The following is a 57,671-nucleotide window of genomic DNA, read 5'->3' as shown; positions in this document are numbered from 1 at the left end:
AGCGGTGGGCGAAGCTCGGGCAGTGGCTCGACGAGAGCTCGCGCGACGCGCAGTTCGTGGCGCGGCTGCGCGCCGCGGCGGCGCAATGGGAGGCGAGCGGCCGGGCCGAGGGGCTGCTCTGGCGCGACAGCGCGGCGGAGGACGCCAGGGCGTGGCACGAGCGCCGCGCCGGCGAGCAGGGCGCCGCCTCCCGCGTCGGGCTGGGCAGGCGTGAAGAGCGCTACCTGCTGGCCGTCGTGGCGCTGTCCGACCGCGCGCGGCGCGTGCGCCGGCGGCTCGCCACGGGGGTGATCGCCGCGCTCGGGACGATCGCCGTCGTCGTCTCGTACCTCGCGGTGGACGCCCGACGGGAAGCCGAGCGGGCGGACGCGAACGCCGAGCGCGCGGACGCGAACGCCGAGCGCGCGGACGCGAACGCCGCGCGCGCGCAGGCCGAGGCCCTGCAAGCGCGCAACGCCGCCCGGATGGCCGCCGCGCGCGAGCTCCAGGCCGATCCGACGCTCGCGCTCTCGCTGCTGCGCGAGATCGAGCCTCCCGACGTGCCGCGAGGGTGGCCCGAGCTGACGCGCTCGGCCCTTCACAGCACGATCGCCCGCGCGGTGCTCGCGCACCCGGATGGCGTCATGTACGCGCGCTATAGCCCCGACGGCCAGCGCATCGTCACCGGGTCCTCCGACGGGAACGTCCGGGTGTGGAGCGTCGATGGCACGGCGGAGCCCCTCGTCCTTCGAGGCCACAAGGGCAGGATCTGGTCGGCGCACTTCAGCCCCGATGGCAAGCGCATCGTGAGCGCGTCGGAGGACGACACCGTGCGCGTGTGGAGCGCCGATGGCGCGGGAGAGCCCCTCATCCTCCGGGGGCACGACGCGCGGGTCTCGTCGGCGGCCTTCAGCCCGGATGGGATGCGCATCGTCACATCGTCCTTTCACAGGACGGCGCGGGTGTGGAACGCCGATGGCACGGGGCCGCCCGTCGTCCTGCGGGGGCACATGGTCGGTGTCTGCACCGCAGCGTTCAGCCCTGACGGCAAGCGCGTCGTCACCGGGGGGCTCGACTGGACGGCGCGGGTGTGGAACGCCGATGGCACGGGAGCGCCCGTCGTCCTGCGGGGGCACGAAGCGGACGTCTATTCCGCGGTGTTCAGCCCCGATGGTGCGCGCATCGTCACGGCGTCCAACGACAGGACGGTGCGGGTGTGGAACGCCGACGGCACGGGAGAGCCGGTGGTGCTGCGAGGGCACGAAGAGCGGGTCTCTTCCGCGGTGTTCAGCCCCGATGGCGCGCGCATCGTCACGGCATCGAACGACAGGACGGTGCGGGTGTGGAACGCCGACGGCACGGGGCAGCCGCTCGTGATCCACGGTCACCAGGATCGGGTCACCTCGGCGGCGTTCAGCCCCGACGGCGCGCGCGTCATCACGTCGTCCGCGGACGGCACGGCCCGGGTGTGGGACGCCGGTGGCACGGGAGAGCCCCTCGTCCTTCGCGCTCACAAGCAGGCGGTCACCTGGGCGGAGCTGAGCCCTGATGGCAAGCGCATCGTCACGGCATCGAACGACAAGACGGCGCGGGTGTGGAGCGCCGACGGCACGGGAGAGCCCGTGGTCCTCCGGGGCCATATCGCGGAGCTCATGTCGGCCGTGTTCAGCCCCGATGGCGCGCGCATCGTCACGGCGTCGAAGGACGGCACGGCGCGGGTGTGGAGCGCCGACGGGACGGGGGAGCCCGTGGTCCTCCGCGGTCACGTGGAGGCGGCCGTGTCGGCGGCGTTCAGCCCCGACGGCAGGCGCGTCGTCACGGCGTCGTACGACGTGACAGCGCGGGTGTGGAACGCCGATGGGACGGGAGAGCCCCTGGTCCTCGGCGGCCACGAGGCAGAGGTCTTCTCGGCCATGTTCAGCCCCGATGGCAGGCGCATCGTCACCGCGTCCCAGGACAGGACGGCGCGGATATGGAGCGCCGACGGCGCGGGAGAGCCCCTGGTCCTGCGCGGCCACGAGGGCGACGTCTTCTCAGCGGCGTTCAGCCCCGATGGCAGGCGCATCGTCACCGCGTCCCAGGACAGGACAGCGCGGGTATGGCGCGCCGACGGGGCGGGGGAGCCCCTGGTCCTGCGCGGTCACGAGCACTGGGTCCTGTGGGCGGCGTTCAGCGGCGACGGCGGCCGCGTCGTCACCGCGTCCCAGGACAACACGGTGCGCATCTGGAACGCCGACGGCACGGGGCAGCCCCTGGTCCTCCGCGGCTCCGATGATCCTGTCCATCACGCCGTGTTCAGCCTCGATGGCAAGGGCATCCTCGCCGCGTCGGGCGACGGGGCCGTGCGGGTGTGGGCCGATCTCGAGCCGCTCCGCGGCGTGGACGACCCGGCGCTGTGGACCGCGACGACCTACTGCATGTCCGTCGAGCGCAGGACAGCGCTCCTGCGCCTGCCCGAGGCCACGGCCCGGGATCACCGCGACGCCTGCCTGCGCCGCGTGGAGGAGGCCCGTGCGGCGGCCGCGGGATCGAGCCGACCATGATGCTCGCCAGCCCGGCCTGGCCGTCCTCCCCGCGGCGCTCTCGCGCTACATGCTGTTCATGAGGTGCTCGTGACGCGAGCCACGGAAGCGCCTCAGGGCCGGTGGCCCGTGAGGTCGAATGTGGCCTGCGAGAAGAACTCGAAGGAGCCCGAGAGCGTGGTCTCCTGGAACGTCGTTCCGCGGAGCTGGTACGTCACCGTGAGCGGCACGGCGGAGCAGAGCGGGGCGGAGAGGTAATTGAAGCGATCATCGCGGTAGTTCGCGGGCCGGTCCATCGCGAGGAGCGCCTCCGTCTCGAGGGTGCCGACCGTCGACCCGCGCTCGGCGACGATCACCAGCGGGCCCAGCGTCTCGAAGCGGTAGTGGGCGGAATGGGCGCCGCCGTTGTAGTCGGTCCTCTCGACGATGAGGAAGCTCTCCGGCACCATGTGATAGCGGATCGTCGACCCCTCCACCGTGACCCAACCCAGGCTCATCCGACCCTGGGAGGCGCTCCCGGCGCCGCCGTTCCACGCGCTGCCGTCGCTGAGCCGGTACTCCGCGTGGATGCCCGTGATCGGCATCGACGTCGCCGAGCCGCGCTCGCTGTAGGACGGGCTGATGGTCATCGTGTCGATGGTCTCGGGGCTCGGGGGGCTGGCAGGGTTCGGCCAGCTCGTGTCGTGGTCGGGATCGACGACCCCGACGGCCAGGCACGCCCCGCCGCGCTCGTCGATGCCCAGATCGCAGGCGTCGCCGATCCGGTTGCCGTTCATGTCGAGCTGGTCCGGGTTCACGTCGAAGGGGCAGTTGTCCTCCAGGTCGACGACGCCGTCGCCGTCGTCGTCGCCGTCGCACGCGTCCCCGAGGCCGTCGCCGTCGAAGTCCGCCAGGTCCGCGTTCGGCGCGTAGGGACAGCTGTCCAGCGTGTTGGACACCCCGTCGCCATCGATGTCGTCGTCACAGGCGTCGCCCCGGCCGTCCCCATCGGTGTCGGTCTGGACCGCGTTGTCGATCCACGCGCAGTTGTCCGACCCATCCGCGACGCCGTCGTCGTCGTCATCGTCGTCGCAGGCGTCGCCGTACGGGTCAACGTCGAAGTTCGCCTGGTCGGGGTTGCCGACCGAGACGCAGTTGTCGGCCGCGTTGGGCACGCCGTCGTCGTCGAGGTCGGCGTCGCAGGCGTCGCCGCTCCCGTCTCCGTCGGTGTCGATCTGGTCCACGTTCGCCGTATCCGGGCAGCTGTCGTCCTCGTTCTGGACCGTATCGCCGTCGAGGTCGGCGTCGCACGCGTCGCCGGCGCCGTCCTGGTTCGTATCGGCCTGATCCGCGTTCGCCACGAGCGGGCAGTTGTCGTCGAGGAGCGACAGCCCGTCATCGTCGGCGTCGACGTCGCACGCATCGCCGAGGCCGTCGCCGTCCACGTCTTGCTGCATCGGGTTCAGGGCATAGGCGCAGTTGTCGTCGGCGTTCGGCAGCAGATCCCCGTCGATGTCGGCGTCGCACGCGTCGCCGCGCCCGTCCCCATCGACGTCGCTCTGATCGTGGTTCGGGGCCCCGGGACAGTTGTCCACGGCGTCGTCAACGCCGTCGCGGTCCGGGTCGCGCGGGTCGGGCACGCCGCCGCCGCCTCCGGGGCCCCCGTCATCGTCGCAGCCGCCCTGAGCACCGGCACCATCGCCGCCGCCGCCTCCGTCGCCGCCATCACCGCCGCTCCCGTCCCGCACGGGGCCGATGCACGCCGCGAGAGAAGAGCACAGCAGAACACACGTCGCGATGTGGTTCCAACGCATCATGAATTTCCTCAAGCCATGCCTGGATTCAAGGACTCGATGGCAGCAGCATGAGATCCGCCACGAGGACGAGCTGGCCCCGGCGTTCGCTGATATCCGGGCCTCGGGCGTGGTCGCTGGCGCGGGCGGCGACGGCGCGTGACGGCCGCCGTCGTCGCCGCCTGGCTCCCACGGCGCGCCAGGATCGCCGCGCGTCCGGTCCCTGTCCACCACACCGCACGAGTCCAACTCGCCGGCACCCGGGCGTCGCGGACGCCGGCCCATCCCGGGGGTGCGATCGCCGGCGCGCCCTCTCCGGTCGAGGCGCCAAACCCGGTGAGCCGCACCCGAGCGACGCCGCGACGTCAACCAGGGGTTGACGTGGTTGACGACATCGGTGTTGAACGCACGTCGATCCGCTGCTCTCTGCGGGAGCTCCGGCGGCGCGTCATGGCCACCCGCGCACGCCAGCGCCGGCGCGACACCCGACCGGCGAGGGGACATCGCGGCTACCGCGGCGGAAGGCGTCCCGACAGCAGGGCGGCCAGGCCCGATGGCGCCGAGCGGCACGCCCGTTGCACATGTGATGTTCCAGAACGGTATCGAGCCATAGACCGATGGTACGCGGTCGCATCATGAAGGGGTGAGATCTCATGTCGACGAGCACGTCGAAGCCTTCTGACCGGCTCCGCGCCGGTATCCTGATCCCCGCGTTCTCGCTCGTCTGGGCATGTGCGTCGCAGTCCGCCGACGTGTCCACCGATGCGGGCGGGACCGCCAGCACCGGCAGCGCGGGAGGCGGGTCTGTCGGTGATGTCGGGACGAGCTCGAGCGCCTCCGGCGCGAGCAGCGGCGGCGCCGGCTCCGGCGGTGGCGGGGCGAGCTTGGGCGCTTCTGGCGCGAGCAGCAGCGCCGGCTCCGGCGGTGCGGGCGCGAGCTCGGGTGGCGGAGGCGTCGTCCCCACCGGCGACCCGCTGGAGATCCTCAGGCAGTTCACGCCGGCGGACGAGGAGCTGGCCGAGGCCTACGAGGAGTACATCACCGAGGAGGTCGGCCCGCTGACGTACGCCACGGAAGGTACCGGGACCGCCCGGACGATCTCCCGGACGCTCTTCGTTCCTCCGAATGCCGTGTATGACGGCAAGGGCGAGACGCTGAGCGCCGATGTCGCCGCCATGAAATGCGACACCTCGGAGGGGGAGCAGGCCGAGAGCCAGCGGCCTTTCTTCCTGCTCGCGCCGGGCGCCAGCGTCAAGAACGTGACCATCACCTATCCAGGCTGCGAGGGGATCCACATGATGGGCGACAACGTGCTCGAGAACATCACCTGGGAGGACGTCGGAGAGGACGCGGCCTCGGTCCGCAGCTACTTCCCCGGCGGGGCCATCACGATAAAGGACAGCGAGGCGTTCAAGGCCTCCGACAAGATGTTTCAGTTCAACGCGCCCTGCGACGTGCGGATCGAGAGCTTCACGGGCGCCGAGATGGGCAAGCTCCTGCGCCAGAACGGCGGGACGGGCTTCGAGCTGCACGTGGACCTCAACACCGTCACGGTGACGGGCGTCGTCTCCGCGGTGGTGCAGAGCGACAGCCCGCTTTGCTTCGTTCGTCACCACGACCTCACCTACGAGTTCACCGGCTCGGGCGACAAGAGCGACCGCGTGTTCCGCGATGTTCCGCCGGAGAACGTCACCGAGTACTGAGCCTGGATCCCGCTGCATCGCCGGGCGCGCCTCGCGCGACGAGGGCACCCCTGTGTCGCTCTGGATTGCGCGCGTATCTCGGGGGGTGAGAAAAGAGGAAAGCGGAGGGGCACGGGACGGCAGACGCCGCCTTCGATCGCCTTCAGGCTCCCGACTCAGCGCGGTCCGCCCGGACCGAGGCCGACCGCGGGCAGGATCGCCTGATCGACGATCGCGGCGAGCTGCTGCTCGTTCGGCGCGGCGTCGGCGTCGAGCGCCAGCTTGAACACGAGCGCCTCGCCGATGTCGGCCACGACAGGCGTGAGCCGCCCCGGGTCGATGCGCCCGCGGGCCGCGTAGTGGCGCAGCACGGTGAGCGTGAACCGGCCGCCGCGCGCGTCGAACACCCGCTCGTAGAGGGCCCTGGCGAGCTCGGGGTGACGCCGGCGCTCGGCCATGATCGCCGCGACGGCCGCCGCCGTCGGCGTCTCCAGCCACGCGACGAGCTGCCCCAGCGCCCGGATCAGGTCGCCGCGCAGGTCGTCGGCGGACGGCGAGGGCACTTCCTGCGGGTGCTCGCGGGCGATGGCGTCCAGGAGCACGTCGTGCGGGGACGTCCAGCGCCGGTACAGCGACGTCTTGGCCGTCCCCGCGCGCCTGGCGATGCCCTCCATCGTCATGCGGCCGAGCCCGACAGCCGCCAGCTCCGCGAGCGCGGCCGCGTGGATCGCCCGCACAAGGTCGTCCCCGCGTCGACGTGTGCGTTCGGGTGAGTCGATCTGCTCGCGCGTCTTCACATGTCCTCCAAATAAGAAACGGACACGTATCTTAATGACCCCGCATTGGATACGATCTCGTATCTAAAGCCGAGCGCCGTCGCAACGGCCTCGCGGCGCGCGATGTCGCGCGACCCATCGCGGAAGGAAGCAAGCCGATGCACCCAGCCTCGCCCGAAGGTCCCGAGTCGCCCGCGTCGCCCGCCGGGACGCCGCGCCCGCGTGCGGTGGTCCCCGACCTCGCGCGCGGCGTGATGCTCCTCGTCATCGCGCTCGCCCACGCCCAGGTGCTGAGCGCCGGGAGCACGGCCGGCGGCGCGCTCGGCCGGGCCGTGGCCGCCCTCCACACGATCTTCATCGACAGCCGCGGCTACCCGATGTTCGCCGCGCTGTTCGGCTACGGCGTGGTCCAGATCCTGGCCCGCCGGGGCCTCGACGCCGACGCGCGCGCGGCCCGTCGCCTGACCCGCCGGCGCGGCGGCTGGATGGTCGTGTTCGGGCTCTTCCACTCCCTGCTGCTGTTCCACGGCGACATCCTCGCCGCCTATGGCCTGCTGTCCCTCGTCCTGGTCGCCGCGCTGCGCAGCCCGGACGGTCGGTTGCTCCTCCACGCCGCGATCGGGTCGGTCGTCGGCGCGCTCGTGTTCGGCGTGGCCGCGCTGTTCATCCCCGACGGCTCCGAGGCGGTGAGCGATCCCTGGCTCTCCGCCGCCTACCGCGTCGTCGGCTGGATCGTCAGCACCCCGCTGTTCGCGGTCATGGCGGCCGGGCCGTTCTTGCTGGGGATCTGGGCGGCGCGCCGCCGCCTGCTCGAACGACCCGAGCGGCACGCGGCGTCGCTGCGCCGGACCGCGGTCGTCGGCATCGCCGCCGCGGCGGTCGGCGCGCTCCCGCTGGCGGCGCTGAAGGCCGAGCTGTGGCCGGGCGGTCCGGCCGTCGCGCTGGCTGCCGCCACGGCGCTCCACACCCTGACCGGGGTTGCGGGCGGCCTCGGCTACGCCGCGCTCCTCGCGGTGCTGGCGACGCGGATCGGGGAGAGGCGCGGCGCCCTGGTCACCGCGCTCCTCGCGTGCGGCGAGAGGTCCCTGACCTGCTATCTCGCGCAGTCGCTGGCGTGGCTGCTCCTCTTCGAGCCGTACTTCGCCGGGCTCGGCCGAGCGCTCACGCCGCAGGCCGCCGCCGCGATCGGGCTCGGCGTCTGGGCGCTCACGGTCGTGCTGGCTGACGCCCTCCGGCGAACCGGCCGGCCCGGCCCGGCCGAGGCCCTGCTGCGTCGCCTCACGTACGGGGCCCGGCCTGCGGGGCAGCGCGCGCCTGGCGCTCGCGCTCACCTCGATGGCGGCATGCACGCGTGACGGATCGGAGCGGCTGCTTCGGCGCGCCGTCCGCGCCCCCATCGACGTTGTCCGGTGCGAGCATTGCTGCGGTCCGAGCCGGCTCCCGCAGGACACCATCCTTAGATGAGCCTCACGCGGCGCGCGCCGATACCAGGGCGCCGGCTCCCGTTCAGGGCGCCTTTCGGGGGCTGCGCCCGCGCTGGCCAACGTCGATCCCCCGACGGCGGCGCCGCGCCCCGACCGGGGCGAACACGGCCCACGTTGTCGCCGTTCCGCGCCGCCAGCGCGCCTGTGCCGCACCTGCGCCGGCGCCGTCGAGAGCCTATTGCGGGGCCGCACGCTTTGGCCGCACCATGCCTCGGGTACCGTGGGCGCAGGAGCCGCCGCGTCCCGGCATCGCGGGGGGAAAGGTATCGTGTTGATCTCGCCGACGAAGAGGAGCCCTTCGAGGAGCTCCGCGATCACGCCGCTCGTCGATCCCACCGCGCCCGCCGCGCCCGCCGCGCGGCGGGCCGCCCGCGCGCTCTCCCGCCGCGCGGTCCGCGCGCTCTCCCCCCACGCGGTCCGCGCGCTCTCCCCCCACGCGGTCCGCGCGCTCTCCCCCCGCGCGCCCGAGCAGGCCGGCCCCCTCGCCGTATCATGAGCGCCTCCACCCCCCCGCTCGCCGCCGCGATGTCCCCGTTCCTCGGGAGCTTCCGCGAGGTGCTCCGGATCCTCGAGCGCGCCCCCGGCTTCGCCCTGCTCCCCGTCGAGATCCCCGGCCCCGACGTCGCCCGCGCGCTCGGCGACTTCCTCACCCGCGAGGGGCGCCGGGCGCTCGTGATCGCGCCGCGCGACCGCGACGCCACCTGGGAGGACCTCGTCTCCGCCCTCTACAGGGCAGAGCCCGAGCCGCGGGGCGTCGTGATCCTCATCGGCTCCGACCCGCCGCCCGCGGCCGCGCGCGAGGGCCTCCGGCGCCTCAACCAGCACCAGCGGCGCGACACGCTGTCGAGCCGCCTCGGCTGCCCCCTGCTCTGGTGCGGCCCGCCCGGCTTCCTGCGCCTGTGCCGCGACGAGGCGCCCGACCTCTGGGCCGTCCGCGCCGGCGAGCTCCGCGTCGTCGAGGAGCCCGCGCCGGAGCCGCCCCGCGCCGCCGCCGACGCGCCCGCCGCCGCCCGCGCTGGCGGCGCGGCGGAGCCCCCGGCGGAGGTGCAGCCCCCGGCGGAGGTGCAGCCCCCGGGGGACGTGCAGCCCCCGGCGGAGGTGCAGCCCCCGGCGGAGCTGCTCCTGCGCCAGGCCGCGGCCGAGCGGCAGCGGGGCCACGCCGTCGCCGCGGCGGCGACGCTGGGCGCGCTGCTCGCGCGGCCAGGCGCCGCGCCCGCGGTGCGCGTGCGCGCCCAGCTCGAGATGGCCGGCCTGCTCGAGGACGGCGGCGACCTCGCGCGCGCCGAGGCGAGCTACCGCGAGGCGCTCGCGCTGGCGCGGCAGATCGTCGACCCCGAGCCCGAGGCCCGGGCGATCATCGGCGCCTTCGCGATCGCGGCGCGCACCGGCCGGGCCGCCGAGGCCGAGGGGCCGCTCGCCGAGGCGCGCGCCATCGCCGTGCGGCTCGGCGATCGCGCGCTCGAGGCCTCCGCCGTGGCGGCCCAGGCGCTCGCCGCGATCGGGCGGCACGACGCCCAGAAGGGCCGCGAGCGGATCTCGGAGGCCAAGGCGCTCCACGCCGCCGAGGCGCGGCGGGACGCGGGCGCCGCGCGCGACGTGGGGCCCGTCGACGTGCTCGTCGTCACGGCGCACAAGGACGAGCTCGACGCCGTGCTCGCGCAGGGCGAGGGGGGCGAGAAGGGGTGGCGCGAGCTCCGCGATCTGGGCGGCCTGCGCTACTTCCGGCGCACGCTCCCGAGCGCGCGGGGCGGCTCCCTCGTGATCGCCGCCGCGTGGATCGGCGAGGCGGGGCTGCGCACCGCCGCCATCCGGGGGCAGCACCTCCTCGCCGAGCTCGACCCGGCGTGCCTCGCGATGTGCGGCGTCTGCGCCGGCGATCCGAGGAAGGTGGCGCCGGGCGACGTCATCGTCGCCGACCAGCTCTACAGCTTCGACCAGCGCCGGCGCGCCGCGCCGCCGGGCCCCGCGCACGCCGGCGCCGCGCACGCCGGCGCCGCGCACGCCGGCGCCGCGCACGCCGGCGCCGCGCACGCGGGCCTCGCCCCGCCGGGCGACGACGCCGAGCTCTTCCACGACCTCCGCACCTTCAACCTGCAGGCCGCGTGGAAGATGGACGCCGCCTACCTCGCGCGCGAGCTCGACCTCGCCGCGCTCTCCAGCGCGCGCCCGCCCTCCCGGGCGGCCGAGCGGCGGTGGCTCCTCCACGCGCTCCACGCGCACGAGGCCGAGGGCGGGCCGAGCCCCGTGGCGCACCCGGAGCGGCGGCGCGCCTGCCCGGGGTGGACCGCGCGGCTCCAGGAGGTGCTCCAGGACGGCCTCGTCGCGGTGAAGGGCGGCGCGCTCTGCCTCACCGAGGCCGGGCGCGAGAAGGTCCTCGAGGAGCGGCTCCTCTACCCGGACGCGCTGCCCGCCGATCCGCCGCTGCGCGTACACGTCGGCGCCGTCGCGAGCTTCACGGCGCCCGCGCGCGACCCGGGCGTCTGGGACCGCCTCCAGCGCGCCGTGCCGGGCACCCTTGGCATCGAGGCGGAGGGCGCCGCCATCGGCGACCTCGCGGCGCGCTTCCCCAGGCGCTCCATCCTGATGCGCGCCGTGGGCGATCCCGAGGGCGGCGCCGGCGACGACGGCCTGCGCGCCTTCGCCTGCCGCGCCTCGGCCGCGGCGCTCCTCGCGTTCCTGCAGCAGCACCTCGCGCCCGAGCCGCGGCTCGAGCGCGCCTCGGTGCCCGACCTGCGCGAGCCGGCCGAGGAGGGCGACCGCCACCCGGGCGACCGGGAGCTCACGTTCGACGACCCGCACGACCCGCACGAGCGGCGCGACCCCTTCCTCGACCGCGTCGAGCGCGTCGCGCTCCTGCGCGACCCCGGCGCGACCGTCGTGAAGCACCGCGCGCCCCCGCCGTTCGCGGGCGCGCTCGAGGTCGCCGTGCCGGACGGCCGGCGCATCGACCTCCGCGTGATCGGCGTGCTCGGCCGGCCGATCTCCGAGGAGCTCGTCACGCGCTACGTCACCGAGGTCGAGCACCGCTTCCGGCAGCAGGACCCGTACCTGCGCTCCACGCTGATCCACGCCGACCCGCCCGCGCCCCCCGAGCTCGTCCGGAGCGCGGCGCGCCGCGGCGTCGTGCTGAAGAGCTTCTCCGAGGCCCAGGGGCTCATCGACTTCGGCCGGTACCTCGGGTGGCAGACCGATCGCATCGAGGCCGACCCGTCGTACCCGCCGTCGCTCTACGTCGAGCAGCCGGCCATCGTGAGCCTCGGCGACCGCGAGAAGAGCGCGACGGAGAGCGCGCTCCACGCGCTCTGGAGGCTGCTCGACGCGCCCCACAGGCGCTTCGCGCTCGTGCTCGGCGACTTCGGCGCCGGCAAGACGTTCCTCCTGCGCGAGCTCGCCCGGCGCATGGCGCGGGAGCGGCACCCGCTCGTGCCCGTGCTCATCGAGCTCGGCCGCATCGAGAAGCAGCGGTCGCTCGACTCGCTCCTCGCGCAGCACTTCGCGCTCGCGAACGAGCCGGTCGACCTGCGCGCCTTCCGCTACATGCTCGCCGAGGGCCGCGTCGCGCTGCTCTTCGACGGCTTCGACGAGCTCGCCCTCCGGCTGACCTACGACCGCGCGCTCGAGCACTTCGACACCGTGGTCCAGGCGGCCGAGGGGATCGCGAAGGTCGTCGTGACGAGCCGCACGCAGCACTTCCTCACCGATCCGCCGATCAAGAGCGAGCTCGCCCGGCGGGCCGAGCTCCTGCAGGGCTACCGGCTCGTGCAGCTCCAGGGGTTCGGGGAGAAGCAGATCCGGCGGTTCCTCGGCAACCTGAGCCCGGAGCCCGCGGAGGCCGAGGCGCGCTACCGGCTGCTCCACGAGGTGAAGGACCTGCTCGGGCTCTCGGAGAACCCGCGGATGCTCGGGTTCATCGCGAAGATCGACCCGGACAAGCTCCGGCAGGCCAAGGCGCGGACCGGGACGATCACCGCGGCGAAGCTGTACGAGGTGCTCGTCGAGCAGTGGCTCGACCACGAGCACGCGCGCGCAAACCCGCGGGGCGCGCCGCGCGGCATCCCCCGCGACGCGCTGCGGGCGGCGATGGCGGGGCTGGCGCGGCTGCTCTGGGAGAGGAACGCGCGCGCCGTCGGGCTCGGCGAGCTGCCGGAGGGCCTGATCCGGGGCGCGCAGCCGCCCGACGCCCCGCCGCTCGACCGCGCGATCATCGAGCACCTGCTCGGCTCGGGCTCGCTGCTCGTGCGCGACGCGGAGGGCGCGTTCTCGTTCGTCCACAGGTCGGCGATGGAGTGGCTCGTCGCCGACGCGGCCGCGCGCGAGCTGAAGGAGACGGGCGACAGCGCGGCGCTCGGCGCCGACGAGATGAGCGAGCTCATGGTCGACTTCTTCGTGTCGCTCGCGGGGCGCGGGGTGGCGGCGGCGTGGGCGCAGCGGGTGCTCCGCGGGGCGGCCGAGGGGCACGCCAAGGACAACGCCCTGCGCGTCACGCGCTGGCTGGCCAGGGACGGGGACGACGACGGGCCCACGCAGCAGGGCCCAGGCGCCTTCCAGGACGACACCGAGCCGATGGGCGTCAACCTGGCCGGGCAGGACCTCAGCGGGTGCAACCTCGCCTGCGCCGACCTGCGGGGGGCCGATCTCACCCAGGCCAACCTCTGGAGCGCCACGCTCGTCGAGGCGCGGCTCGCGGGCGCGTCGCTCGGCGCGGCGCAGCTCGCGCGGGCGGACCTCACCGGCGCCGATCTCATGGGCGCGGATCTCCGCGGCGCGGATCTCTCGTTCGCCCGGCTCGTCGGGGCGGATCTGACCGGCGCCGACCTCGCGGGCGCGCAGCTCCGCGGCGCCCGGCTCGTCGGCGCCCGGGGGGTATCCATCGCGTCGCTCGCCGCGGACGGCGCGGCGCCGCCCCGGCCGCGGGAGGCCGATCCGATGTGGCTCCCCGTGTCGCCGTGCAACGCGGTGGCGTGGAGCCGGCGGGGCGATCTCCTGGCGGCGGGCCACGAGGACGGCTCGGTCCGGCTGTGGGACGCCGTCACCGGGCAGGCGATCCGGGCGATGCACGGGCACCTCAGCGCCGCGATGAGCGTCGCGTTCAGCCCGGATGGCCTCCTGCTCGCGTCGGGGTCGTCGGACACGACGGTGCGCCTCTGGGAGGTCAGGACCGGCCGCGCGCTGCGCACGCTCGAGGGGCACACCCACGGCGTCCGCAGCGTGGCGTTCTGCCCGGACGGCCAGACGCTCGCGTCGGGGTCGTCGGACAAGACGGTGCGCCTCTGGGAGGTCGGCACGGGCCGCGCGCTCCGCGCGCTCAAGGGCCACACGCTCGGCGTCCGCAGCGTGGCGTGGAGCCCGGACGGCCAGGCGCTCGCCTCGGGGTCGTCGGACAAGACGGTGCGCCTGTGGCGGGTCCGGAGCGGCCACGCGCTCCGCAGCTTCGAGGGCCACACCGACTGGGTCCTCGGCGTGGCGTGGAGCCCCGACGGCCAGGCGCTCGCCTCGGGATCGTCGGACCGCACCGTGCGCCTCTGGGACGCCGGGAGCGGCCGCGCGCTTCGCTGCTTCGATGGCCACACCGACTGGGTCTTCGGGGTGGCGTGGAGCCCGGACGGCCTCACGCTCGCGTCGGGGTCGCTGGACCGGACGGTGCGCCTCTGGGAGGTGTGGAGCGGCCGCGCCGTGCGCGCCCTCGAGGGGCACACGCACGGCGTGTGCGGCGTGGCGTTCAGCCCGGGCGGGCAGACGCTCGCGTCGGGGTCGCGCGACAAGACGGTGCGCCTCTGGGAGGTCGCGCGGGGGCACGCGCTGCGCAGCTTCGAGGGCCACACCGACTGGATCCTCGGCGCGGCGTGGAGCCCGGACGGCCAGGCGCTCGCGTCGGGCTCGGACGACCGCACGGTGCGCCTCTGGGAGGTGTGGAGCGGCCGCGCCGTGCGCACGCTCAAGGGCCACACGCTCGGGGTCCGCAGCGTGGCGTTCAGCCCGGAGGGCGAGGTGCTCGCGTCGGGCTCGGACGACAAGACGATCCGGCTCTGGGAGGTCGCGCGGGGGCGGCCCCTGTGCGCGCTCGAGGGCCACGCGCACGCGATCCGCAGCGTGGCGTTCAGCCCCGAGGGCGACGCGCTCGCGTCGGGCTCGGACGACCGCACGGTGCGCCTCTGGGAGGTCGCGAGCGGCCGCGCGCTGCGCACGTTCGAGGGGCACACGCACCGGGTGTGCAGCGTGGCGTGGAGCCCTGTCGGGCTGACGCTCGCGTCGGGGTCGGACGACCGCACGGTGCGCCTCTGGGAGGTCGCCCGGGCGCGCGCGGTCCGCGTCTTCGAGGGGCACACCGACGGCATCCGCGGGGTCGCGTTCAGCCCCGACGGCCTCCTCCTCGCGTCGGGGTCGGACGACCGGTCGGTGCGCCTGTGGGACGTCGGGAGCGGCCGCGCGCTGTTCGCCCTGGAGGGGCACACCCGCGGGGTGCGCGGCGTCGCGTTCAGCCCGAGCTGCCAGATGCTCGCCTCGGGGTCGTCGGACAAGACGGTGCGCCTGTGGGACGTGAAGCGGGGGCGCCTCCTCCGCTCGCTGGAGGGCCACAAGGCCTCGGTCCAGGGGGTGGCGTTCAGCCCCGACGGGGCGCTGCTCGGCTCGGCCTCCGCCGACGGCACCCTGCGGCTCTGGGACGTGGCCACGGGCGCGTGCCTCGCGATCCTGCTGCCGTGCCCCGAGGGGTGGGCCGCCTTCAGCCCCGACGGGCGCTACCGGCTCGGCGGCGACATCGCCGGCTCGTTCTGGCACGTGATCGGCCTCTGCCGCTTCGAGCCCGGCGAGCTCGACCCGTACCTGCCGAGCCCCCTGCGCATCCCCGGCGACGAGGCCCTCGTCGCGCGCCCGTGCGGGGTGGAGCTGCCCGCGCACGGCGCCATCCGGTAGGGCACGGGAGCTGGAGCGAACGACGGGCGGCGGCGCCCGGTCACGCGCTGCGGATCGTCGTCCCGAACGCGGCGAGGCGGTCGAGCATGCGCTCGGGGTCGACCAGCGTCTCCGGATGGTAGAGCCCGGGGGCCGCGGGCGCGCCGCCGGCGAGCCCGAGCAGCCGCTCCACGGCCACGGCGACGCCGACGGCGGTCACGGGCGCCTGGCCCTCCGGGTGCACGAGCTCGTGGCGCGAGCGCCCCCGGGCGCCGTCCTTCTTCACCCCCTCGAGCTCGATCACGATCTCGGTCGAGAACGGCTCGCCCCGCCGGCGGCTCGCGGTCTCCCCGAGCGCGAGATCGAACCGGACCGAGCGCGCGTCGGTCGCCGCGGCGATGCTCATGAGATCGAGCACCGGGTAGAGCTGGCCCTTCACCTCGGTCCCGTCGACGGTCACGAACGACCGCGCGCCGTCCTCCGCGCCCGCCCAGGTCCACGCGCCGTCCTTCAGGAAGAGCGCCTTCTGCCCGGCCCCGATCTGGCGCTCGAAGTCGGCGTACGCCGCGGGGCCGCCCACGTCCTGCTCGTCGAGGACCGCGCCGATCGCGACGCTCTCGAGGCGCGCGTAGCCCCTCGCGAAGTGGAGCGCCGGCAGGGTGGCCGCGCCGACGAGCCAGTGGCACGCGAGCAGGACGGGCGCGCTCCTCGGGCGCGCGGCGTGGAGCGCCACCTCGGGCGCGATCTCGAACGCCGCCGTCGAGATGTCGACGTAGGCGGCGCCGGTCTCCTGCGCGAAGCGGAGCGCGCTCATCCGGGCGTCCTTCACGAACATGAGCACCGCGCCGTACGCCTCGCCCGCCGGCAGCCCGAGGTCGGCCCGCTCGAGGTCGACGCGGACGGGGCGCGCCCGCCCGACCTGCTCCGCGACCGCCGCGGCCTTCGCGAGGTCTCGCCCGCCGATGGCGATCGGCAGGTCGGGGTACAGCGCCCGCAGCGTCCTCGCGGTCCGGGAGCCGACGACGCCGGACCCTCCCACGATGAGAACCGATTGCCTCGTGCCCTGCGTCCTGGTGGTCATGATGGATGAGCTCCTCTCCGCCCGGTCCCCGCCGGGCGCGAACAACTTACCCTTGGTAAGTTACCAAAGGTAATGTCCACGGGAGCCCGCCCCGTCAAGCGGCCCCGCGGCGTTTCTTCGGGGCGCGCGTGGCCGCGTGCGCCCTTGGAGCGCCGCGCGCCGGTACTAAGATGAGGGCTGCATGAGCGAGACACCGACAAGGCGGCTCTCCAAGGCTGAGCGGCGCGAGCAGCTCCTGGAGACGGCGCTCGAGATCGTCCGGGAGGAGGGGACCGACGCCCTGACGCTCGGGCGCGTGGCGGAGCGCGCCGGCGTCACGAAGCCGATCGCCTACGAGCACTTCGGGACCCGCTCGGGGCTGCTCATCGCGCTGTGCGAGCGCATCGACGTGCGGCAGCGCGCGCTCCTGTTCGAGGAGCTCGAGCGCGCGCCCGCGCGGCTCGCGGACCTCGCGCGCGTCGCGAGCCGCGCGTACATGCGCTGTTACACCTCGGTCGGCCCCGAGTGGTACGCGATCACGGCGGCGCTGAAGGGCGACGAGGAGATGGCGGCGTTCCGGCAGCGCCTCCTCGACGAGTACGTGACCATCTACCGCGACACCTTCGCCGCGTACGTGAAGCTGCCGAGGCGCGAGCTCCACCTCCGCTGCGTCGGGATCATCGGCGCGGCCGAGTCGATGGCGGGCGAGATGCTGCGCGGGCGGACGAGCGAGGCCGCCGCCGCGGAGGCGCTCGCGTCCCTCATCGTCGCGTGGCTCCCCGCGAAGGCGTGAGCGCGACGCGGATCCTGGCGATGTCGCCGCGGGCGCGCGCCGCCCGGCCCGCGTCGATCACGCCGCCGCGCCGCTCCCGGATGCCGGCGTGCGATCGCGCGGGTCGGTCACGGGCTGGGCCTCGCCTTGTCCCGCAGATAGAGCGCCTCCACCTGCTGCCGGGCCCACGGGGTCCGTCGCAGGAACTGCAGGCTCGACTTGATGCTGGGATCGTACTTGAAGCAGCGGATGTCGATCATGCGCCCGAGCTGCTCCCAGCCGTGCTGCGCGACAAGGTGCTCGAGGATCATCTGGAGCGTGACGCCGTGAAGAGGGTTGTTGGGCTGGTGCTGAGTCACCTGGATGCTCGGAGGGCGATGGCCCCGGAGGGCCGGCGTGAGCCCGCGGTGTAGCACGTCGCGCGGCGGCCGCCGCGCCCGCGCCGCCGCGTCGAGGCGCTCTCCGCCCGCGGATCGCGGCGGTCAGCGGCCGATTGGCCTACGCGCCGTCGCTCGTGCCCTGGGGGGCCGTCGACCGGACAAGCACCTCGTGCAGCAGCCACAGGCCCGCGGCCGTGACCACCGCGAGCGTCCCGATCGACGGGAGCCCGACGCGCGAGGCGAGCACGCCGCCGAGGCTCGGCAGGAGCGCGCCGCCGACCATGGCCGCGCTCGCCTGGAAGCCGATCGCGTGCGCGGTGTAGGGGCCGAGCCGAGCCGGGGTGCGGGACATCAGCGTCGGGTAGATCGGCGCGAGGCCGAGCCCCGCCAGCATGAGCCCCGCGGCCCCTGGCCAGGCCGGGCCGACCGCGAACAGCACGGTCCCGAGCAGCGCCGTCAGCGTGGCCATGCGGAGGAGCCGGTCGGCGCCCACCCGATCGACCGCCACGCCGAGCACCACGCGCCCGACGCCGATGGCGCCCCAGTAGGCGCCCGCCCACACACCGGCCGTCTCCGTCGCGACGCCGCGCGCCTCGGTGTTGAGGGTGAAGCTCCACTGCCCGAGCATCACCTCGAGGCCCGTGTAGAGGAAGAACACCGCGATCTGCAGCCACACGCGCCGCTGCCGCAGCGCCGCGACGATCGGGACGACCGGCGTCTCCTGCGCGCCTCCGGCCGCCGCCCGCGCGCGGAACGATCCCTTGACCAGGGCGAAGGCCGTGGTCAGCGTCAGCATGATCGCGCCGATGATGGCGTAGCCCGAGCGCCAGGAGCCGGTGGTCGCGAGCGCCGCTGTCGCGATGAGCGGCCCCATCGCCGCGCCGAGGCAGTAGCAGGCGTGAAGCCAGTTCATGTGGCGGGCGGAGAAGTTGCTCGCCGCGTAGGCGTTGAGCCCTGCGTCGATCGCGCCCGAGCCGAGCCCGGTGATCAGCCCGCAGAGGATCAGCAGCGGCCACGCCGGCGTCATCGCGTAACCGAGCAAGGCGACCGTGATGAGCCCGCTGCTCAGCGTGAGCAGCTTGCCCACGCCGAGCCGATCCACGAGCTTCCCCGCCGCGACGCTGGACGAGAAATACCCCACGCCCGTGCCGACGAGGAGGGCGCCGAGCGCGCTCTGCGGGAGCGCGAACGAGGCGCGCAGCGAGGGCCACGCGACGCCGAGCACCGCGTCGGGCAGGCCGAGGCTCACGAACCCGACGTACGTGAGGATCAGGAGCGGCGGCACGCGGGCGGCCTCTCTCCGGGCGCCCCGCAGGCCCTGGACCTGTGTGTCTTCCTCGAAGGATGCACGGCAAGCATGCGCCGGCGAGGGTTGCATCTTTCCCGCCCGCCTGCCACCGGCGTGAAGCGGCCTCTTCGATGGGTGATGTGGTGTGGCCGCCTTCCTCTCGGAGCCATCATGGCTTCAGGAGGGCGGTGGCTCGCGAGAGGTGTTCCAGGCCAACTGGCGCGTGCAGCGTGGCTGTACGCTGGGACGGCCATCACGAGATGGTTTGACTTCCGGTTCGCGTTTGGATTTCGTGGCCCCCAAGGCGCCTGAGCGAGGATGAGGAGCTGATGGACCAGCGAATGTCGACATCCCCCGAGGGGGCCAGCGACCGTTGAGCACGCCGGAGCGGCTGAACGGTACGGCGTTCGTCTCGGAGACGCGGATGCTCTACGTGGGCCCCCTCGTCGCCACGAAGCGCCACGCGCACCACGCGGCCCAGATCGTCATCGCGCCGCAGGGGCTCCACATCGAGGACGGCGCCAGCGGGCGTATTCGCGCCGGCGCCGCCGTCATTCCTCCGCGCCTGCCGCATGCACACGGCGCGTGCGCGCACGCTGCGCTCCTGTTCCTCGACGGGGACGACCTGGCGAGCCGAGGGCTCTCTCGTGACGCCGAGCCCCGGTGCGAGGCGTGGGGCCGCGACGGGCTCGCCGTGAGCGTCCCTCGCGATCCAACGCCGGAGATGGCGCGCGCCCTCATGGCCGCGATCCTCGCCGCCCTCGACGTGCGTCGGCCACCGGAGCCGCGACACCCGGCGGTGCGTCGGATGTGCGCCTGCCTCGATGGCTCGGATGACGTCGACCTCGCGCGCCTCTCGCACGAGGCCGGGCTCTCGCCGCGGCAGATGCGCCATGCCTTCGCGCGTGACGTCGGGCTCCCGATGCGCGCGTACATGCGGTGGAAGCGCCTGCGCCGCGCCATCGCCGCGGTGGAGGGGGGAGCGAGCCTGAGCGCCGCCGCGGCCTCCGCCGGGTTCGCGGACAGCGCTCACCTGAGCCGCGTCTACCGGGAGCAGTTCGGCCTGACGCCGACGCAGGGGCTGAGCTCGATCACATGGCGGACGCTCGACTGACGAGGAACTCGGGGAATCCGTCTCTCCGGCGCGGCATCCCGCACTGGACCATGATGGCGTCCACGTTTCCGCGATGATGGGTCGTGTGTGTGACCACGTGGAGGATCATCGTGGCGGCGGTCATCGGCACGACCTTCCCGTCGGTGAAGCGCACGTCGCGAGGTTGTGCGAGCTCCTCCGGTCCGAGCGACGCCGTGGTATCCACAACCCAGCGGTCGATGGCCTCGGACGCGTGATCGAGCTCCTCGAGCGCGGGTAGGACCGCGCTCTGCGTCGACTTGTAACCGTGCGAGACACCCTGGAGGTGGGCCTGAAAGATGCGGCTGACGACGTGGATGTGGTCGAGGACCCGCAAGATCAGGCCTGCGCCCTGCTGCGACGCGAAAGAATCGACGTCGCGCAGGGCGGCGAAGAGCTGTCGATTGGCCCACGCGGCGTGGGCGACGAGCGTCTGGAGTGGCTGCATCATCGTCATGCTCCCTCGTACAGTTCGTGATTCCCGCGGTGCTGCGTCACGCAGGTCATCGAAGCGCAGGTGGTCTGGTGCTCGGCGACGGCCGCATGGCGGCCATCCTCGGGGGGGCGGCGCGAGCGCGCGTGTGGGTCGAAGCGCGTCGGCGCGAGGGGCTCGTCCTCCGACGCGACCGTGAGATGGTGGTTCATGCGTCCGAGGGTGGGCAGCGATCGGGCTGCACGCTTGGACGCAACGGCGGACCCGGCGCCAGGTCGGGCCGAGCTCGCGAGCGACCCCGCCGCCAGCCTGAAAAGCGGCGTTGTATCGGTAACTTACCCGCGCATCGATGGGGCCGCCTTCGCCCCGCAGCGGCCGCGGGAGCCCGCGGCCGGTCATCGTGTGGGATCAGCACGCGCGGTGCTGGGTACCGTCGCCTGGCGTGATGAAGATCATCACGCTCGGCGCGGGCACGATCTGCCGGTGCCAGACGCCGCGAGGCACGATGCACGTGCTGTCGGAGAGATGAAAAGCGTGGCTGTCGTTCCGGGTCATGCGCGCATCATGGGCCCTCGCGCACGCCGGCGATTGTAGATTTTTCCCCCGGCGGCCGGTCGCCTTCTGACCACCTCCCGTGGGCCGCAGGCTGCGGCGTGAAGACGACCCTCTCCGACGCATGGATGCGTTGTTGATAGAACGTCGTTTTCCAGGAGGGCCTGATCCCATGGGAAAATGCCCTGTCGACCCAGGGCAGGTCCGCAGTTGGGGCTTGACGCCTCCGGATCGTTTGGATCTCCTTTACCCTCGGCACGTGCGGCGGCGCCGGGGACTCCGGCGGCGGCACCGCGGCGCCGCAGGTCCACGACCCCGGTGAGCTCGAAGCGTCGAGGGCAATCTGATGGGTGGGAAGGGCATGAAACGACCGATGAACCGCAGGATTTTCCTTCGAGGCCTTGGCGGCGCGTGCGTCGCGGCGCCGTTCCTCGGCTCCCTCGCGGCCCGATCCGTCCAGGCACAGGCGGTGACGCCGCCGCGCCGGCTCATCGCGATGTTCACGCACTACGGCTGCGTCACGAGCCGGTTCTTCCCGGTGAAGTCCCACGGCGCCCTCACCGCCGACGATCTCGCGCCGACGACGCTCCGGCACCTCGCGCCGTTCGTCGACAAGCTGCTCATGCCCCGCGGCATCCGCGGGATGAACGAGTGGACGCCCAACATGTCGCGGGGGCAGGTGAACGACCAACACACGCAGGTGTGCGGGTCGTACTTCACCTGTCACCCCGTCTCGCCCAACAGCGACGATCCGTTCAGCTTCGCCGCCGAGACGAAGTTCGACGCCATGCCCACCGGCCGCTCGCTGGATCACGTGATCGCCGAGCAGCTGAGCCCGGGTCGCGCGCCCTTGTACGTCCGGGTGGGCAACGCGACCGAGCGCGCGGTGTCTCACGTCTCGTACTCGGCGGCGGGGGTGCCCTACGCGGGGGTCGGCTCCCCCGCGCAGATCTACGGCACGCTCACTGGCCTCTTCCAAGGTGGCGAGCTCACGCCCGACAGCTACCTGGCCGTGCGGGGCAAGAGCGTCATCGACCTCGTGCGGGCCGATCTCGAGACCCTCGAGCGCCACGACATGAGCCAGGCCGATCGCCACAAGCTCGAGGCGTGGAAGGCGCTCCTCGACGACACCGGGCGCGTCATCCGTTCGGCGCAGTGCACGGAGGAGCTCGCGTCGCTGCTCGGCGTCACGCAGCAGACCGTGGACGCGGCCTCGACGCTCACCCCGGGCGAGGACGAGGATCGCCTCACGATGAAGGTCTCCGCGTCCCTGGACGTGGCCGACCTCTACTCGAACCTCGCGGCGCTGTCCGCGATCTGCAACGTCAACCCGGTCATCGTCCTCAAGTATCCTCCGAACCACGTGTTCAAGGGGCTCGGGATCAACCACGATTCGCACTCCCTTTCCCATCGCATCACCAGCGCGACCGGGCCGTGCGACGTGGGGATCGTCGACATTCTCCTGGCGATCGACGACTACTACGCCCGAAAGTTCGCCCACCTCGTCGGGGTCTTGAACGAGATCGTGGAGGGCGACGGACGGCTGCTCGACAGCACAGCGGCCGTCTGGTTCCAGGAGATGTCGGACGGCAACGCGCACAACCTGAACAACCTGCCGATCGTCCAGGTTGGCAGCGCCGGCGGCTACTTCAGGACGGGCTGCGCCGTGAACGTGGAGGACGGGTCGGCGACCCTCTCGCGAGGGGGAAGCGAGAACGACTGCAATGACACGTACCTGATCGATCGGGGCGTGCGCACCGGAACGGATCTCGCGCTCGCGAATGCGCCGATCAACAAGTACTACTGCAATTTGATGAACGCCCTCGGGGTGAGGGCAGGCGAGGATGGCTTCCCGAAGCTCGGCGGTCCGGGGGAGGTGACCCACTTCGGCATGTACGACCGCACCGAGGACTTCGTCGGCGGTGGCACGAATCCCGCCAGGATCCACAGCCCGGGCGAGTTCGACGCCCTCAAGGCGTGAGCGGGCCCTCAGGTCTTCTCCGCTCGGCTTGACGACGCCATCAGGTCGTCCACGAACCGGCGCATCAGGCGCACCAGGTCGCTGAAGTCTTCCTCGCTCCACGTGGCGAGGATGGGGGCCGCGAGCCGCTGACGCGCGGCGTCCAGGGCGTCCGTCATCTGTCGCCCCGTGTCGGTGATCACCGCCTCATGGACGCGACGATCGGCCGGGCTTGGCCGGCGCTCGATCAGCCCCAGGCTCTCGAGCTTCGCGACCTGGCGGCTGACGGTCGTGTAGTCGCGCCCGGCTCGGTCCGCGAGATCGACGACGCCGATCGGCCCGAAGCGCTCGATCCCCACCAGCAGCCGGAAGAGGGCTTGATCCAGGGAGATGCCCGCCTCCGCGAGCAGCGCCTGATCGCGCTGCGGCTGATTCATGAGCGCGACCAGATCGACCATGGCTCCGTGGAGCTCGCGGAGCTTCTTCTTGGTTGTCCGTGTATTTTGCACAGATTCTCTTGACGTCTCGGGCGGGGTGACTATATGCATAGTACACATATCTGAGACGCAGCCAAGAAAAAAGAGGAGCTCGCCGTGACCCCCATTTCTTCGACGGATGTCCTGATCGTTGGTGCAGGTGCTGCCGGGTTGACCCTGGCCATCGAGCTCGCCCGCAGGGGCGTTGCGTTCCGGCTCATCGACAGGCTGGACGGGCCGTTTCCCGGCTCGCGCGGCAAAGGGATCCAGCCGCGGAGCCAGGAGGTGTTCGAGGATCTGGGCATCCTCGACCGCGTCGTCGCGATAGGCGGCCTGTACCCACCCCCGCGGGCGTATCGCGACGACGGAGGCTACGAGGAGTCGCCGATGATGGTGCCTCAGGACCCGACGCCTGGGGAGCCCTATCATCTGCCCCTGCTCGTGCCGCAATTTCTGACCGAAGCCGCGATGCGCGAGCGTCTGGCGGAGCTCGGGAGCTGCCCGGAGTTCGGCCGCGAGCTGAAGCGCTTCGAGCAGGACGGCGGGGGCGTGAGCGCTTGCATCGCTGGCCCGACGGGCGAGGAGACCGTCCGCGCCCGCTACCTGGTCGGAGCGGACGGCGGCCGCAGCGTCGTTCGGCACGCGCTCGCGATCGGCTTTCCCGGCAAGACCATGGGGGTGCGCGCCGTCGTCGCCGACGTCGTCCTGGATGGGCTCAGCAGGGCCGCCTGGCATCGCTTCAACGATGGGTCGATGGAAAAGCAGATGTCGCTGTGCCCGCTCGTCGGCACCGACATGTTCCAGTTGCAGGCGCCGATTCCTCTGGAGGGCGACGTCGATCTCTCCGCGGAAGGCCTCACGGCGATGGTCGCGGGCCGCACGGGCCGAGACGACATCGTCATCCATTCGGTCTCCTGGGCCTCCGCCTACACCATGAACGCGCGCCTCGCCGACCGTTACCGGGACGGGCGCGTCTTCCTCGTCGGCGATGCCGCGCACATCCACCCGCCGACGGGGGGGCAGGGCCTCAATACGAGCGTGCAGGATGCCTACAACCTCGGCTGGAAGCTCGCCGCCGTCCTGGCAGGTGCGCCGGAGACGCTGCTCGCGACCTACGAGGAGGAGCGCCGGCCGATCGCCGCGGAGACGCTCGGCCTGACGACGAAGCTCCTGGACGCGGCCAGGCGAGGCGTCATGCGCCGCGGTCGCGAGGTGCATCAGCTCGATCTGGGATACCCGGAGTCGTCGCTGGCCATGGAAGAGCCGAAGCGCAGCGGCGGCATCCGCGCGGGCAACCGAGCGCCGGACGCGCCCGTCCGCGGCGCGGCGGGGATGCCGACACGCCTCTTCAAGCTCTTCCAGGGGCCGCACTGGACCTTGCTGGGTCACGGGGTGGACCGGCGCTCGGCCGTCGAGCCGCGCCCCGGGCTCCACATCCACGCCGTCGGGCCGCACGGCGACATCGTCGATGAGGGCGGCCATCTCCGCGCTGCCTACGGCGTGTCGCCCGGCGACTGGGTGCTCGTCCGACCGGACGGATACATCGGCGCCATCGTGTCGTCCGATCACGCGCCGGCCCTGGAAGCCTACCTTGCCAGCGTCGGCCTCCCGTCACGGGGATGACGAGGGCGAGAGCGCGCGGCGTCCTCCTGCGCCTGGGCACGCGCCCTCCGCGCTCGGTCATGCAGCTACTTCACCACCTCGCCCGACTTCAGATCGAGCTTCAGCTCGCGCAGTATCTCCGGGTCGGCGCAGACGACGTTGGGGCTCGATCCCTGCACCTCCTTGCGGATGAGCGCGGCGAGCTTCTGGCCCATGTCGAAGCTCGGCACGAGCGCGGTGAAGAACTTCTGACCGCCGTCGCGGGTCACCGCGAAGCGCGCGCCCGCGAACTCGGTGTGCCCCTTGAGGGCCTTGCGGGTGAGCGGGAAGTCGTGGTCGTCGGGGGTGACCTTGCTGAAGGTGTAGAGAACGACGAGGTTGCGTGGGCAGGCCGGGCCACCCGGCCTGACGAGGCGACGCTGCGCGGGCTTCGGCGCCGGTCCGGCCGTTGGGTCGAGCGGCACGACCGGGCCGCCGGGCGCGCCGGAGCGCTCGCCGGGCTTGCCGTGGCGCAGGAGCGCCCCGCCCGCCGCGATCCACAGGGTGCCGTCGCTCGCGGTCGCCAGGTCGTGGGCCTTGACGCCCTCGGGCAGCGGGGCGCGCTCCCACGTCTCCCCGCGGCGCGCGAACACGGCGCCGTCGCTCAGCACCCAGAGCGTCCCGTCGCCGGCGACGGCGGCGTCGGCGACGCCCGCCTCGGGGTTCGGACCCTCGACCTCCTTCCAGGTCGCGCCGTCGAAGCGCGACGCGAACCCGTCGAAGATCCAGGCGTCGTTCGCCGCGCCCGCGAGGACCTGCGGCGAGGCGCTGCGGTGGTCTCCGCGCTTCGCGAGCTCGAGCCCGAGGATCGTCGAGGTCCTCGCGCCGGGCTTCCAGAGCTCCAGCGACGGGTCGCCCGCGCAGCTCCGCCCGTAGCTGAGGACCTTGCCGTCGCCGGTCGAGGCCACAGCGGACGGGAGCACCGCCGTGCGCTGGATGGGGTGGTCGAAGCCCTCGATCGAGCACTCTTTCTTCACCGACGGGGTGAGCTTCAGCCCGGGGTTCGGCCCCCGCACGGCCACGAACTGCGACTCGTGGAACGGCGCCATCACCGGGGCCTGCAGCGCGACGACCGAGGCCCCGATCTTCGCCAGCCCCACGAACGAGTTCCCGTGCTTCTCGTGGCGCTGCTGCCAGCCCCGCGGCCCCAGCGTCCAGAGCTCGGCGATGCCGGTCCGCCCCGTGTCCCCCGTGGCGATGACGTCGATGGCGTCGGGCCAGCGCCCCACCACCCCCGCCACCTGGCGTAGGCCGGACGGCAGCCGCAGCGACTTCTGGACCTCGATCGTGCCGTCCGGCAGCAGCACGCCGAGCGGGTACCCCCACCAGCCGTCGGCCTCGTCCTGCATGTTGACGCCGCCGGCGAGGAGCATCGCGCCCTCGATGGGCAGGAGGCGCACCTCGTCGAAGGGCGCGCGGGCCACCGGGATGAACGGCGAGACCGGCGCCGCCTGCGCGGAGGCGCCGGGCGCTGGCTGCCCCTGCGCGGAGGCGCCGGGCGCCGGCTGCGCCCCCGGGGCGGCGTCGCCGGCCGGCGCCGGCGCGCTGGACGGGGGCGCGCCCGCGGGCTCCGGCGGCGGCGCGGAGCCGCAGCCCGCGAGGGCCGTCCACAGCACGCCCGCTCCGATCGATCTTCTGCATGTTCTGCGCGCTCCGCGCATCATTCCGCACACCCTTCCGCGCATCGCTGCTCGCCCTCCTCCGCTCGTTCCCACGTCCCTCGTCCGGGCGCCGCCTCGCTCACGGCGCGAGCCTGCCGGACGCCACCGCGATCTCGCCCTCCACGAGGGCGTCGCGCTCGTCCAGGCCCTCGGGGTGCGCGACGCGCTGGTACGCGACCCGCCAGGCGATCTCCCGGCCCTCTCCGGCGGGCCCCACCTCGAGCGCCACCGTCACGGGCGCCGCGTGCACGCGATCGTCGGCGGTGAGGTGCCGCCCGACCTGGCCCGGCCTGATCGCGAAGTGGCGCGCGAGGAACCGGTCCGCCTGCCCGAGCACCATGTCGTCGGGCCCCAGCGCCTCGGCGCTGATTTCCAGGCGCCGGAAGAGGTCCCCGGTCGGGAACGCGTGCCCCGCGTTCGCGGGCGCGAGGGTGATCTCCACCGCCGTGGCCGAGGCGCGCCGGGCCGACACCGAGACCGCGCTGCGCACGAAGGCCGGGTCGCGCGATCCGACGAAGGCGTGGCTGCGCCGGCCCGCCGCACCCGCGGGCATGTGGCAGTCGGCGCAGGGCCGGTCCGCGGCCGGCGAGCGCCGGTGCTCGGTGAGCGTCGACTGCATGAGGTGCTCGGGCCTGCGGCTGCCGCGCGCGGTGGGGAAGGAGAACTCGTGGCAGGAGGCGCAGGCGGCCGCGCCGGCGAAGCGGACGTCGCGCACGACGGGGTGCGGCGCGGCGGGCGGCGGCCCGGGCCGGGTCCAGGGCGCGGCGAGCACGCCGGCGGAGGCGTCGGCGGACGAGGCGGCGGTGACGTGGCAGGTCACGCAGCCGACGCCGAGGGCGCCGACGGCCTCGGGCTCGGGCTCCGCCGGCGCGGCCTCGGGCGCGTGGCAGCCGCGGCAGAAGGGCATGGGCTCGATGGCGAACGCCCGGCGGTAGGCTGGCTCCGTGTTGGCGCTGCGGTGCAGCGAGGCGCGCCACTCCCGCGCCACCTCGTCGTGGCAGCCCTCGCAGGCGCGGTTCGCGGCGACGGCCGCGTCCAGGCGGCCCCGCGCCGGCGTCGGCAGCGCCGGCCGCGGCGGCTGCGCTGCGCCGGGCGCGGCCGCGGCCGACGGGGCGGGCGGCGCGCCGGCGCGATCCGGCCGGTCCGGCGCGGCGGCGCACGCGCCCCCGGACCCGAGCAGCAGACCCACGAGCATCCAGGCGCCCCGCACGCGACCTCTCGGCCACGTACATCGAGCGCGGCGCGGCGTCACCGCCGAATGCTGCGCTGGCCAGGCTGGTTGCGCGACGGCGATGCGCTGCCTACGCTCGCGCGAAACCACGAACGACCCGCGAGCGCCGCGGCGAGCCGGCCGGGCTCGCCGCTGGGCCGTGGCGGCGCTTCGAGCCGTCGAGCTGTAAGGAGGCGATTGTCCCATGTGCGGCATTGCTGGATGGGTGGACCACGCGCGCGATCTGACGCGGGAGCGTGACGTCGTGCAGCGGATGACGGACACGATGAAGGACCGCGGGCCGGACGACGAGGGGATCTGGCTCTCCCCGCGCGCGGCGCTCGGGCATCGCCGACTCGCGATCATCGATATCGAGGGGGGCCGCCAGCCCATGATCGCCGACGAGAACGGCGAGCCGGTAGCCATCCTCGTCTACACAGGCGAGGTCTACAACTTCCTTGAGCTGCGCCGTGAGCTCGCGTCCCGCGGACACCATTTCAGGACCAGCAGCGACACAGAGGTCGTCCTCCGCGCGTACCTGGAGTGGGGCGCGGGCTTCCCCGCGCGCCTCAACGGCATGTACGCCTTCGCCCTCTGGGACGTCCGCGCCGAGGAGCTCCTGCTCGTCCGGGACCGGATGGGCATCAAGCCGCTCTATTATCAGCCGACCGGATCGGGCGCGCTCTTCGGCTCGGAGCCCAAGGCCATCCTCGCGAACCCGCTCGCGCGGCGGGCCGTCGACGAGGGCGGCCTGCGCGAGCTCCTCGCCTTCACGAAGACGCCGGGGCACGCCGTGTTCCGCGACCTGCGCGAGGTCCGCCCCGGCCACGTCGTGCACGTGCGCAGGGAAGGGATCACCGAGCGGCGCTACTGGGCCCTCGAGGCGAGGCCCCACACCGATGATCTGGAGACGACGATCGGCACCGTCCGCGGGCTCCTCGAGGACATCGTCGCTCGCCAGCTCATCTCCGATGTACCGCTGTGCACGCTCCTGTCCGGAGGGCTGGACTCCAGCCTCGTGACGGCGCTCGCGCAGCGGTCGCTCGGCGCGGCGGGCGCGGGGCCGGTGCGCTCGTTCTCCGTCGATTTCACCGGTCAGGCCGAGAACTTCAAGGCGGACGAGCTGCGGAGCACGCCGGACGCGCCGTACGTCGCCGAGGTCCAGCGGTACGTCGGATCCGACCATACGGACATCGTGCTCTCCGCGGCCCAGCTCGCCGACCCCGCCGTCCGCGCGACCGTGCTGCGCGCCCGGGATCTCCCGAACGGCTTCGGGGACCTGGATGCTTCGCTGTACCTGCTCTTCCGCGCCATCCGGGAGCGCTCCACGGTGGCGCTGTCCGGCGAGTCGGCCGACGAGGTCTTCGGCGGCTATCTATGGTTCCACGACCCCGAGGCGGTGGCGGCCGACACGTTCCCTTGGACGGCCATGCGCACGCGGCGCCGGAGCTCGAGCTCCGTCTCGACGCTGCTCGCCCCGGCGCTCCTCGAGCGGCTCGACCTCCAGGGCTACATCGCCGAGCGCTACCGGGAGGCGCTCGCCGAGGTGCCGCGGCTTCCCGGCGAGACGGGGAAGGAGCGGCGCATGCGCGAGATCAGCTACCTGCACCTGACGCGCTTCTTGCAACTGCTGCTCGACCGCAAGGACCGCATGAGCATGGCCACAGGGCTCGAGGTCCGGGTCCCGTTCTGCGATCACCGGCTGGTGGAGTACGTCTTCAACGTGCCGTGGTCGATGAAGACGTTCGACGGGCGCGAGAAGAGCCTGCTGCGCGCCGCGTCCAGGGATCTCCTGCCGCGCTCGGTGCTCGATCGGCGCAAGAGCCCGTATCCCGCGACGCAGGACCCGGCGTACGCGCGGGCGCTGCGCGCGCAGCTCGCGGCGCTCCTGGCGCGGAAGGACGCGCCGGTGCTGCCGCTGCTCGACGTGGCCCGCGCCCGCGCCGTCGCCGCGGACACCGGAGGACCGGCCGACGAGGTGTCGCGGTCGAGCATGGAGCAGGCGCTCCTGCTCGACGACTGGCTCGCTCGCTACGAGATCGAGCTGGCGCTCTGACGATGCGTTGATGAAGCGCAGTCGGCCCGCCGCTCAGGGCGCGCTGTCCACGCCCCGAGCGGCGCGCTGTTCACGCCCTGATGGCCGCCGCGGCGGGCGCGCGCCCGCCGCGGCCCGGCGCTCACTGCTGCGGGTGCGGAATGGCGCTCGGGTCCATGTAGAAGACCTCCCAGTGGTGGCCGTCGAGGTCGTAGAAGCTCCACGTGTACATGAAGCCGTGATCCGTGGGGTCCTCCGCGTGCGTCCCGCCGGCGGCGATGGCGGTCTTCACCAGCTCGTCGACCTCGGCCCGGTTCGCGGCCGTCAGCGCGAAGATGCCCTCGGTCGACGTGCTCGTGTCGCAGATGCGCTTCTTCGTGAAGTCCTTGAAGCGCTCCTCCACGAGGAGCATCACGTACGCGTCCTCGCTCAGGATCATGCAGGTCGCCTTGTCGTCGGTGAAATGCGGGTTGAACGAGAAGCCGAGCTTCGTGAAGAAGTCGATCGAACGCTTCAGGTCCTTGACGGGCAGGTTGACGAAGAGCTTCCGGGAACGGTTCGTGGTCATGTGTGCCTCCAGCGTGGGGTGGATTCGAACCTACTGACGCCCGTGGGGCGTCGGATTCATCGGTCCCTCGAAAAAAAAATCGACCTGCTCGCCGGAGCGGCGCCGCGGGCCGGGGCGCCGCGCCGCGGCGGCGTCTGTCAGCCGCCCTGGGGCGCCTGCGAGCCGCCCTGGGGCTCCGGCGGGAGCTCCGGGGGCAGGCCGAAGCGCGGGAAGAGCGTCTCCGTGTCGAGGAAGTAGTTCATCGCGACGATGTGGGTGTCCGACAGCTCGAGCACGATGAGCGCCCAGGGCTTGTGGCTCTCCCCGGGGCCGCCGGGCCGGTACTGCCCGAACGCGGGCGAGCCGCACGCCGAGGTCGGCACGAGCCGGGACCCGCGACAGGGCGCGCCCGGCCCGAGGAGCCAGTACCGGATCGCCTCGTGCCCGCGCAGCCACAGCGCGAATGGCGGCATCGACATCGTCGCGTCCTCGTGGAGGATCTTCGTGAGCGCGGTCACATCGTACCGGGAGAACGCGTCGACGTAGCGGTCCACCAGCACGGACTGGGCGTCGGACAGGGGCGCGCGGGCGTCCGTGAGGTCGCGCGCCGCGAGCGTCGCCCGGGCGCGCTGGAGCGCGCTGTTGACCGAGGCGACGGAGGTGTCGAGCGTCTCGGCGACCTCGGCGGCCGGCCACCCGAGGACCTCCATCAGCAGCAGCACCGCGCGCTGGCGCGGCGGGAGGTGCTGGAGCGCTGTCACGAAGGCGAGCCGGATGCTCTGGCGCAGGGCCAGGAGCTCGGCCGGGTCGGCGTCGGCGGGGAGGGCCCGCACGTCGGGGATGGGCTCGACCCAGCGGTAGGACGGCAGCGTGGTGAGCGGCCCGTCGATCGCGTTGGGGGGGCCGAGCTCCATCGGGCGCGCGCGGCGGGTGCGCTCGTTCAGGGCGTCGAGGCACACGTGCGTCGCGATGCGGTAGAGCCAGGTGCGCAGCGACGCGCGCCCCTCGAACGAGTCGAGGCTGCGCCAGGCGCGCACCATCGTCTCCTGGACGGCATCGTCGGCCTCGGCGGCCGACCCCAGCATGCGGTAGCAGTGGCCTGTCAGCGCGGCCCGGTGCTCCTCGAGGTGCCGAGCGGTCGTGTGCGCTACGTCGTCACCGGCGTGCTTCCTCGGGGGCGTGAGGTCAGCCATCGCGACCGTGTTTAACAGGTCCGCTCCCCGCGGAAAAGGCTGGATCCGCCGCGCGAAGCGGGCAGAACAATGCCGTTTCGATGGCAATGATCTCCGCCGCACGGGAACGCGGGAAAGGGATGCGGGGCGGTGCGCGGCAAAGGTGCGCGGCCGGCGCTCGTTGGCGCCCCTCGGCGTGCGGCGCCGCGCGTCCTTCACCCGCAGGTGGCTGGTGCGATGCCGCTTACCGGCGGCATTCCTGGTTGCACACCATGTAGCGGAAGATGGGGAGCGGGTCGGCGCCCTGGCCCCGGAACACGTCGCAGCTCGACGCCAGGATGCACTCCGACTCGCACTCGCCGCGCGCGTCGCACGTACCGGCGGCAAACACGCCGGGGTCAGCGCCGCACGCTTCCAGGTGATCGACGGCGTCGTCGCAGGCATTCCTGCACCCCACGGCGGACAGGCTGATGGCGAGCACGAGCGGCGCGATGGCATAGGTCATGGCTGCACCGAAGGACCTTTCTTCCGGGGGGGAGTCCTCGCCTCTGATGCTCGGCGTCGGGGAGCCATTCAGCGGTCACACGGCGCAGACGCGCGGCCGGCGGCGGTCCCACGGCGCGGCCTGCTCGAGCTGGCCCGCGAGCCGCAGCAGCGTGGCGTCGTCGGCGTAGCGGCCGGCGAACTGCACGCCCACCGGCAGGCCGTCGGCGCTCATGTGGAGCGGCACCGACATGGCCGGGCCGCCGGTCACGTTGAACAGGGGCGTGAACGCCGCGAAGGCGAAGATCTGGTCGAGCCAGGCCTCGGCGCTCAGGGTCGGGTCGTTCGCGTCGAGCGTGCCCGGCGGGATGGGGAGCGTCGTCAACGTCGGCGTGAGCAGGGCGTCGAACTGCGTGAAGAACTGCCCCACCTGCCGCGAGATCTGGTCGCGCGCCACGACCACGTCGTGCAGGTCGATGGCGCTCATCCGCCGGCCGGCCTCGGCCATGGTCAGCGTCGTCGCCTCCACGGTGTCCCGCCCCGGCGTGAGCCCGTACAGCGGGCAGACGCGATCGAACATGTGGGCGTGGTACGAGAGCAGCATCCGGAACGCGATGCGGACGCGCTCCCAGTCGATCTCCGGCCGCGCCGGCACGACCTCGTGCCCCAGCTCCTCGCACAGCGCCGCGGCCCGGCGCACCGCCAGCTTGCACTCGTCGTGCACCTGCACCCCGCTCCAGGCCGCGTCGGTGAACGCGATCCGCAGCCGCCCCGGCGGCGTGCGCGCCTCCTCCAGGAACGGCCGCGCGGCGGGCGGCGCGAAGTACGGCGTGCCCGGGTCGGGCCCGGCGATGGCGTCGAGCAGCGCCGCGCAGTCGCGCACCGAGCGGGTCAGCGCGTGATCGGTGGCGAAGCCCATCAGCACCTCGCCCTCCACCGGCCCGGTCGGGATGCGGCCGCGCGTCGGCTTCAGCCCGAAGAGGTTGCAGCACGACGACGGGATGCGGATCGACCCGGCGACGTCGTTGCCATGGGCCATCGGCACCATCCGCGCCGCCACCGCCGCGGCGGCGCCGCCGCTCGACCCGCCGGGCGTGCGATCGAGCCGCCACGGGTTGCGCGTCGGCCCGTGCGCGACCGGCTCGGTGACCACGTTGAGGCCGAGCTCCGGCGTGTTCGTCTTGCCGATCGCCACGAGCCCAGCGCGCCGGAAGCGCGTCATCAGCTCGTCGTCCTCGGGCGACACGAGCCCCTGGAACAGGCGAGAGCCCATGCCGGTGGGCGTGCCCGCGACGAGGATGCCGAGGTCCTTCACGAGGTACGGCACCCCGGAGAACGGCCCGGCCGGCAGCCCCGCGCGGAGCGCCCGCTCGGCGTCGTCGCGCAGCGAGCCGATCACCGCGTTGAGCGCAGGGTTCACCTGCTCGATGGCGGCCGAGGCCACGTCGAGGAGCTCGGAGGGGGTGACCTCGCGCCGGCGGACCAGCTCCGCGAGGCCCAGGGCGTCGAACGCGGTGTACTCGGAGATCTTCATCGTGCAGGTCCGTTATACGAGCCCGGCGCGCGTCGCGGGGTGAAGAAAGAACCCACGCCTCGCACGTCCTCCGGGGCCGCCGCGATCGCGGCCGAGCCTATCCGGATCAGGGGCGCTCTCATGGCGCGACGTTACCCCGATGCTGGCTCGATCGCGAGCGCGCCGTGCGCAGGATCCGGAGGGAGGCAATTCGATCCGGCGCCGCGCGCGAGGCGCGGTTCGGGGGGTGGAGAGCTGTGGTAGGGTCGGCGCGGCTCAGGCCTTGGCACGGAGGACATCATGAGCACGATTGCGCGGCACACCCCGGGGACCCTGTCGTGGGTCGATCTGATGACGCCCGATCTCGAGGGCGCGCTGAAGTTCTATGGCAGCCTCTTCGGGTGGACGTACGACGTCGGCCCGCCGGAGTTCCACCACTACACGACGTGCAAGCTGGCCGGGCGCAGCGCGGCCGGGATGAGCCAGCGGCCGGAGGGCGCCGCGTTCCCGCCGGTGTGGAGCGTCTACTTCGATAGTGAAGACGCCGGGCAGATCGCCGGGAGCATCCGCGCGAACGGCGGGCAGATCCTGGTGGGGCCGATGACGGTGGGGGACTTCGGCCGCATGGTCGTCGCTGTCGACCCGACCGGCGCCGCGTTCGGCGTCTGGGAGCCGAACACGCACACCGGCGCGCAGGCCATCGAGGAGCCCGGCGCGATGATATGGCACGAGGTCAACACGCGCGATCACAGGAAGGCGGCCGACTTCTACGCTCGCGTCTTCGGCCTCGAGGCCCGCGAGCTCGAGGCGCCCGGGGTCGAGTACATGACGCTCCACAAGGGCCAGAAGACGGTGGGCGGCGTGCTCCAGATGACCGAGCACTGGCCGGCCGACATCCCGCCGCACTGGATGACCTATTTCGCTGTCGCCGACGTCGACGCGTCGCTCGCGAAGCTCGCGGAGCTGGGCGGCAAGGTGTTCGTCCCGCCCTTCGACACGCCCTATGGCCGGCAGTCGATCGTCACCGACCCCTGGGGCGCGAACTTCACCCTCATGGCGCCGATCAAGCTCCCGAGCCAGTCAGCGCCCTGACGAGGACCCCTTGCGCCAAGCTTCCGCGCCGCGGGCCGGGCGGGCGCCGCGGCATCCGCGGGCCCGCCCGGCCCCGCCGTGTCACGGCAGGTTGGCGTCCATCCAGGCGAGTCGGGCCTTGATGAAGTCGCGCATGACCTGGAGCTGGCCCTCCCACGTCGGCGCGGTGGGGCCGCCGAGGAAGCCGCTGCTCGACTCGATGACGCTCGACACGGGCCACTTCGCGTGGTCGCGGGCCACGGCCTGCCCGAGCGGCGCGCTCAGGCTGTTCATGCGCTGCTCGATCGCCGCCTCGGAAAGGAGCGTCTTGCGGAGCTCCGTATAGCGCGCCCTCACCTGGGCCATGAAGCTCGGATCGCCGGTGAGCTTCTGGTACCAGTTGTTGACGTTCCGCTGGCCGCTGAAGCGCCAGCCGGTGTCGCCCTGCGACGGCGTCGGGCTCTGGGCGCCCACCCCGCCGAGCGCGAAGTTGTAGTCCCACAGCGGGCCGGCCTCGAGCTTCTGATCGCGATCCTTGTGGTAATAGGCGCTCCGCACGTAAGCGTCCACGTTGAGCGTCAGCTCGCTGATGATCAGGTAATCGATGAACGACGGCACATCGATGTACGCCGTGTAATCGCCGATGGGCGTCTGGTGGAGGCTGTCGTGGAACTGCTGGATGTACTGCGTCAGCCAGGCCGCCTGCTCGTCGTTCAGCGGATCCGGATCCACCACCTCGAGATCGACCCAGCACGTGCCGCTCTGGGCGCCCTCGTCGTCACCGCCGGGCCCGCCGCCCCAGCCGGGGCGCCCGCCGCCGCCGAAGCCTCCGAACCCCGGGAGGGGCTCCGAGCCCGTGCACGTGAGCTGCGGCTCCTCGGCGGCCGCCTGGTCGAACTTGAAGATGTAGCCGCCGCTGATGTCGGGCAGCGCCCGGTCCTCCTCCTCGAGCTGCGCGAGATCGGTGCGGACCTTGTTGTTCTTGATCGTCTCCGAGACCCAGTAGATGCCCTGGTAGTCCTCTTCGCCGATCGCGCCCCCGTCGTATTTCAGATAGACCTCGGCGAACTCGGTGCGCGGCGCCTGGAGGCCCATGTCCCGGCCGAGGGAGTAGGTGAACGGATTGCGGATCAACGTGCGGTCGTAGTAGGGCGGGATCAGCGCCCAGTCCGAGTCGGCGGGCATACCCAGCACCGAATAGTCGAGGTCCTCGCCCTCGTTGTCCCACAGCTCGACCTTGTACGGCGTCTGCGGGAAGTTCGCCGACGACTGACCGCGCACGTGATACCCCGCGCGCATCGCCATCGTGGGCAGCGACGCGATCGACGCCACGCCGTTGACCGGCTCGAAGATCATCACCGCCGCGTCGAGGTAGACTTCCTTGTCGCTCGGCTTGCCCTGGCCGTAGCCGTCCACGATCATGATGGGGAGGTCGGACGTCGCGTCGATGGTGCGCGCGATGTAAATGCCCGTGCTCGGCGCGCCGACCGCGGCGCCCCCCACGAACACCTGCGCGCGGACCTGCGTCGTGGCCGTGAGGGTCAGGGGCTCGCCGGTGTACAGCGTGGAGGCCGCGGTCGGCGGCTGCCCGTCCACCGTGTAGCGGATCTCGGCCCCTTCGACGGTGGTGGTCATCCCGACCTGGATCTGATCCCTGAACGTCTGGCTCGGCGTGGAGAACGCGACATCCCCGATCAGGGACGGGTTCACCGACGTGGTGTCACCGCCCGACGCGCCCTGGCCATCCGGTACCTGACCACAGGCAACGCACAGGGCGAGGAGGGCGAGCGAGATGGATCCGTGGAGCAGCCCGGCAAAGCGCGTGCGTTTACCCATGGTGGTATTTTTCACTGGTGGCCTCATTCAAGTTCAAGAACTCGCCATTGTACGGAAACACGGCGCTTCCGCGCTACCCGTTTCTCGAGCGGCGGGGGCGCCCGGCCGGCGCGCCCCGGCCAGCCGACGACGCGCCCCGACCCAGCGGGCTCCTGCCCTGCACCCGGCGAGCCGCCGGCGGGCGCTCAGCGGTACCGGTTGCCCGCCGGCGTCTTGTCGTCGAGCATTCGCCCGTCGGCGGGACATCCATTGTCGTCGAGCGCGGCCCGCACAGCCCCGTGTCGTCGGCGGGTTGTCGAGCGCCGTGGGAGCGCAGCACCCATCGGAGATGGCGGCAGCTGGCCTCGCCCTCCGCAGTGAAGAATCGTCGAGCGCGACGCCGACTACGAGGCGCGTGCCACGGTGGGTATCGTCCAGGGCATATGCCGGGCGGGCTCGTTGCACGTCACACGCCGAGCCCTCTCGGCGGAACCAGCGTCAAGATGCCGAGATCGCACAGCTTCATGGATCACCGTTGGCCAGAGCAGAGCGGTAGAGAGCTCGCCTCCGTCTCCCGGCTGCCCATCGAGGCTGTGTGCGCTGCGGCGAGGGCGGCGCACACAGGCTCCATCATCCGGGCGTCGCGCGGGGCGCGAGCCGCGTTTCGAAACGCCACAGCGCATCAAATCGCTGGCCATCGAGGTGCCCGATCGCGTAGAAGGTACGATGGCGATTCGGCTCACCTATGTCGTGGCTTTCTACGATGTGGAGGTGGGACACCAGGTGCAAGGCGTCGAGCGATGTCGCACCACCAGCGCTGTCTCAATGCGGGGGTAGTTTTCTAGTCGAACAGTATCCTGCATAGAGCCGTATACGAAGACGTTTCGAAATGGTATCTTATACTTTCCCGCTACTCGACCCTGGAGCCGGATCTCGGCAATGAAAGGGGGACCTTATGGCGTTTCGCTGTGCCCGGATTGTTGCGCTCTTTGCGATGCCTCTCATGACGGTCGCGTGTGTCGGCGCCGAGATTGACGATGGATCGGAGGAGTTCACGGAGGAGGCCCAAGACGCGGTCGTCTCCGAGAACGGCTTCGTGCCGAACGCGCTGGGTCCGAACGCGCTCGCGCCGAACGCGCTCGCGCCGAACGCGCTTGCGCCGAACGCGCTCGCGCCGAACGCGCTTGCGCCGAACGCGCTTGCGCCGAACGCGCTCGCCGCCATCAAGCACCCGGGGCCGAGCGGCGCCATGTCGCGGGAGCTCTTGCGCTACGTCGTGAGCTGTGCGCTGAGACCGGACCAGACGTTCTCGTTCTCGTGGAACGACAGCAGCGGGGCCGTCCGCCAGGAGACGTACCGCGGAGAGATCGGGCTTGCGCCTTGGTGGGTGTACAGCGTGATCAGCGAGCATTACCAGCGCCATATCACCGCCTGCCTCGCGGCGAGGACCAACTGGTATGGCGTCAACGTGATGATCTCCCTGCGCAACCTGGAGAACGGTATGGGGGCGTCGGAGCCGGAGTTGACGGCCTATCGGGTGCGAGAGGGGGCGTTCTGGGGAAACGTGTTCAGCTCGACGCCCTTCGTGCGGGCCTGCTACTCGCCAGAAGGCGTGGCGCGCGCGCGGCAGCTACAGCGCGATTGCGCGGCCGGCCACCTCAGCGTCGACCCCGTGACAGGGGCCACGACCACGCAGACGTGTGGTGCCATCGTGATCGCGGGCTCCTGTGATACCGTGTGCAACTGGACGGACTCCGCTGGTAAATTCTACAAGGGCTGTATCGATAATGCTTCGGTCTCGCCATGGATACGGACGGACCTGGTGGTCACGTCGTTCCTGCCCGGCGCCCCCTAGAGGTGTGGGTGCGCTCGGGGGCTGAGGGAGGAGAGGCGCCGGCACGGGCGACCGTGGAGGTCGTCCGCTGTGCGTCTTGCGGGCGGCGGAAGCAGGGCGCGTGCCCCGAGTGCGCGCGCCCTGGTCGGCCGCTGTCCGATCAGCCGTGCCCGCCGGATATCACGGAGGTCGTCCCCGTCACGCTGCCGCGGTTCGACGGCTACTGGACCCGCAGGGTCCTGGGGAGGGGCGGGTTCGGCCTCGTCTTCGAGGCCGAGCCGGAAGGCGGCGGGGCGCCGGTGGCCATCAAGCTCGCGCGCGCCCACCGGCGCGACGCGGGCCAGCGCCTCCGGGGTGAGATCGACGCGCTGTCCGCCGTGGGTCCCCCGCACGTGCCGGCCGTGCACGCGTGGGGCACGCTGGACGACGGCTCTCCGTACGCGGTGCTCGAGCGCGTCGCCGCGCTCACGCTCGCCGCGCGCCTCGCGTCGCGTCCCGCCCCGGGCATCGACGAGGCCGCCCAGCTCGGCCTCGCGGTGCTCGCGGCGCTCGAGGTCGTCCACGCGCGCGGCTACGTGCACTGCGACCTCAAGCCCGAGAACCTGTTCGTGAGCGCTGCCGGGCGGGCGACGATCATCGACTTCGGCATCGCCCGGGTGGTGGGCCGGCGCGGCGACGCGCCGGACGAGGAGCTGGCCGTGGGCACGGCGGAGTACATGGCGCCGGAGCAGTCCGCCGGGCGGGCGGATCTCGACGCCCGCGCCGACATCTACGCGATGGGCGTCATCCTGTACGAGCTGTTCGCGGGGCGGCCGCCGTTCTGGGGGCCGCGCGCGGCGGTGCTCGAGGATCACAGGAGCCGGCGGCCCCCGCGCCTGTCGGCGCGCGTGGCCGTGCCCGTGGCGGTCGAGGAGGTGGTGCACCGCTGCCTGGCGAAGGACCGGAGCGAGCGGTTCGCGAGCGCCGCCGAGCTCCGCGAGGCGCTGGAGCGCGCGCTCGGGGACGAGCTCACGCCGAGCCAGCGCGAGGGGCCGCGCTCCGTCGCGGGCACCGAGCGCCGCGCCGTGGGGCTCCTGTTCTTCGAGGGCGCGGCCAACCGGATGGCCGTGCAGCGCCGGATCCGGGCGCTCGGCGGCGAGCTCGCGCACGCCTCCGGCTCGCGCTACGCGGCCGTCTTCGGCCACGGCGGCGCGACGAACCCCGCGCGGCACGCGCAGCGCGCGGCCGACGAGCTCCTGCGGGCCGGGCTTTGCGAGCGGGTCCTGATCGATCTCGCGCCCGTGTCGGTCCAGACCCGGCCGGACGGCGCGCAGCGCTTCTTGAGCCCGCTCTTCTCGCGCCCCGAGCGGTGGCCGTCCACCTCCGGCCCGCTCGGCCCATTCCTCTCGCCTTCGGCCGCTGCCGCGCTCCCCGACGCCCCTTCCGCCGTGTCGCAGGACGAGGCGGCGCGCGGGACAGGCCGCCCGCCTGGCGCCGAGGAGCGGGAGACGACGGACCCCGGCGCGTTCGTCGGCCGTCGCGACACGCTCGAGCAGCTCCTGCGCAGCGCGGGCGAGGCGCTTCGCCTGAAGCAGCCCACCGTCGTGTCCGTCATCTCCGAACCCGGTTACGGCAAGACCCGCCTCTTCGCCGAGCTCGGCAAGCAGCTCCGGGAGCACCTGCCGCACGCCCGCGTGATCGAGCTGCGCGGGCAGGAGCCCACGACCGGCGTCGAGGACGCGACGCTGCACGAGCTCGTGCGCGGCGCGCTCGACGCGCCCGACGCGCCCCCGGAGAGCGGTGTGCGCGTCGCGCTCGCGGCGTGGCTCGGCCCCGAGCTCAGCGAGGAGCTGGGCTCGGGGCTGGCGATGGCGCTCGGCTGGATGGACGAGCGGATGGACGGCAAGACCTTCCCCGAGCTCCAGGCGCTCAGGGCCGCCCCCGGCGCGCTGCGCTCGGCGCGCGTGCGGGCCGCGGGCGAGTGCCTGCGCCGGCGCGCGGCGTCCTCGCCCGTGGTCGTCCTCCTCGACGACGCGCACTTCGCCCACGACGCGACGCTCGCGGCGCTCGAGTTCGGGGCGCTCGCGGATGGCGCCGCGCCGCTGTGGATCTGCGCGATGGGGCGCCCGGCCTTCGAGGCAGCGCATCCATCCTGGGGCGAGCGGGCCGCGCGGCGCGAGATCGTGCGGCTCGGGCGGCTCGATCCCGAGAGCGCGGGGGCGCTGTGCCGGCGGCTGCTCCTGCCGGCGCGAGACGTGCCCGAGCCGGCGATCGAGCGCCTGCTGGAGCGCTCGCAGGGGGTGCCGCTGCTGCTCGTGGAGCTCGTGCACGGGCTCAAGCGCGAGGGGATCTTGCGGCGGCACCCGCGGGGGAACGCGTGGTACCTGGCGACCGACGAGCTCGATCGCCTGCCCGTGCTGCCGCTCATCGACCCGCTGGCGCAGGGCGAGATCGCGGCGCTCGGCCCGGCGCTCGGCGCGCACGCGCGGCTCGTCTCGCTGCTCGGTGCCGAGGTGTCGCTCGAGGAGATCGCGGGCGTGCTCCGTCATCTGGATGAGCGCGGCGAGGGCGACGCCTATCCGCTCGACGCGCGCGTGGGGACCGAGCGGCTGCTCCAGGCGGGCGTGCTCGTCGCGGACCGGAAGCGGCTCGGTTTCCGGCACTCGCTCGTGCGGGAGGCGATCGTGCGGGGCGTCGACGACGCCGAGCGGCGGCGGATCCATCTGGCCGCGTACGAGCATCACCGCGAGTCGGCCGAGGAGAGCCCGGAGCTGCGGCGGTTCAAGATCGCGTACCACGCGGCCGAGGCGGGGCTCGCGGACGTCGCGGAGGAGGCCTACCTGGAGCTGGCCGAGCGGGCGCGGGCGCGGCACGCCTACGTCGAGGCGGAGCTCTACTACAGCCGCGCGCTCGCGCAGCCCGTCGAGGAGCGCAGCGCGCGGCGGAGGGCGGCGCGCCGGGGCCGGGGGCTGATGCGCTACCGGCTCGGGCGCTATCACGACGCGCTCGGCGACCTCGATCGCGCGCGCGCGATGGCGGTGGAGGAGGGCGACGTGACCGAGCAGATCGAGATCCTGCTCGACGAGGCGACGGCGCTCGACTGGATGGATGAGTACGGGCGATCGAAGGAGCGGGTAGAGGAGGCGAAGGCGCGCGTGGCGGGCGATCTGCCGCCGGCGCTCGCGGCGCGCCTCTCGATGGCGGTGGCGCGCTCGCTGCTCCGCGAGAGCCGCGCGGAGGAGGCGGCGCTGCAGTTCGAGGCGGCCGCGGCGCAGGCCGAGGCCGTGGGCGACGAGTGCTACGAGACGCTGGTCGTGTCCCTGCTCCTCCTGGGCTTCATCTACCCGGGGCTCGGGAGGCTGGACGACGCGGGGGCGGTGGTGGATCGGACGATCCGGATGTGCGAGTCGCGCGGTGATCTCCTGCACCTCGGGCCGGCCATCAACAGCCGGGCGCTCCTGCGCGCGTGCCTCGGGGACGCCGAGGGGATGATCCTGGACCTGTGCCGCCTGCTCACCATCTCGCGCGAGCTGGGGCTGGGCATGCTGGAGCTCGTCGGGGAGTTCAACCTGGGTGAGTACCTGTACCTGATGGGCCACCTGGAGACGGCGATGCTGCACGTCGAGCGGGCCGTGGCGCTGGAGCGCCATCTGCGGGGCGAGGAGTCGCGGCCGGTCGTGGAGCTCCTGCTGGCGCGGCTGCTCCTCTACAAGGGCGACGAGCGCGGGGCGCGGGAGATCATCGAGGGGATCCGGGCGCGGCAGGCGAAGGTCGCGGCGGAGGGGCGCGGGGGCATCGAGATGGCCCCGTCGGAAGAGGTGCAGTGGTCGATGATCGACCTGGCGACGCGCGAGGCGAGCGACGAGGCGTGGGACGAGCTGGAGGAGCGGTCGGCGCGCTGCTCCATGGGGCAGGAGCAGATCGAGGTGATCGAGGCGCGGGCGCGGGCGTGCTCGAGGCGCGGGCGCCATGTCGAGGCGCGCGCGGCGCTCGAGAGGGCGATCGAGGTCGCCGGGAGGATCCCCAACGTGATGCGGGAGCGGCTCGAGCGGCAGCGGGGAGAGCAGCGGGCTGGCGAGGCGAGCACATCCTCGTGAGGCGCACGGACGAGACGCCGAGCAAGGCGCGCGCGAAGACGCAGAGAGGCCCGTCCACCGCGGGGACGCCCCAGGAGGCGCCCGGCGAGCCCGTCGCGCCTTTCGCGCCGGGCAGCTCGCAGACGCACCCGTCCGTCATCGCGTTTCTGCGCGAGCTGGAGCACCCGCTGAAGCAGGAGATCGAGGCCGTTCGGCGGATCATCCTCGCCGTGAGCCCGGAGATCCGCGAGGAGATCCGATGGAACGCGCCGAGCTTTCGCACGACGGAGCACTTCGCGACGTTCAACTTGCGCGCGAAGGACCGCGTCCGGCTCATCCTGCACATGGGAGCCAAGGTGAAGAGCACCGCGACGAAGGGCGTCGAGATCGCGGATCCTGCGGGCTTGCTGGAGTGGCTCGCCAAGGATCGCTGCCTGGTGACGCTCCGCGATGGGAAGGAGATCGAGGAAAGACGGGCGGCGCTGGAGAGCATCTTGCGCGCCTGGATCCGGTTGATGTAGCTCCGGCGCGGCAGCGACCGCGTAGCCTGCGCAGGTCGTGGGGTAATGCTGGGCGCAGGCGATGAAGGGCGGATGCCCCCTCGGCAGCAAGGACGACGGGGCTCGTCCTCGATAACGTGTCTCGATGTCGCGTCATGCTCCCTGGGCGGGGGGAGGGGCTTGCCGCTCGGTGACGTGGGCGGCATCGTGCGGGGCATCGAACACCTCGCGGACCTCCGCGGCCGTGCCGTCGCCGGCCACGCGGAGGAAGCGCTCGCCCAGCTCGACCGCCGCCTGCCTGGACGCCACCTCGACCAGCACGAATCCGGCGACGAGCTCCTTGGCCTCGGCGAAGGGGCCATCGGTCACGCTGACCTTGCCACCGGAATATCGAAGGCGCGCGCCCGACGAGCTCGGTTTGAGCCCTTCGGTCGCGATCAACACGCCGTCGTTCTTGAGCTCTTCGATGAACTTACCCATCTCCGGCATTGCCATGCACGCGGGAGCGGAAGCCTCGGTGCCCGCATCGGCCTTGAACATGATCATGAAGCGCATGGTCCGTGTCTCCTGAATGACGACCCGACCCGACCCAGGTTTGACGACCCGACCCGACCCAGGTTCGCCGCGACACGACCCAGGTTAACATGGCCGACGGCCGCGACCCGACCCGACCCAGGTTCGCCGCGACCCGACCCAGGTTAACATGGCCGACGGCCGAGCCGACCCGGGTTAGCCGACCCGACCCGACCCGGGTTGGCTGACCCGCGCGACCCGACCCAGGTTAACATGGCCGACGGCCGAGCCGACCCCGACCCGGGTTGGCTGACCCGCGGCCCCCCGCCTCGACCTGGGTTGGCCGACCCGCGACCCGACCCAGGTTAACGTGGCCGACCCGACCCGACCCGACCCGGGTTGGCCGACCCGCGACCCGACCCAGGTTGGGCACGGGAGTAGGTTGCTCGCAGGCACCTGACGCAGGTTGTGGCTGAGCCAGCAAGCAGACCCAGGTTGGGGTTGAGGGTGAGGGGGGGTGCCGACAGAGTACGGCACAGGGGTGGCGAGAGTGGCGGAACGCCTGGCGGCCGCCACCGATGGATCCACCGACGGAGTACGGCAACCCCTCGGAATGAGCGACCGCGAGCCCTGGCACGAACCTTGTTGAAGTGTGCGGCCCATGAGCCAGCCCCGCGAGGTCGCCCCCGGCGCCACGTACCTCATCACCCGTCGCGTTCTGCGTCGGCACCTTCTCTTCCGCCCCGATGCGGCCATCACCGAGTTCCTCGTCTACACCCTCGCAGTTTCGACACGTCGATACGGGATCGAGGTCCATGCATTCTGCGCGATGTCATCGCATCTACACCTCGTCGTGACGGATACGAGGGGCGTGCTGCCTCGCTTCTTGCAATTCTTCCATCGCATCGTTGCGCTCGGCACGAAGGTGCTCCGTCGGTGGGAAGGACCGGTATGGGACCACGAGGCCACGAGCGTGGTGCGGCTGCTGACGCGTGCGGCGGTGGTGGAGAAGATCGCTTACGTCCTCGCGAATCCTGTGGCCGCTGGCCTGGTCCGGCATGCGCGCGAGTGGCCGGGCGCCAAGGTGGACGTGGACGAGCTCGGAAAGGGCGTGTTGCGCGCAGCGCGCCCGACGGCGTATCTCGACCCGGAAAATCCACAGTGGCCCGAGGCGGTCACGCTCGCGCTCTCACTGCCACCGATCATTGAGCAGGATGACGCCGAGGATTTTGGCCGTGAGGTTACTGCCGAGCTTGAGCGACAGGAAGCGCAGGCCCATGCGCATCTACAGAGGCAAGGGCTCTCCTTTTTGAGCGCCGAGCGAGCCAGCAAGGTCTCCCCCTACAAGCGTGCCACGTCCTTCGAGGCGCTTCGCGATCGCAATCCGACGTTTGCGGTTGGCCGTGAGCAGGGCGACGCGTGGCGAATCGCCGGTGCCGCGGTGCGCGCATTTCGTGCGTCGTATCGCGCGGCGCTCGAACGCTGGCGTGCTGGCGTACGCAGCGCCGTTTTCCCGGCAGGGACGTGGTGGATGCGCACATTTCACGGCGCGAGCGTGAGCAATGTCGTGCTTACGATGTAGTCTCTGCCGGGCGTGCGACTGCGGGGCGGTCAATGGCGTACCTCAACGTCGATGCGACGCCGTGGAGGAATGTCGGTACGGGCATGAAGGTGCGGGCGGCAGATGGTTCGCATGGCGGGCAGCAATGGGGCGCAGGGGTGGGGCCGCGCGGGTGCGAACGAAGTTGACTCATGTTCAATCTGGGTCGAATCATGTTCAACCTGGGTTAGTCAACCCGGGTCGGGTCCGGTTCGGTCAACCCGGGTTGGGGCCGGTCGGGTCCGGGGTCCGGTCAACCAGGGTCGAGTTCGGCCAGGGGCCGGTCGGGTCCGGGGTCCGGTCAACCCGGGTCGGGTTCCGGGGCCGGTGGCCAGGGGCCGGTCGGGTCCGGGGTCCGGTCAACCCGGGTCGGGTTCGGGGCCGGTGGCCAGGGGCCGGTCGGGTCCGGTGTCAAAACGATACTGGCATTGCGACGGGCCCGCGCACGATGAGGCTCGGGCGGATCTGGATCTCCTCCGGCGCCACCTTGAGCGCCAGGTTCGGCATCCGGCGGAGGATCGTGCCGATGGCGATCTGCCCTTCGAGCCGCGCCAGCGGCGCGCCCAGGCAATAATGGACACCCAGACCGAACGCGATATGCCGGTTCGGATCGCGCGCCAGGTCGAGCTCCTCCGGCGACCGCGTGAGCTCCGGATCGCGGTTCGCGGACCCGATCACGACGACGACAACGTCCCCCTTCGGGATCACCGCGCCGCCCAGCGCCACGTCCTCCCTCGCGAACCGGAACGTCGCCGTCTCGACCGGGCTGTCGTAGCGCAGCAGCTCCTCGATCGCCGACTTCATGAGCGACGGGTCCGCCCGCAGCTTCTCTCGCTCGGCCGGGTGCGTGAGCAGCGCGAGGATGCCGTTCGCGATCAGGTTCACCGTCGTCTCGTGGCCCGCGACGAGCAGCAGGAACACCATCGAGAGCAGCTCCCTCTCATCGAGCTTGCCCGCGCCCTCCTCCTCGACATGGACGAGCGCGCTCATCAGATCCTCCCTCGGGGCCCTGCGCCGCTCTTCGACCATCGCGAGGAGGTAATCCTTGAACTCCTTGATCTTCTCCCCGAGCTTCTCGATCTTCTCCCGGGTTGGCACCCCGCCGACGACCGCGTCCGACCACGCCCGGATCCGGTGTCTGTCCTCGACGGGGACGCCCAGCATCTCGGCGATGACGATGATGGGCAACGGGAACGCGTAGTCCGCGACGACGTCCATCTCCCCTCGCGCCTGCACGTCGTCCAGGAGGCTGTCGGCGATGGCCTGGATACGGCCCCTCAGCCCCTCGACCAGCCGCGGCGTGAACGCCTTGTTCACGATCGCCCGGAGCCGCGTGTGATCCGGCGGATCCATGTTGAGCATGTGCCGCTCGAGCAGCATGCGATCGCCGTCCATGCCGAAGAAGTCGGCCCCGATGGCCCGCCAGTCCTTCACGAGGCGCTCGTCCTTCAGCGCGGCCACACAGTCCTCGTAGCGGGTGACGAGCCAGAGGGCCCGTCCGTCGGGCAGCGCCGTGCGGTGCACGGGCTCCTCCGCCCGGAGGCGAGCGTAGATGGAGTACGCGTTGGCCTTGAAGTCGGGGCTCGCGAGGTTCACCGGGTCGATCTTCGACATTGTCGCTCTCCTTTCTGGCGCTCTCCGCGGTCCACCGGAAGCCCACGGGAATCACGGGAAGACGGCGGGAGGAGAGTATGGCGCCGGTGCCCTCGTCATTCACGGCACGGCCGCGCCCGGCGCGCGGGCCGGGCCCCGGCGGGCGCGGGCGCTATCCGCTCCTGAGCCAGCCCTGCTGCAGCGCGTAGCGGACGGTGTCCGCGCGGCTCTTCAGGCCGAGCTTCTCCATCGCCCGGACCTTGTAGGTCTCGACCGTGCGCGCGCTCAGGTCGAGCCGGGCGGCGATCTCCTTGATGGCGTGCCCCTCGGCGACCATCCGGATCACCTCGGCCTCGCGCTCGCTCAGATCTGCGCTCGCCCCGGCGTCCCCGGTCCCGCGGCCGGCGACGCTCGACAGGACGTGCGCCGCCATGGCCGGGTCGAGGTACACGCCGCCCTCGGCCACGGCGTGGATGGCGCGGACCAGCTCCGCGGCCCTCGCCATCTTGATCACGTAGCCCGACGCCCCGGCCTGCAGGACCGCCTGCACGTTGACCTTGTCCTCGTACCCCGTCAGCGCCACCACCTGGACGGCCGGGCGTGCCCTCTTGATGCGCGCGGTCGCCTCCGCCCCGCCGAGCTTCGGCATGGTGATGTCCATCAACACGATGTCCGGCTCGAGCTGCGTGACGGCCTCGACCGCCGAGAGGCCATCCGCCGCCTCGCCGACGACGGTCATGTCAGGTTGCGCGTCGATCAACGCCTTCAGCCCGTCGCGCACGATCGGGTGATCGTCGACCAGGAAGATGCGGAGCTTGGTCATGCGCTGCCTCCATCGCGGCCGGCCGCCTGCAGGCGCGCGGGCCCGTCGATCGGGGCGTGAGATGTGTGCGCCTGGCCAGCCTCCGTGATCACGGCCGCCCACCCTAGCACGGTCTCGCCGCGCACTCTCAGGGTAACCCTTCGTGATCCGGCAGGGGACGCCCGAGCGACGGAGAGCGACGCCACTACGGGAGCCGGGCCGCCGGCGACCGCGGCGCGGGCGCCGCCCCGGGCCCGCACCCGCGCCCGCCGCGGTGGCGGCGCATCGGCCGCATTACGTCACGAGGTCGATCTGTGCCGCGCTCGCGGCCCGTTCCGCCAGCGCGCCCCGCGCCTCGTGCGGCGCCGGCGCCTCTCCGGGGGGCGCCGCCGTGTCTCCGCGCGGCCTCTTCATCGCGAGGAACAGCGCGAGCCCGGCGGCCGTCGCGCCGGCGACCCCGATCAGCGGGAAGTACTCGAGCCACGCGGGACCGCCGCCGTCGTGCCGCGGCCACGCGATGTTGGCGATGAGCGCGACCCCCCACGCCACGGCCGCCGCGTTCAGCGCGAGCCCGGCCCGCCCCAGCGAGAACACCCCGGCCTCGGGCCGGCCCGGCCAGCCGCGCAGGCGGCGGACGAGCATGCCCGCGGTCACGAGCAGGTACGACAGGTTCACGAGGAGCACGGCCGTCTCGGTGATGAGCACGAAGAGCTGCGCCTCGCCGTAGTTCACGGCGAGCATGCCGCACGCGAGCGCGCCGACGACGATCGCCGGGGCGACGGGCGTCTTCGTGCGCGCCGACACCCGCGACAGCGCTGCGGCGCACGGGAGCGCGCCGTCCCGCGCCATCGAGAACGCGAGGCGCGAGGCGCCGGTCTGGATCGCCAGCGTGCAGACGCACACGGCGAGCGCCACGTCGACGAGGAACACCTTGCCGAGCGTCGGGCCGAGCGCGCTGACGACCACGTAGGCCAGGCCCTCCGTGGCGAGGCGGCCGTCCGTGAGGCTGGGCGCCGCCATGAGCGCCGCCAGGATGAGCAGCGCGCCCCCGATGCCGGACGCCACGATCGCCTTCAGGATCGCCCGCGGGATGATCCGCCGCGGATGGCGCGTCTCCTCGGCGAGCGACCCGGCCGAGTCGAAGCCGTACAGCACGTACGCCGGCATCAGCGCCGCCGCGAGCAGCCCGGCCGCCCCCGTGCCCAGCGACGACGGCGGCCCGTAGACGGGCTCGAGAACGATCGCCGGACCCCGCACCGCGTGCAGGAACAGCGCCGCGATCAGCAGCACGACGCCGCCGAGCTCCGCCATCACGCCGATGTCGTTCACGTAGGCCATCGCCTTCACGCCGGCCATGTTGATCGCCGTGGTCAGCACGATGAGCCCCGCGCCGAGGAGCACCGCGTTCGCGGCGCCGTCGCGCGACGTGAGCGACGGGTCGCCTCCAAGGAACTGGAACCCGCTCCAGACGCTCGGCAAGATCGCCTGGAGCGCGATGGCCGCCGCCGCGACGCTCACGACGTCGCCGAGGAGCTTCAGCCACCCCGCGAGCCACCCCGGAGGGCCGGCCGAGACGCGGCGCCCCCACTGGTACACCGAGCCGGCCACGGGGTAGTGCGAGCCCACCTCGGCGAGGTTGAGCGCGACGGCGAGCTGGCCGAGGAAGACGACCGGCCACGTCCAGAAGAACCGCGTGCCCCCGAAGGCGTACCCGATCACGAAGAGCTGGAAGACGGTCGTGAGGATCGAGACGTACGAGAAGCCCGCCGCGAAGGCCGACAGGCTTCCCAGGTCGCGCTTCAGCTCCTGGCGGTAGCCGAGGCGGGCGAGGTCCTCGGCGTCGCTGCGGCCGTCCGCCGCGACGCCCGCGTCGTCCGCGGCTGCGCCCCCTTGCAGGGCCCCGGTCGAGATCGCGTCACGCATCGGCCGACACCCCCACGAGCGCCTGCCCCGCGCTGACCATCTGGCCCGGGCGGCAGCCGATCCAGTCGACGGCGCCGGCCACGTCCGCCACCACGGCGAACTCCATCTTCATCGCCTCGAGCACGGCCACGCGCTGGCCCGCCTCGACGCGCTGCCCGGGCTCCACGTCGACCTTCCACACGCACGCGGTGAGCGGCGCCGTCACCGGCAGCATCCCGGTCGGCATGGCGTCCTCGGCCGCGGACGACGCGCCCTCCAGGCGCGCGCCCGCGCGGCGCACGCGGTCGAACTCGCCGTCGGCCTCCCAGCGCCCGCGCTCCGCGTCGAACGCCGCCCGCTGCCGCGCCTGCGCCGCGCGGATGCTCTCCGCGTTGTCTTCGAGGAAGCGGTGGTGCGCGCCCAGGTCGAACGTCGTCTCCTCGATGCGCACCTCGCCGCGCCCGGCCACCATGTCGGCCCGCAGCTCGAGCAGCTCCTCCGGCGACACGAGGTGGAAGCGGAGCTGGTCGAAGAACCGCAGGAGCCACGGCGCCTCGCGCGTCGTCTGCCGGAACGGCCGGTGGCGGCTCCAGACCGGCACGGTGCGGCCGAGGAACTGGTACCCGCCCGGCCCCTCCATGCCGTAGATGCACAGGTACGCCCCGCCGATGCCGACGGCGTTCTCGGGCGTCCACGTGCGCGCCGGGTTGTACTTCGTCGTGACCATCCGGTGCCGCGGATCGATCGGCGTCGCGACGGGCGCGCCGAGGTACACGTCGCCCAGGCCGAGCACGAGGTAGCTCGCCGCGAGGAAGATCTCCTGGACGGCCGCGATGTCCGGCAGCCCGTTGACCCGGCGGATGAACTCCAGGTTGCTCGGGCACCAGGGCGCGTCGTCGCGCACCGTGCGCTCGTAGCGGGCGATCGCCTCGCGCGTGGCCGGATCGTCCCAGCTCAGCGGCATGTGCACGACGCGGCTCGGGATGCGGACCTCGGTCGGGGCGGGCAGGTCGGCCTCGACCTCGCGGAGCAGGTCGAGCGCCCTGGCGACGGTGAGCTTCGCGCCGTCGACGTGCACCTGGAGCGAGCGGATCCCCGGGGTGAGGTCGACGACGCCGGGCACGCGCATCTCCTCGAGCCGCGCCATGAGCAGGTGCGCGCGCACGCGCAGGTCGATGTCGAGCACGGGCGGCCCGAACTCGACGAGCACGTAGCGGTCGCCGCTCTGCCGGAAGACGACCGCGGGCCTGTCGTCGCGCGCCGGCACGCGCCCGAGCACCGGCTCGCCGCGCGGCCGCCGCGGGGCGCTCGCCGCAGCGAGGGGCGCGTCGTGCGCCGAGGATCCATTCGTCCCGTGGGCGCCGTTCGCAGCGGCCGCGACGCCGTTCGCGCCGTTCGCGCCGTTCGCAGCGGCCGCGACGCCGTTCGTCCCGTGGGCGCCGTTCGCCTTGCTCGCGCGACCGCGCCGCGCCACGAGCTCGTCGCAACGGCGCGCCAGCGCGTCGGCCTCGGCGGGCACGATCGACCGGAACCGCACCTTGTCCCCGGCGCTCAGCTGGCCGAGCTTCCACCGCTCGGCCGCGGCGACCGTGAGCGGACAGACGAACCCGCCGAGGCTCGGGCCGTCCGGGCCGAGGATGACGGGCATGTCGCCGGTGAGGTCGACAGCGCCGACGCCGTACGCGTTGTCGTGGAGGTTCGACGGGTGCAGCCCCGCCTCGCCGCCGTCGGTGCGCGCCCACCGCGGCGCGGGCCCCACGAGCCGCACGCCGGTGCGCGCGGAGTGGTAGTGGACCTCCCACTCGGCCTCGTAGAATTGCTCGATCCCCTCGCGCGTGAGGAAGTCCGGCGCCCCGTGCGGCCCGTCGAGCACGGCGAGCTCCCACGACGTGCCGATCTCCGGCCGCGCCTCGGGCGGCAGCGCGCCCGGGTCGAGCGCCGCGTCGATCTCCTCGCCGAGCCGCAGCACGTCGCCGGGCCGCAGCGGCCTCCCGGCGTGGCCGCCGAAGCCGCCGAGCGTGAACGTCGCCCGGCTGCCGAGGTGCGCCGGCACGTCGATGCCGCCGCGCACCAGCAGGTACGCGCGCGCGCCAGGCCCCCGCACCGGCCCGCACGCCACCGTGGCGCCCGGCGCGACCTCGACGGGCGTCCACGGCGCGACCTCGACCCCGTCGACGAGCACGCGCATCGCGGCGCCCGCGACGCACAGCACCGCGCGGCGGTGGAACACGAGCGTCGGCCCGTGCACCTCGCACTCGAGCCCCGCGGCGCCCGCCGGGTTGCCCACGACGCGGTTGCCGAGGCGGAAGGACAGGTCGTCCATCGGCCCGCTCGGCGGCACGCCCACCGACCACAGCCCGAGCCGCCCGGGCCAGTCCTGCACCGTCACCGCGCCCGGCGCCGCGGTCACCTCGACCGTCGGCGGCCGGAACGGCAGCGCCGCGAACGTGCCCGTGTGGTGCCGCACCCCGCGGAAGTCGGGGTGGTCGAGCGCGACGGCGACCCACTCGCGGTTCGTCTCGATCCCGCCGAGCCGCGTCTCCCCGACGGCCTCGCGCAGCGCCGCGACGGCCGCGGCCCGGTCCGCGCCGTGCACGAGGAGCTTGGCGAGGAGCGGGTCGTAGAGCGCGGACACCTCCGTGCCTGTCTCGACCCAGCCGTCGATCCGCACGCGCGCGCCCTCGGGGTAGCGCACCTCGGTGAGCAGCCCCGCGCTCGGCAGGAACCCGCGCGCCGGGTCCTCGGCGTAGAGCCGCGCCTCGAGCGCGTGGCCGCGGAGCGGCGGGTCGCCTTCCGCGAAGAACGCCGTGTCGCCCGCGGCGATGCGCAGCATCCACGCGACGAGGTCGACCCCGGCGCAGAGCTCGGTCACGCCGTGCTCGACCTGGAGGCGCGTGTTGACCTCCAGGAAGTAGTGCTCCGCGCGCGCCGGATCGACAAGGAACTCGACCGTGCCCACGTTGCGGTACGCGACCTTCGCGGCGAGCGCGCGGGCCGACTCCGCGAGGGCCGAGCGCAGCCTCGCGGGCAGGTCGGGCGCGGGCGCCTCCTCGATGACCTTCTGGTTGCGCCGCTGCACCGAGCAGTCGCGGTCGCCGAGGACGAGGACGTTCCCGCGGCCGTCGCCGGCGATCTGCACCTCGACGTGCCGGGGCGCGGCGAGGAAGCGCTCGAGGAACACCTCCCCCGAGCCGAAGTTCGAGCGCGCGAGGCGCTGGACGCGCTCGAACGCCGCGGGGAGCTCCGACGGGTCGTCGCAGCGGGCCATGCCGATGCCGCCGCCGCCCGCGCTCGCCTTGAGCAGCACCGGGTAGCCGATGGCCGCGGCCTCGGCGGCGGCGTGGTCCGCGTCGCGGAGCACGCCGGTGCCCGGCAAGAGCGGCACGCCCGCCTCGACGGCGAGCTGCCGCGCCCTGTGCTTGCTCCCGAACGCCTCCATCTGGGCCGGCGTCGGCCCGATGAAGACGACGCCCGCGTCCTCCACCGCGCGCGCGAAGTCCTCGGATTCGCTGAGGAATCCGTAACCCGGGTGGACGGCGTCCGCGCCGGCGCGGCGGGCGGCGTCGACGACCGCGTCGATGCGCAGGTAGCTCTCGGCGGGCGTCTGGCCGCCGAGGCGGACCGCGTCGTCGGCGAGGCGCACGTGGAGCGCGGCGCGGTCGGCGTCGGAGAACACCGCGACCGACGCGACGCCGAGGCGCCGGAGGGTGCGGATGACGCGGCACGCGATCTCGCCGCGGTTGGCGACGAGGACGCGCCGGAACGGCGGGGCGGCTGTCGCGCTCATGGCCGCACCACCACCGCGCGGATCGGCGTCGGGTTGAAGGCGTTGCAGGGGTTGTTGATCTGCGGGCAGTTCGAGACGAGCAGCAGCAGATCGAGCTCGGCCCTCAGATCGATGTGCTTGCCGGGCGCGGAGAGGCCGTCGACGATGCCGAGGGTGCCGTCGGCCTCGACGGGCACGTTCATGAACCAGTTGATGTTGCCGACGAGGTCGCGCTTGCCGAGGCCGTACGGCGCTGCGGCCATGAGGAAGTTCTCGACGCAGGCGTGCTGGTGCTTCGTGTGGTGGCCGTAGCGGACGGTGTTCGACTCGCACGAGCAGGCGCCGCCCGAGGTGTCGTGCCGGCCGCAGGTGTCGCCGGTGATCGTCATCATCACGCGGCCGCGGTTCGACCGGAGCTGCGCGCCGGTGGTGAGGAAGATGTTGCGCTGGGCGACGATCGTGTCGGCGGCGCTGTAGCGCTCGGCGGTGTCGGCGAGCACGTAGGCGAGGAAGTCGACCGCCTGGTTTCCCTCGAGGTCGATGACGCGGAGGATCTCGCCGGCGCGGACGACCTTCGCCCACGGCGCGCGCGCCGGGACGACCTCGTCGGAGACGACGGCGCCGGGCAGGCCGGCCAGGGCGGGGTCGCGCAGCGCGGCGACGGGCCTGAGCGATGCGGCGGGGACGGCGGGGATCATCGGGCACCTCCGTTGCGGAGGCCGAGGGCGAGCTCCTCGGCGGTGTTCTCGAAGGCGCGGCGCGCCTCGGGCGTCGCGTTGCGTACGGGGTCGTCGACGGCGGCGGGGCGGCCGCGCCAGGCGGTGAGGCGGACCTTGCCGGCGCGGTCGTCGGGGCGCGGGTCGAGCCGGTGGGGCACGACGGCGACGCTGACGAGGACGTCCTGCTCGGCGCGGAGCAGCACGTGGGCGCCGGGCCGGGACGAGTCGGGCAGGAAGGTGATGGCGCCGTCGGCCTCGATGCGGACGCCCTTGAAGAGGTTGACGGGCGTGGCCAGGTCCCGCTCGGCGAGGCCGTGCTTCGCGAGGGCGAGGAGGAGCCGCTCGCGCCCGGAGCGGAGGGCGCCGCCGTGGGCGTCGCTGCCGTGTCGGGCGGCGATCTCGCCGGGGAGCGAGGTGCCGCAGAAGGTGTCGTGTCGGCCCGCGGTGTCCTCGAGGAGCGAGGCGAGGACGCGCCCCATGTCCGAGAGGAGCAGGTACCCGGGGCCGGGGTAGGCCTGCCACTGGAGCTTCACCGTGTCGGGGAGGCAGAGCCGCTCGATGGGGCGGTCCGCGCGGTGGAGCATGAGGGCGACGCAGGTGTCGCCCTCGACATCGACGATCCGGAGCCGGCTGCCGGCGGGGAGGGCGCGCGCGGCGTAGCCGCCCGCGCCGAGGGTCTCGTCCCAGAGGACGTCGCGCGCTTCAACGCCCGCGGGCGGGTCGCTGATCGACGTGCTCGGCACCGTGGGTTGCGTCTCGACGACGCTGCCTTCCTGGGCGCGCGCGTGCGCGCGCGCGGCGTACGTTGTGGCCGTTTCTGACATCGCCCGCCTCACTTTCGATAGAGAATCGAAACTACGAGGCGACTATCCGGGGCCCGGGTTTCCGGTCTGTTTCCCGGGGGTAAAATGCAAGGCGCGCGCGTTTTTTCCCGGTCGCGTTGGCGCGGCGGTCGGCCGCGTCGGGGGGAGGTGGCGGCCTGATGAAGAACGGTGGACCGCCAGGGCGCCAGGGACGCCAGGACAAGAAAATTATCTCCAGGAGAACTCTCTGGCGTCCTTGGCGTCCTGGCGGTTTGTAGTATTCCCGTCCGGGCGCCGCGCTGGAGCGGATGGCGCAGTCGCGAGCGCCGTGCGAGTCGATGGGCGCGACGGCGTGACTGCCAGCCTGGACTGAGGATGAAGACAGGGATGCCCCCGGCCTGGAAGATCGAAGGACGGCAGCGCGCCGAAGAGCGGCAGCGCGCGGAAGAGCGGCGGCGCGCGGAAGAGCGGCGGCGCGCCGAAGAGGGGCAGAGCGACGAAGAGGGGCAGGGCGCCGGAGAGGGGCAGAGCGACGAAGAGGGGCAGAGCGACGAAGAGGGGCAGGGCGCCGGCGGCAGACCTCGGCGCATGGGCCGGCCGCGCAAGAAGCCGCAGCGGAGCGCGCTGGCGCCGCGCGAGCAGATCCTGGAGGCGGCGGGGCGGCTGTTCGCGGCGCGGGGGGTCGTCGAGGTCTCGATGCTCGAGATCGCCGAGGCGGCGGGGTTGCGGCAGTCGTCGCTGTACTACTGGTTCCGGCGCAAGGAGCTGATCGTCGCGGAGATATTGCAGCAGGTGAACCGGCTGCCGCTCTCGTATGCGCAGCGGCTCGAGACGAGCGGCGAGGCGGCGGACGTGCAGCTCTGGCGGTTCGTGCGCTTCGACGTGGAGACGGTGTGCGGCTTCCCGCTGGAGATCACGGAGGTCCACCGCTTCAGCGAGCGGGATCCGGCGGGGTTCGCGACGTACTGGGCCGAGCGGCGCGCGCTGACCGAGGCCGTGGCCGCGATGATCCGGCGCGGGGTGGGGGAGGGGACGTTCCGCGAGGTGGACGCCTACCTGTGCGCGCTGACGGTGCTGGCCCAGGACGAGAGCGTGCAGAACTGGTATCGCCCCGAGGGGTCGGCGCGCGCCCACCCGCTCGCCGCCAGCGATCGCGCGGCGCTCGGGTACCGGCCGGAGCAGATCGCGGAGCTCGTCGCGGATCAGACCGTGGGCGGGCTCCTGGCGCGGCCGTCGAGCCTCGCGGCGCTGCGGAGGGGGGCGCTCGCGGCGGACGGGGAGACGTAGCCGACCTCGATCGCGGCGCGTCCTCCGCGCGCGATCACGGCCTGGAGGAAGGGGCCGAGTACACGGGCCGGATCGGAAAAAGGAGCTGCTGCGCGAGCCCGAGCGACGCGCCGGGCGCGACGCCGGTCGACGCGACGTGGCCGGGTCGACGGAACGTGCCGAACAGGCGGTCCCAGAGGATCATGCAGCAGCCGTAGTTGGTGTCCTGCTCCTCACGGACGACCGAGTGGTGGTGCAGATGGTACTGGCCGGTCTGCAGGATCCACCCGGTCGCCCCGTATCTGAGCGGCAGATTGCAGTGCGTGAAATGGACCTGTATCCATATCACGAAGGGGAGGCAGCCGATCTCCTCCGGGCCGGCGCCGAGGCCCACCACGAGGGGTATCGGGAGGAGCAAGAGCAAGAACTCGAAGGGGTGGTTCACCGCCGCCTTGATGGAGTACATCTCCGTCGGCGAGTGATGCACGCCATGAGCGGTCGCGCGCCACAGGGCGCCCCACCGGTGTTGCGCGCGATGGAACCAGTACGAGATGAGGTCCGCGATGAGCCAGGCCAGGCAGAGCTTCGCCACGACGGGCCAGCTGCTCGGCCACAGCGCCGGCAGCCCCAGGCTCTCTCGCGCGCCGATCAGCCTCGGCGTGAGCGCCCGATCATAGAGCGTGGCGACGGCGGCTCCCCAGACGAAGAAGTAGCCCGCCATCCAGAACGCGAAGTTGACGACGACCTGCTTGAAGCTCGAGAGCGGCTTCCACTCCGGCCTCGCGGGCATGACCTGCTCCAGCGCGGTCATGAGCAGGGTGAAGCCGATCCCGATCGGCAGAAGCAGCTCCGGGCTCCCGTGGAGGTGGTGGCAGGCGACCAGGGCCAGGAGGACGATCGTGGGGTGAAAGGCGTGCGCGAACGTCGTCCTGAGCAGCGATCGCCCGGCGTCATCCGCGCTGGTGTCGGGCGCTTCGGTGGCCGTGGCGTGCATGAGCTTACCTCCGTCGGGTGCCTGGAACAGCTTGCGTGCGAGGGGCGAAGAGGCCTCCGGAACATCGAGCAGGGTCATCCGCGTTCCGCCGGAACGCCTGTACCCTGATCTTGGAATGTAGGCGGCGCGGATCGTCAAGGCACCGGGACTTCGCGAGGGGATGTCGTGTGCCCGAGGCCTGGAGATCAGGGCGAAAATTTCGCCAGGAAGGCGTCCTGCGTGCCCGCCGGCCAGAGGGCGCCGCCGCCGAGATCGAGCGCCCCGGAGTACGCCCCGGCGCAGATCGCGCTCCCTGCGCCGTCGACCGCCAGCGAGGCCGGCTGCTGATGCAAGGAGTCGCCGAACCGCTTGCTCCAGAGGTGAGCGCCGACAGGATCGAGCTTCACAAGGACGATGCCGAAGCTCCTGCTCCAGAGGTGCTCCCCCGCGGCGCAGGAGGCGTTCACGCCGTCGCAGTTCTCGTCCGCCGCCGTGTGGCAGTCATCGGCGGTCGGGAGCACCTCACCGATGCAGGGCCCGTAGCCGGTTCCCTGGGTGTCGCAGAACTTCGTGCCTGCCTTGCAGATCCCGACGCCCCCGGTGCCGGGCGGGCCCCCGTAGCACGGCGCAGCGTCGCCGGGGACACACGCGCAGCCGGAGCCCTCCTCGTTGGCCTGACCATCGCAGTCTTCGTCCGCCGGATCGGTGCAGGTCTCGGGCGCTGGCGTGACCTCACCGATGCAGGCGCCGAGCTCCGAGCCGTCGGCGCTGCAGGTCGCGACGCCCCGCCGGCAGATCCCGACATCGGCGGTGCTCGGCGGCCCCGTGTAACACGGGACTTGAGCCCCAGGCTCGCACACAGCGCCTCCACCACCTCCGCCGTCGCCCGCGCCCGTGCTTCCGCCAGCGCCGCCGTTTCCGCCGTCGCCCGCGCCCGTGCTTCCGCCAGCGCCGCCGTTTCCGCCGTCGCCCGCGCCCGTGCTTCCGCCTGCGCCCCCGCTTCCGCCGTCGCCCGCGCCCCCGTTTCCGCCCGCGCCG

Annotated in this window: 41 protein-coding genes (1 of these 41 only partly in view); 17 read left to right on the top strand and 24 right to left on the bottom strand. The window is 72.8% G+C overall.

The features are described 5' to 3' along the window. Positions 1-2,522, top strand: the 3' portion of a protein-coding gene (locus tag WMF24_RS26290; RefSeq protein ID WP_437730135.1) for an nSTAND1 domain-containing NTPase. It extends 2,257 nt beyond the left edge of the window; the window shows 2,522 of its 4,779 coding nt (coding positions 2,258-4,779); its start codon lies beyond the left edge, outside the window; it ends in the stop codon at positions 2,520-2,522. Between the two features lie 92 nt (positions 2,523-2,614). Here the strand turns inward: WMF24_RS26290 and WMF24_RS26285 are convergent, their stop codons facing one another. Then, positions 2,615-4,297: a thrombospondin type 3 repeat-containing protein gene (locus tag WMF24_RS26285; RefSeq protein WP_437730134.1), complete on the bottom strand. Its 1,683-nt coding sequence runs from the start codon at positions 4,295-4,297 to the stop codon at positions 2,615-2,617. On the opposite strand from WMF24_RS26285, the gene WMF24_RS26280 reads away from it, so the two are divergent. Beyond that, positions 4,296-4,436, top strand: coding sequence for a hypothetical protein (locus WMF24_RS26280; protein ID WP_437730133.1), 141 nt, complete (start codon positions 4,296-4,298; stop codon positions 4,434-4,436). The two genes, WMF24_RS26285 and WMF24_RS26280, sit on opposite strands and share 2 nt — an antisense overlap. Before the next feature lie 490 nt (positions 4,437-4,926). Continuing rightward, positions 4,927-5,976: a pectate lyase gene (locus tag WMF24_RS26275; protein ID WP_437730132.1), complete on the top strand. Its 1,050-nt coding sequence runs from the start codon at positions 4,927-4,929 to the stop codon at positions 5,974-5,976. A gap of 155 nt (positions 5,977-6,131) precedes the next feature. Here WMF24_RS26275 and WMF24_RS26270 read toward each other — a convergent pair whose 3' ends face one another. Continuing rightward, positions 6,132-6,752: a TetR/AcrR family transcriptional regulator C-terminal ligand-binding domain-containing protein gene (locus tag WMF24_RS26270; protein WP_437730131.1), complete on the bottom strand. Its 621-nt coding sequence runs from the start codon at positions 6,750-6,752 to the stop codon at positions 6,132-6,134. A 137-nt stretch (positions 6,753-6,889) separates the two neighbouring features. On the opposite strand from WMF24_RS26270, the gene WMF24_RS26265 reads away from it, so the two are divergent. The 3 genes from WMF24_RS26265 (at position 6,890) to WMF24_RS26255 (ending at position 15,127) form a co-directional block, all read left to right on the top strand. Then, positions 6,890-8,086, top strand: coding sequence for a DUF418 domain-containing protein (locus tag WMF24_RS26265; protein ID WP_437730130.1), 1,197 nt, complete (start codon positions 6,890-6,892; stop codon positions 8,084-8,086). Between the two features lie 397 nt (positions 8,087-8,483). Next, on the top strand, positions 8,484-8,711 hold the full coding sequence (locus tag WMF24_RS26260; protein ID WP_437730129.1) for a hypothetical protein: 228 nt from the start codon (positions 8,484-8,486) through the stop codon (positions 8,709-8,711). Continuing rightward, on the top strand, positions 8,708-15,127 hold the full coding sequence (locus WMF24_RS26255) for a pentapeptide repeat-containing protein (protein ID WP_437730128.1): 6,420 nt from the start codon (positions 8,708-8,710) through the stop codon (positions 15,125-15,127). The genes WMF24_RS26260 and WMF24_RS26255 overlap by 4 nt, the downstream gene beginning before the upstream one ends. Before the next feature lie 40 nt (positions 15,128-15,167). Here the strand turns inward: WMF24_RS26255 and WMF24_RS26250 are convergent, their stop codons facing one another. Beyond that, positions 15,168-16,187, bottom strand: coding sequence for an NAD(P)-dependent oxidoreductase (locus WMF24_RS26250; RefSeq protein WP_437730127.1), 1,020 nt, complete (start codon positions 16,185-16,187; stop codon positions 15,168-15,170). A 181-nt stretch (positions 16,188-16,368) separates the two neighbouring features. Here WMF24_RS26250 and WMF24_RS26245 point away from each other — a divergent pair, with 181 nt between their 5' ends. Then, on the top strand, positions 16,369-16,959 hold the full coding sequence (locus WMF24_RS26245; RefSeq protein ID WP_437730126.1) for a TetR/AcrR family transcriptional regulator: 591 nt from the start codon (positions 16,369-16,371) through the stop codon (positions 16,957-16,959). Between the two features lie 107 nt (positions 16,960-17,066). Here the strand turns inward: WMF24_RS26245 and WMF24_RS26240 are convergent, their stop codons facing one another. Both WMF24_RS26240 and WMF24_RS26235 read right to left on the bottom strand, forming a co-directional pair. Then, complete coding sequence (locus WMF24_RS26240; RefSeq protein ID WP_437730125.1) at positions 17,067-17,297, bottom strand: VF530 family DNA-binding protein; 231 nt, start codon at positions 17,295-17,297, stop codon at positions 17,067-17,069. Between the two features lie 139 nt (positions 17,298-17,436). Further along, on the bottom strand, positions 17,437-18,603 hold the full coding sequence (locus WMF24_RS26235; protein WP_437730124.1) for an MFS transporter: 1,167 nt from the start codon (positions 18,601-18,603) through the stop codon (positions 17,437-17,439). 376 nt (positions 18,604-18,979) lie between these two features. On the opposite strand from WMF24_RS26235, the gene WMF24_RS26230 reads away from it, so the two are divergent. After that, a complete protein-coding gene (locus WMF24_RS26230; RefSeq protein WP_437730123.1) occupies positions 18,980-19,720 on the top strand; it encodes a helix-turn-helix domain-containing protein in 741 nt (246 codons plus the stop codon). On the opposite strand, the gene WMF24_RS26225 is transcribed toward WMF24_RS26230, so the two are convergent. Beyond that, positions 19,698-20,189, bottom strand: a complete 492-nt coding sequence (locus WMF24_RS26225) for a DinB family protein (RefSeq protein WP_437730122.1) — start codon at positions 20,187-20,189, stop codon at positions 19,698-19,700. The two genes, WMF24_RS26230 and WMF24_RS26225, sit on opposite strands and share 23 nt — an antisense overlap. A 390-nt stretch (positions 20,190-20,579) precedes the next feature. Beyond that, a complete protein-coding gene (locus WMF24_RS26220; RefSeq protein ID WP_437730121.1) occupies positions 20,580-20,726 on the bottom strand; it encodes a hypothetical protein in 147 nt (48 codons plus the stop codon). 370 nt (positions 20,727-21,096) lie between these two features. Between WMF24_RS26220 and WMF24_RS26215 the strand changes: the two genes are divergently transcribed. After that, positions 21,097-22,704, top strand: a complete 1,608-nt coding sequence (locus tag WMF24_RS26215; RefSeq protein WP_437730120.1) for a DUF1552 domain-containing protein — start codon at positions 21,097-21,099, stop codon at positions 22,702-22,704. 8 nt (positions 22,705-22,712) lie between these two features. On the opposite strand, the gene WMF24_RS26210 is transcribed toward WMF24_RS26215, so the two are convergent. After that, positions 22,713-23,231, bottom strand: a complete 519-nt coding sequence (locus WMF24_RS26210; RefSeq protein WP_437730119.1) for a MarR family winged helix-turn-helix transcriptional regulator — start codon at positions 23,229-23,231, stop codon at positions 22,713-22,715. 45 nt (positions 23,232-23,276) lie between these two features. Between WMF24_RS26210 and WMF24_RS26205 the strand changes: the two genes are divergently transcribed. Then, positions 23,277-24,782, top strand: a complete 1,506-nt coding sequence (locus WMF24_RS26205) for an FAD-dependent oxidoreductase (protein WP_437730118.1) — start codon at positions 23,277-23,279, stop codon at positions 24,780-24,782. Between the two features lie 65 nt (positions 24,783-24,847). Here the strand turns inward: WMF24_RS26205 and WMF24_RS26200 are convergent, their stop codons facing one another. Together WMF24_RS26200 and WMF24_RS26195 are read right to left on the bottom strand one after the other, a co-directional pair. Continuing rightward, entirely contained in the window at positions 24,848-26,416 is a 1,569-nt protein-coding gene (locus tag WMF24_RS26200; protein WP_437730117.1) for a WD40/YVTN/BNR-like repeat-containing protein, read from the bottom strand. 124 nt (positions 26,417-26,540) lie between these two features. Next, positions 26,541-27,671 (bottom strand): multiheme c-type cytochrome, encoded by a 1,131-nt coding sequence (locus tag WMF24_RS26195; RefSeq protein ID WP_437730116.1) that lies wholly within the window; start codon positions 27,669-27,671, stop codon positions 26,541-26,543. A gap of 205 nt (positions 27,672-27,876) precedes the next feature. Here WMF24_RS26195 and asnB point away from each other — a divergent pair, with 205 nt between their 5' ends. Then, complete coding sequence (gene asnB, locus WMF24_RS26190; RefSeq protein ID WP_437730115.1) at positions 27,877-29,727, top strand: asparagine synthase (glutamine-hydrolyzing); 1,851 nt, start codon at positions 27,877-27,879, stop codon at positions 29,725-29,727. Positions 29,728-29,848: 121 nt separating this feature from the next. On the opposite strand, the gene WMF24_RS26185 is transcribed toward asnB, so the two are convergent. The 4 genes from WMF24_RS26185 to WMF24_RS26170 form a co-directional block, all read right to left on the bottom strand. Continuing rightward, positions 29,849-30,274, bottom strand: a complete 426-nt coding sequence (locus WMF24_RS26185) for a VOC family protein (RefSeq protein WP_437730114.1) — start codon at positions 30,272-30,274, stop codon at positions 29,849-29,851. 137 nt (positions 30,275-30,411) lie between these two features. Then, positions 30,412-31,446, bottom strand: a complete 1,035-nt coding sequence (locus tag WMF24_RS26180; RefSeq protein ID WP_437730113.1) for a sigma-70 family RNA polymerase sigma factor — start codon at positions 31,444-31,446, stop codon at positions 30,412-30,414. A 223-nt stretch (positions 31,447-31,669) separates the two neighbouring features. Then, a complete protein-coding gene (locus WMF24_RS26175) occupies positions 31,670-31,930 on the bottom strand; it encodes a hypothetical protein (RefSeq protein ID WP_437730112.1) in 261 nt (86 codons plus the stop codon). A gap of 75 nt (positions 31,931-32,005) precedes the next feature. Then, positions 32,006-33,442, bottom strand: coding sequence for an amidase (locus WMF24_RS26170; RefSeq protein WP_437730111.1), 1,437 nt, complete (start codon positions 33,440-33,442; stop codon positions 32,006-32,008). A 279-nt stretch (positions 33,443-33,721) separates the two neighbouring features. Here WMF24_RS26170 and WMF24_RS26165 point away from each other — a divergent pair, with 279 nt between their 5' ends. Then, positions 33,722-34,513 carry a VOC family protein gene (locus tag WMF24_RS26165; RefSeq protein ID WP_437730110.1) on the top strand — a complete coding sequence of 264 codons (792 nt, stop codon included), beginning with the start codon at positions 33,722-33,724 and terminating at the stop codon, positions 34,511-34,513. 81 nt (positions 34,514-34,594) lie between these two features. Here WMF24_RS26165 and WMF24_RS26160 read toward each other — a convergent pair whose 3' ends face one another. Further along, positions 34,595-36,328 carry a CotH kinase family protein gene (locus WMF24_RS26160; protein ID WP_437730109.1) on the bottom strand — a complete coding sequence of 578 codons (1,734 nt, stop codon included), beginning with the start codon at positions 36,326-36,328 and terminating at the stop codon, positions 34,595-34,597. A 982-nt stretch (positions 36,329-37,310) separates the two neighbouring features. Here WMF24_RS26160 and WMF24_RS26155 point away from each other — a divergent pair. Genes WMF24_RS26155 through WMF24_RS26145 form a run of 3 tightly spaced genes read left to right on the top strand, consistent with a single transcriptional unit; the run spans position 37,311 to position 42,717 of the window. Next, a complete protein-coding gene (locus WMF24_RS26155) occupies positions 37,311-38,162 on the top strand; it encodes a hypothetical protein (protein WP_437730108.1) in 852 nt (283 codons plus the stop codon). A gap of 8 nt (positions 38,163-38,170) precedes the next feature. Then, positions 38,171-42,217 (top strand): protein kinase domain-containing protein, encoded by a 4,047-nt coding sequence (locus WMF24_RS26150; RefSeq protein WP_437730107.1) that lies wholly within the window; start codon positions 38,171-38,173, stop codon positions 42,215-42,217. Beyond that, positions 42,214-42,717, top strand: coding sequence for a DUF1801 domain-containing protein (locus WMF24_RS26145; protein WP_437730106.1), 504 nt, complete (start codon positions 42,214-42,216; stop codon positions 42,715-42,717). Before WMF24_RS26150 ends, WMF24_RS26145 begins: the two co-directional genes overlap by 4 nt. 132 nt (positions 42,718-42,849) lie before the next feature. On the opposite strand, the gene WMF24_RS26140 is transcribed toward WMF24_RS26145, so the two are convergent. Then, positions 42,850-43,251, bottom strand: a complete 402-nt coding sequence (locus tag WMF24_RS26140; protein ID WP_437730105.1) for a YciI family protein — start codon at positions 43,249-43,251, stop codon at positions 42,850-42,852. Positions 43,252-43,870: 619 nt separating this feature from the next. On the opposite strand from WMF24_RS26140, the gene WMF24_RS26135 reads away from it, so the two are divergent. Continuing rightward, positions 43,871-44,791 carry a transposase gene (locus tag WMF24_RS26135; protein ID WP_437730104.1) on the top strand — a complete coding sequence of 307 codons (921 nt, stop codon included), beginning with the start codon at positions 43,871-43,873 and terminating at the stop codon, positions 44,789-44,791. 429 nt (positions 44,792-45,220) lie between these two features. Here WMF24_RS26135 and WMF24_RS26130 read toward each other — a convergent pair whose 3' ends face one another. The 6 genes from WMF24_RS26130 to WMF24_RS26105 form a co-directional block, all read right to left on the bottom strand. After that, a complete protein-coding gene (locus tag WMF24_RS26130; protein ID WP_437730103.1) occupies positions 45,221-46,423 on the bottom strand; it encodes a cytochrome P450 family protein in 1,203 nt (400 codons plus the stop codon). Between the two features lie 151 nt (positions 46,424-46,574). Then, positions 46,575-47,225 carry a response regulator gene (locus WMF24_RS26125; protein ID WP_437730102.1) on the bottom strand — a complete coding sequence of 217 codons (651 nt, stop codon included), beginning with the start codon at positions 47,223-47,225 and terminating at the stop codon, positions 46,575-46,577. A gap of 273 nt (positions 47,226-47,498) precedes the next feature. Then, a complete protein-coding gene (locus WMF24_RS26120; RefSeq protein WP_437730101.1) occupies positions 47,499-49,127 on the bottom strand; it encodes an amino acid permease in 1,629 nt (542 codons plus the stop codon). Continuing rightward, positions 49,120-52,893 carry a 5-oxoprolinase/urea amidolyase family protein gene (locus WMF24_RS26115; protein ID WP_437730100.1) on the bottom strand — a complete coding sequence of 1,258 codons (3,774 nt, stop codon included), beginning with the start codon at positions 52,891-52,893 and terminating at the stop codon, positions 49,120-49,122. Before WMF24_RS26115 ends, WMF24_RS26120 begins: the two co-directional genes overlap by 8 nt. Further along, complete coding sequence (locus WMF24_RS26110) at positions 52,890-53,570, bottom strand: urea amidolyase associated protein UAAP2 (protein ID WP_437730099.1); 681 nt, start codon at positions 53,568-53,570, stop codon at positions 52,890-52,892. Before WMF24_RS26110 ends, WMF24_RS26115 begins: the two co-directional genes overlap by 4 nt. Further along, positions 53,567-54,415, bottom strand: coding sequence for an urea amidolyase associated protein UAAP1 (locus WMF24_RS26105; protein WP_437730098.1), 849 nt, complete (start codon positions 54,413-54,415; stop codon positions 53,567-53,569). Before WMF24_RS26105 ends, WMF24_RS26110 begins: the two co-directional genes overlap by 4 nt. Before the next feature lie 354 nt (positions 54,416-54,769). Between WMF24_RS26105 and WMF24_RS26100 the strand changes: the two genes are divergently transcribed. Next, positions 54,770-55,681: a TetR/AcrR family transcriptional regulator gene (locus WMF24_RS26100; protein WP_437730097.1), complete on the top strand. Its 912-nt coding sequence runs from the start codon at positions 54,770-54,772 to the stop codon at positions 55,679-55,681. 34 nt (positions 55,682-55,715) lie between these two features. Here the strand turns inward: WMF24_RS26100 and WMF24_RS26095 are convergent, their stop codons facing one another. Then, entirely contained in the window at positions 55,716-56,654 is a 939-nt protein-coding gene (locus WMF24_RS26095; RefSeq protein WP_437730096.1) for a sterol desaturase family protein, read from the bottom strand. 185 nt (positions 56,655-56,839) lie between these two features. Then, a complete protein-coding gene (locus WMF24_RS26090; protein ID WP_437730095.1) occupies positions 56,840-57,493 on the bottom strand; it encodes a hypothetical protein in 654 nt (217 codons plus the stop codon). Positions 57,494-57,671: the final 178 nt, after the last annotated feature.

It is taken from the genome of Sorangium sp. So ce1335, assembly GCF_051521615.1.
Taxonomy (GTDB): Bacteria; Myxococcota_A; Polyangia; order Polyangiales; family Polyangiaceae; genus Sorangium.
This window is presented reverse-complemented; position numbering and strand designations above follow the sequence as displayed.

Excerpts from the sequence above, each read along its gene's own strand:
- WMF24_RS26130 (WP_437730103.1), bottom strand. The coding sequence starts at position 46,423 with ATGTCGAAGATCGACCCGGTGAACCTCGCGAGCCCCGACTTCAAGGCC.
- WMF24_RS26210 (WP_437730119.1), bottom strand. The coding sequence starts at position 23,231 with ATGCATATAGTCACCCCGCCCGAGACGTCAAGAGAATCTGTGCAAAAT.
- WMF24_RS26220 (WP_437730121.1), bottom strand. The coding sequence starts at position 20,726 with ATGACCCGGAACGACAGCCACGCTTTTCATCTCTCCGACAGCACGTGC.
- WMF24_RS26120 (WP_437730101.1), bottom strand. The coding sequence starts at position 49,127 with ATGCGTGACGCGATCTCGACCGGGGCCCTGCAAGGGGGCGCAGCCGCG.
- WMF24_RS26100 (WP_437730097.1), top strand. The coding sequence starts at position 54,770 with ATGAAGACAGGGATGCCCCCGGCCTGGAAGATCGAAGGACGGCAGCGC.
- WMF24_RS26095 (WP_437730096.1), bottom strand. The coding sequence starts at position 56,654 with ATGCACGCCACGGCCACCGAAGCGCCCGACACCAGCGCGGATGACGCC.
- WMF24_RS26285 (WP_437730134.1), bottom strand. The coding sequence starts at position 4,297 with ATGATGCGTTGGAACCACATCGCGACGTGTGTTCTGCTGTGCTCTTCT.
- WMF24_RS26140 (WP_437730105.1), bottom strand. The coding sequence starts at position 43,251 with ATGCGCTTCATGATCATGTTCAAGGCCGATGCGGGCACCGAGGCTTCC.
- WMF24_RS26110 (WP_437730099.1), bottom strand. The coding sequence starts at position 53,570 with ATGATCCCCGCCGTCCCCGCCGCATCGCTCAGGCCCGTCGCCGCGCTG.
- WMF24_RS26165 (WP_437730110.1), top strand. The coding sequence starts at position 33,722 with ATGAGCACGATTGCGCGGCACACCCCGGGGACCCTGTCGTGGGTCGAT.
- WMF24_RS26180 (WP_437730113.1), bottom strand. The coding sequence starts at position 31,446 with ATGGCTGACCTCACGCCCCCGAGGAAGCACGCCGGTGACGACGTAGCG.
- WMF24_RS26155 (WP_437730108.1), top strand. The coding sequence starts at position 37,311 with ATGACGGTCGCGTGTGTCGGCGCCGAGATTGACGATGGATCGGAGGAG.
- WMF24_RS26105 (WP_437730098.1), bottom strand. The coding sequence starts at position 54,415 with ATGTCAGAAACGGCCACAACGTACGCCGCGCGCGCGCACGCGCGCGCC.
- WMF24_RS26185 (WP_437730114.1), bottom strand. The coding sequence starts at position 30,274 with ATGACCACGAACCGTTCCCGGAAGCTCTTCGTCAACCTGCCCGTCAAG.
- WMF24_RS26280 (WP_437730133.1), top strand. The coding sequence starts at position 4,296 with ATGAATTTCCTCAAGCCATGCCTGGATTCAAGGACTCGATGGCAGCAG.
- WMF24_RS26225 (WP_437730122.1), bottom strand. The coding sequence starts at position 20,189 with ATGATGCAGCCACTCCAGACGCTCGTCGCCCACGCCGCGTGGGCCAAT.
- WMF24_RS26170 (WP_437730111.1), bottom strand. The coding sequence starts at position 33,442 with ATGAAGATCTCCGAGTACACCGCGTTCGACGCCCTGGGCCTCGCGGAG.
- WMF24_RS26250 (WP_437730127.1), bottom strand. The coding sequence starts at position 16,187 with ATGACCACCAGGACGCAGGGCACGAGGCAATCGGTTCTCATCGTGGGA.
- WMF24_RS26175 (WP_437730112.1), bottom strand. The coding sequence starts at position 31,930 with ATGACCTATGCCATCGCGCCGCTCGTGCTCGCCATCAGCCTGTCCGCC.
- WMF24_RS26275 (WP_437730132.1), top strand. The coding sequence starts at position 4,927 with ATGTCGACGAGCACGTCGAAGCCTTCTGACCGGCTCCGCGCCGGTATC.
- WMF24_RS26215 (WP_437730120.1), top strand. The coding sequence starts at position 21,097 with ATGAACCGCAGGATTTTCCTTCGAGGCCTTGGCGGCGCGTGCGTCGCG.
- WMF24_RS26160 (WP_437730109.1), bottom strand. The coding sequence starts at position 36,328 with ATGGGTAAACGCACGCGCTTTGCCGGGCTGCTCCACGGATCCATCTCG.
- WMF24_RS26255 (WP_437730128.1), top strand. The coding sequence starts at position 8,708 with ATGAGCGCCTCCACCCCCCCGCTCGCCGCCGCGATGTCCCCGTTCCTC.
- WMF24_RS26125 (WP_437730102.1), bottom strand. The coding sequence starts at position 47,225 with ATGACCAAGCTCCGCATCTTCCTGGTCGACGATCACCCGATCGTGCGC.
- WMF24_RS26265 (WP_437730130.1), top strand. The coding sequence starts at position 6,890 with ATGCACCCAGCCTCGCCCGAAGGTCCCGAGTCGCCCGCGTCGCCCGCC.
- WMF24_RS26245 (WP_437730126.1), top strand. The coding sequence starts at position 16,369 with ATGAGCGAGACACCGACAAGGCGGCTCTCCAAGGCTGAGCGGCGCGAG.
- asnB (WP_437730115.1), top strand. The coding sequence starts at position 27,877 with ATGTGCGGCATTGCTGGATGGGTGGACCACGCGCGCGATCTGACGCGG.
- WMF24_RS26115 (WP_437730100.1), bottom strand. The coding sequence starts at position 52,893 with ATGAGCGCGACAGCCGCCCCGCCGTTCCGGCGCGTCCTCGTCGCCAAC.
- WMF24_RS26135 (WP_437730104.1), top strand. The coding sequence starts at position 43,871 with ATGAGCCAGCCCCGCGAGGTCGCCCCCGGCGCCACGTACCTCATCACC.